Consider the following 56,938-nt stretch of genomic DNA (forward strand, 5'->3'; position numbering starts at 1 on the left):
AAAGGATTCATCGCAGGCTCCGTCACCACGTCCCGCTTAGAACATATGAGGAACATTCCGTCAAGCCCCACGCCGGACGTCACTCCGACGGAACGATCCCGGCCAGGGCGTCGTCGAGGCGGGCGGCGGGGATTTCCATCATCCGGGGTCCATCGGTCCACAGCAGCAGGCAGCGGATAACATGACCGGGATAGAGGCAGGCCAACGCCAGCCGGTAGGCCGCCATCTGGCGGACATACAGCGCGGGGATTTCGGCGGGATCGACCGGGGGGCGGCGGTTGGTCTTGTAATCGACCGCCAACACCTCGGTGGCGCTGACCACCAGCCGGTCCAGCCGTCCCGACAGGATGCGGTCGCCGATCCGCCCGATCAGCGGCACCTCGGCCAGAGCCGAGGGACCGAACAAGGCACCGAACGCGGAATCGTTAAGGATCGCCACCACTTCGCCGCCGATCGCCACCCGTTCCGTCGCACTCAACTCCCACAGCGGCCGGGCGAGAAAGCTCGCCATCGCGGCGGACCGCTGCGACGTAGGCAGGTCGGGCAGGGTCTGGAGCAAGCGGTGGATCAGCCAGCCCCGCCGCCACCGTCTGGTATCCTCGGGACCGTCGAGCGGCGAGCGCACCGTCGGTTCCTCCTCGTCGGGACGCGAGGGAGCCAGCGGACGCGGCGGCGACGGTTCGTCTCCGGCTGGGGCCAGCGCCCATTCGGGTAAGGGAGCCGACGGACGCGACTCGTCGACGGCACCGCCACCGGACTCGGTCGGCACCGTTTGCTGACACCGCAGGGTCGGCACCGTCGCATCGATTGTCTCGCCCGCCTCGGCCAGCCACGCATCCTCGACCGGCTCGGCCAGCGGCTCGACCGCACCCCGGATCAGATTGTACCAACTGCCCTCGGGCGGGGCCTTGCGGGTCTGCCAGCCGCAGACGATCAGCCGGTCCTCGGCCCGCGTCATCGCGACATAAAGCAGGCGGCGATATTCGCGCTCCCGGGCCAGCTTGCGCGCCTCGGCGGCGGCGCGGCAGACCGGGTCCTGATCCTCGGCGCGGGGCGGCCAGGCGGGCAGATCGTCGCCGCCCTCGTCTTCCAGCCACAGCAACCGCCCGCTGCGGGTCGGCACCTGGAGCGTGTCGGGCAGGATCACGATCGGGGCCTGAAGCCCCTTCGCGCCATGGACTGTCATGATCCGCACCGCGTCGCGGCCGGATTGTTCCAGGTCGCGCTTGATCTCGGGCTGGCTCGCCTCCAGCCAATGGAGGAAGCCCTGGAGCGAGGGCGGATGCGCCCGCTCGAACGCCAGGGCCAGGGCAACGAACTCGTCGATCGCGTCCTCGGCCTCTTGCCCCAGCCGGGCCAGCAAAGCGCGGCGGCCGCCCAACGGCCCGAGAATGCGGGCGTACAGCGCCTGGGGCGACAGCCGGTCAGCCAACGCCAGCAGATCGAACAGATAAAGATAGGCGGTCTCGAACGCCGGATCGTCGAGGATGCGCCGCTTCAACGTCTCCCACAGCGTCGCATCGCCGCGCCGATGCGCCAGCGCGAACACCTGTTCCTCCGAGAGACCGATCAGCGGCCCTTTCAGCACCGTCGCCAGGGTCAGATCGTCTTCGGGCAGCAGCAGGACGTTGCCCAGCGCCATCAAATCCATCACCGCCATCTGGTCGGCCAGCACCATTCGGTCGGCCCCGGCCACCGCGACCTTCTGCGATTTCAGTTCGCGAACCAGATCCTCAACAAAGCCGCCGCGACGGCGCACCAGCACCAGCACGTCGCCCGCCCGGACCGGACGCCCGCGTGACTCCAGCCTTTCGCCGTCGATCATCGCCCGGATGCGCCGGGCCAGCAGCCGGGCCAGCCGGGTCGGCGGCGAATCGCCTCTGATCCGCTCGACCGGCGGCTTCCACGGCGGCGCATCGTCGATGGCGCGGGGGGCGACGGCGGGCCAGATCTCGACCGAGCCCGCCGCGCCCTGGCGGTGGGCAAGATGGGTGATGTCCTCGTCCAGACCGGCAACGCCGTCACGGCCGGGACTGCCCGGCCCGAACACCGCATTGACCGCATCCAGCACCGCCCGACCCGAACGGAACGACAGGTTCAGCGCCACCTCGTCCCAGCTGCCTTTCGCCGCCGGAACCTTCTCGGCAAAGCGGGCGCGCATCTCCTCGAAGGCGCGGGGATCGGCGCGCTGGAACGAATAGATCGATTGCTTGGCATCGCCGACGGCAAACACGGTGCGGACGATCTCGCGCGCGCCGCGCCCGACGAAAAACTCCTCGGTCAGCGCCGCCACCACCGCCCATTGATCGGGATTGGTGTCCTGGGCCTCGTCGATCAGAATATGGTCGATGCCGCCGTCCAGCTTGTACAGCACCCACGGTGCCACCCCCGGCCGCGCCAGCAACCCCCGCGCCGCCAGGATCAGATCGTCGTAATCCATCGCGGCACGGGCCGCCTTGTGACGGCGATAGGCCTCAAGCAGCGCCGCCCCCAGCGTCAGCAACGCGCCGGTCGCCTCGGCAATTGCCGCCGCCTTGATCCGCTCGGAGAGCGCCGCCAGCCGCAGCGCCTCGGTCTCCAGCCGTTCGGCCAGTCCGGGATTGGACTCCCGCACCGGCTTGGTCGCCAGGGTCTTGCGCACGGCTCCCTCGCGGGTCAGGAACACCGCGCACCACGAGTCGAAACTATCGACGCGCCCGGCCGGATCGGCCAGCCACGCCGCCATCACCGCCGCCTTGTCCTGATCGGTCTTCCCCCCGCCCTGCAACCCCGCCAGCGCGGCACGCAGACCGGCGACATCGAACGACTCGTCGGCGCAGGCCCCGTTCAGCACGCTGGCGACGCTGTCGTTCGGGTCCAGCCCGAGGCGGCGGGCCAGCGCCGCTTTCACTCCCTCCAGCCCGCCGTGACGGCGGATGGTGCGGTCAAGCCGTCCCCGATCCGACGACAATTCTCCCAGCAGATCGGGAAAGGCGGTTTCATGGACCCGCGCCGTTACCAGCGCCAGAGCGCGGGCCAGATCGGCATCGGTGCCGCCGCGGGCCGCCGCCAGGACCTCCATTTTCGCCGCTTCCAGCGCCTCGGCGGCGTCGGCTTCGTCCATCACCCGGAAGTGGGGCGCGATCCCGGCTTCCAGCGGAAAACGGCGCAGCAGCGATTGGCAGAAGGCATGAATCGTCAGGATCGCCATTCCCCCCGGCGCATCGAGCACCAGGGCGAACAGGCGGCGCGCCCGCACACTTTCGGCCGGGTCGGGGGGCGGCCCAGCAACGCGGTCAGATCGGCGGCCAGCACCGGATCGGACGCGGTGGCCCAGCGCGCCAGCCGCCGGTTCAACCGCAACGCCATTTCAGCGGCGGCGGCCTTGGTAAAGGTCAGGCACAGCAGGCGGGACGGCGGCGATCCCGCCAGCAGCAGGGTCAGCACCCGGTCGGTCAGCACCTTGGTCTTGCCGGTCCCGGCGCTGGCGGCCACCCACACGCTGGCGGCGGGGTTGGCGGCGCGACGCTGGCGCAGGTCGGCATCCTGGGTCAGCGGCATCACAGCCTCACCCCCGCCCGGTCGAAGCGGCGGCCAGGGGGTGGTGTCCCTGAACCAGCCGGACCAGCCGGTCTTCCTGAACGTGGGTATAGATTTCGGTGGTGGCGATATCGGCGTGCCCCAGCATCGCCTGAACCACCCGCAGATCGGCCCCGCCCGCCAGCAGATGGCTGGCGAAGGCGTGGCGCAGGACATGGGGCGACAGGTGCAACGGGTCGATCCCGGCCTTCACCGCGATCCGGGTCAGCATCTTGGCAAAGCCGGAACGGGTCAGATGGCCGCTGCGCCCCCGCGACGGAAACAGCCAAGGCGAAGCGCGCCCGTCGAGTTGAGCCTCGCGCACTGACCGCCACGAGGCCAAAGCGGCCCGCGCCGGATCGGACAGCGGCACCATCCGCTCCTTCGATCCCTTGCCGCGCACCACCAGCAAAGCGGGATCGCGTGCCACCGCCGCGAACGGCAGCCCGACCAGTTCCGACACGCGCAGCCCGGTGGCATAGAGGGTCTCAAGCAAAGCGCTGGCCATCACCCCCTCGGCATCGGGCAAAGCGCGGGCGGCAGCCAGCAGGGACTCGACCGCGCTTTCGCTCAAGATTTTCGGCAGCGGCCGCCCGACATGGGGGGCATCGACCTGCGAGGTCGGATCGTCGGCCCGGCGGCCCTCGGCGACCAGAAAGGCGTGGAACTGCCCCAGGCAGGACAGCCGCCGCGCCTGAGTCCGGGGCGCCATCCCCCGCACCGCCTGATCGGCGAGCCAATCGCGCACCGCATCGGCATCGGCGGTCAGCAGCGAGCCGCCCCGCGAGGCCAGGAACTCCTGGTAATCCTCCAGGTCGCGGCGATAGGCATCCAGAGTGTTGGCCGCCGCGCCGCGTTCGGCGGCCATCATCTCCAGAAAGGACTCGGCGTGGCGGTCCATCACAAGCCGTTGGCAAGCGCGGCTTCGACCGCCAAGGCGCGGGCCTCGCGCTCCAGCCCGACCATCCTGAGATGCGTCACCGCCCGGTTCAGCATCTCGGGATCGGCCCGGTCCAGCCCACTGTCGCCCAACCCGACCAGGGTCAGCAACACCGTTTCGCCGGTCCGCACATCCTCGGCGGCGGCGCGCGCCATCGCCCGAAGCGCCGGGCGCGGCACCAGAGCGGGGGCGACGGCCGGATCGCGCAGCGAGGCCAGCCACAATGCGGGCGGCACCTTCTCCCCCACCCCGGACAGCAGCGACAGCAGCACTTCGGCGCGGCGGCTGGCAGCGTCGGGAGCCAGCCCGTCGGCGGGCGGCAACTCGATCGGAGCGGACTCGGAAGACGGCCGGGCCAGCCGGGCCAGCAGCGCCACCGGCTTCGCCGCCTTGGCCGCTTCAGGATCGCTTTTGGCAACGGCCAGCCATCCCCCGGCGGTTTCGGCCCGTCCGGCGGCGATCAGGGCACGGGCCAGCGGCGAGGCCGAGGGGGCAAGATCAGGCGTGGGGGCCAGATCGGCGATCATCGGCGCATAAAGCCGGGCGGTGGCGGCAAAGGCCCCCCGCTCGGTCGCGGTGGCGAGAACGCGGGCGATCAGACCGGCCCGCGCCGCCGGGCTGGGTTCGGCCGGAATCGAGCGCAACAACAAAGCTCGGCCGCGCGGGGTGCGGTCGCCCTGAGACTGGGCCAGTTGCGCCTCGGCTGCGTTGAAGGTCAGCTCGGCATAGAGGCGGCGCAAGGTGTCGGTATCGACCAGTCCCAGCGCTTCGGCACGCTCGGCGGCGAGGAGGCGAACCTCCAGCGCATTGAGCGGATTGGCAACGATTGCCGCCAGCGCCCCAGGGGCCAGAGTCGGCACCGCATCGGGCGGCAGGGCAATCTTGGCGGCGCGGAAGGCGGCAACGTGGAGCGGGGTCAGCGCGGTCAGCTTGTCGAGCTTGGGCGGCGGCGTCCCCGCCATCGCATCGGCGGCGATGATAAAGGTGGCGTCGGAGTCTTTGCGGTCGCGCATCAGATCGAGCGCCATGTTCGCTTCGAGTACCTTGCCGCCGGACAGGGCGCAAAACACCTTGAAGCGGGAATCGTCGAGACCACGGGCGGCGATTTCGGCACAGGCCCCCTTGTCGTCGCCGGACAGCAGCAGCGATTCGACCTTGACCCGCGACAAAGCGGGCGAGACCACCCCCGCCGGCACCGCCTTCAGCAGCGCGGCCAGACCCTCGGTTTCGCCCAAAGCGGCCAGCCGTTCGGCCCGCAAGTCCAGCAATGACGGCGACTCGGTGCCCAACTTGTCCGGCGCGGCGGCGGCGGTCAGCAACAGACGACGGGACAGCGCCCGCGCCGCCCGCGATTCGGTCACCGGCAAACGCGGCAGCAGGCGGCGGACGGTGGCGGCATTGGTCCCGCCCCACAGCGCGCTGCCCAGACCGCCGTGACGGTCGTCGAGAATCCCGACGGATTCAGGGTCGGGCGCGCTGAGTTCGCGCACCTCGAACCGCGCCTCGCCGTCGCTCTGACGGGGAGCATAGATAATATCGTCGGCAAGCGACGCCGACCCCGGCCCGCTATCGGAGGGTTGCGCGGCAGCCGCCGTCGCCGACAGCGACAGGGCCAGGATCAGCGCCCGCAGGCGATCAGCGCGGGAAATGGTCATCCGGAACCACTCGTTCGATCCGCGCCGTCGGCGGCGACGGATCCCAGGCCGAAACAATCAAAACGCCACCGGCAATCACCGCCAGCAACAGGATAATGGCAAGACCGATAATTCTAATCATGGGAAACGACGAACCTCATCGAACGACACACAGCATCGACTTCTGGACAGACCCGGCTCCACGCGGCTAAAAGCGGCGGATTGGGGCACCCTGCCCCCTTGATTTCCGCACCGGGCCATGAGCGAACACGCCAGGACCCGTGCAGGGTGAACCTTGGGCAGTCTATCGGCCCCGCCTCCGTCGATCAACGCCGGTCGCGCGGCCGGGACCGGACAACCGATGGAGGTGGCATGATGGCCGATGATCTGAGCCCGTTAGCGGCGGCGCTGGACGGTCGGATCAAGCGCACCGTAGTGCTGGTCGGACTGATGGGCGCGGGCAAGTCCTGCGTCGGCCGCCGTCTGGCCGCCCGGCTGAATCTGGCCTTCGTCGATGCCGACACCGCGTTCGAGACAGCGGCGGGCTGCACCATCAGCGATTATTTCGCCCGCCATGGCGAAGCCTCCTTCCGCGAGGGCGAGCGCAAGGTGATTGCCCGCCTGCTCGATCAGGAGCCGATGATCCTCGCCACCGGCGGCGGGGCCTTTATTGATCCCACCACCCGCGCCCGCATTCTGGAGGGCGCGGTGTCGGTGTGGATTCGCGCTGATCTGCCCCTGCTGCTGAAGCGGACGGTCGGGCGCGATCACCGCCCGCTGCTGAAACAGGGCGACCCGGCGGAAATTCTGGGGCGTCTGATCGAAACCCGCCACCCGATCTATGCCGAAGCCGATATCATTGTCGATTCGACCGACGAAGCCCCGGACGCCACCGTCGCCCGCGTGCTGACCGGCCTCGCCGACTATCTGAACGCGGCCGAGACCGCAGGAGAGGTAACGAGATGAGTTCCGAAACCGTAACGGTCGACCTCGGCGACCGGACCTATCCGATTCATATCGGCCCCGGCCTGCTCGACCGCGCGGGCGAGCTGATCTTGCCGGTGATGTCGGGCAACCGGGTCCTGATCGTCACCGACGATCAGGTCGCGCCGCTGTACCTGGAACGGCTCGAACGCAGTCTGGCCGCCGCCGGGGCGATGCCGATGCATACGGTGATGCCCGCCGGGGAAAAGACCAAGGACTTCCCCCACCTCGAAGCGCTGCTCGACGCGATGCTGTCGACCCGGGTCGAACGCGGCACTCTGATCGTTGCCCTGGGCGGCGGCGTCGTCGGCGATCTGACCGGCTTTGCCGCCTCGATCCTGCTGAGGGGCGTCGATTTCGTCCAGATCCCCACCACTCTGCTGGCTCAGGTCGATAGCTCGGTTGGCGGCAAGACCGGGATCAACACCCGCCACGGCAAAAATCTGGTCGGTGCCTTCCACCAGCCCCGACTGGTGCTGGCCGATACCGCTTTGCTCGATACCCTGCCTCGCCGTCAGGTGTTGGCGGGCTATGCCGAAGTGGTCAAATACGGGATCATCGACGATCCCGACTTCTTCACCTGGCTGGAAGCCAACGGGGCCGCGCTGATCGCGGGCGATGCCGAGGCCCGCCGCCACGCGGTGGCGACCTCGTGCCGGGCCAAGGCCCGGATCGTCGCCGCCGACGAACGCGAAGGCGGTGTCCGCGCCCTGCTCAATCTCGGTCACACCTTCGGCCATGCGCTAGAGGCCGAAACCGGCTTCTCCGACGAATTGCTTCATGGCGAAGGCGTCGCGATCGGTATGGTGATGGCGCTGCGCCTGTCGGCGATGCTGGGTCTGTCGCCCGCAGCCGATGCCGAGCGGCTGGTCCGCCACCTCGATTCGGTCGGTCTGCCGTCCGGTCTGGCCGGTCCCCGGCTGTGGGACGTCGCCCGGCTGATCGGCCACATGCGCGGCGACAAGAAAGTCAAAGACGGTGCCATGACCTTCGTCCTGGCCCGGGGCATCGGCGGCGGCTTCCTGTCGCGCGACGTGCCCGAAGACACGCTGGCGACCCTGCTGGCGGAGATGGCCGCCGGGAGATAGGCGCATGGATGGACTGACCCTGACCCTGCTCGCCGTCATCCTGCTCCAGGTTTTGTCGGCGTTCTTTTCGGGTTCCGAAACGGCGTTGACGGCGGTGTCGAAACCGCTGATGCATCAGATGGAGCGCGACGGCAGCCGCTCGGCCAAACGGGTCAACACCCTGCTGAAGACCCGCGACCGTCTGCTCGGTTCGCTGCTGCTCGGCAACAATCTGGTCAATATCCTCGCCTCGTCGCTGGCCGCCGGTCTGATGGTCGGACTGTTCGGCGATGCCGGTATCGTCTATGCGACGGTGGGGATGACGGTAATCGTCGTGCTGTTCGGCGAGGTGCTGCCCAAGACCTATGCGATCTATCACGCCAACAAAGTGGCACTCCTGGTCGCCGCGCCGGTAACGGCGGTGGTGCTGGTGTTCACCCCGGTGGTCCGCGCCATCGAGCTGATCGTCCGGCTGATCTTCCGCCTGTTCCGGGCGGGGAACGGCACCGCGATCACCCCCGAAGCCTCGATGATGGAATTGCGCGGCGCGATCGAAGTCCATGCCGGCGAGGCCGAAGTGCGCGAAGAGCGGCGGATGCTGCGCTCGATCCTCGAACTGGCCGATGTCGAAGTCGGGCAGGTGATGACCCACCGCCGCAACCTCGTCACCATCGATGCCGGGCAATCCGCCGCCGAAATCCTCGATCAGGTGATCGTCAGCCCCTATACAAGGCTACCGCTGTGGCGCGACGATCCCGACAATATCGTCGGCGTGATCCACGCCAAGGACATGTTGCGCGCCGTCCGCGCCCGCGACGAGGGTATCGAGGGCCTCGACGTCTGTGCCCTGGCCTCCGATCCATGGTTCATCCCGGATTCGACGACGTTGCAGGAACAGCTTCAGGCCTTCCGTCAGCGGCGCGAACATTTCGCCCTGGTGGTCGACGAGTACGGCTCGTTGATGGGGGTGGTGACGCTGGAAGATATCCTGGAGGAAATCGTCGGCGACATCGTTGACGAACACGATATCGCCGTTGCCGGGGTGCGGCCGCAATCGGACGGCACCTTCATCATCGACGGCGCGGTGCCGATCCGCGACCTTAACCGCGAGTTCGAATGGCGGCTGCCCGACGAAGAGGCAGCCACCATCGCCGGTCTGGTGCTGCACGAAGCGCGGCGGATTCCCGAAGTCGGTCAGGTCTTCCGCTTCTATGGCTTCCGGTTCGAGATCGCCCGGCGTCAGCGTAACCAGATCACCGCCCTGCGCGTCACGCCCCCGCCCAAGCCGGAACTTAAAGCGTGATGCACTGGACCGCATCCGCCCCCCTTTCCGCTTGCGCCTGGGGGCCGGTTCCGGTAAGCATCGCCTTTGATGGAGGACGTCATGATGCGGCGCCGCAACGCTACGGATGCTGACTTGGCCCGGGGTCTTGCCCCGGCGGCGTTCCTTCGCACCCTTTTCAAAACCGGCACTTCCAAGACCGCCTGACGCGGGCCGGTTCGTCACGACAAAACGACCAAGGCCCGCGGCGATAGCGCGCTCTGCGGGCCTTTCCGTATCCGGATGGTGCCACGGAACGGGCAGGCCGGGCGGCCCCGAACAACGGAGAGTTACAGACGATGGGCTACAAGGTTGCGGTAATCGGCGCCACCGGCAATGTCGGCCGCGAGATTTTGCAGACGCTGTCCGAGCGCGACTTCCCGATCGACGACATCGTCGCTCTGGCGAGCGAGCGTTCGGTCGGCCGCGAGGTTTCGTTCGGCGATAACAAGGTTCTGAAGGTCAAGGACCTCGCCAAGTTCGACTTCAAGGGATGGGACATCGCCCTGTCGTCGCCCGGAGCCAAGGTCTCGGCGATCCACAGCCCCCGCGCCGCCGCCGCCGGATGCGTCGTCATCGATAACACCTCGCACTTCCGGATGGAACCCGACGTGCCGCTGGTGGTGCCCGAGGTCAATCCCCAGGCGATCGCCGGGTACAAGAAGCGCGGCATCATCGCCAACCCCAATTGCTCGACGATCCAGATGGTGGTGGCATTGAAGCCGCTGCACGATCTGGGCAAGATCTCCCGCGTCGTCGTCTCGACCTATCAGTCGGTGTCGGGCGGTGGCAAGGAAGCGATGGACGAGCTGTTCGAACAGACCCGCGCCATCTTCGTCAACGATGCGATCACCCCGCAGAAGTTCCCGAAGCAGATCGCTTTCAACGTGATTCCCCAGATCGACGTCTTCATGGATGACGGCTCGACCAAGGAAGAATGGAAGATGGTGGTCGAGACCTGCAAGATTCTCGATCCCGACATCGCCGTGCACGCCACCTGCGTCCGCGTCCCGGTGTTCGTCAGCCATTCCGAAGCGGTCAATGTCGAGTTCGCCCGTCCGGTCAGTGTCGAACAGGCGACCGACGCCCTGCGTAACGCTCCCGGCGTGGTGGTGCTCGATACCCGCGAGCCCGGCGGCTATGCCACCCCGGTCGAGACCACCGGCGACGATCCCGTCTTCGTCAGCCGCATCCGCAAGGACCCGACGGTGAAGAACGGCCTGTCCTTCTGGTGCGTCGCCGACAATCTGCGCAAGGGCGCCGCCCTGAACGCGGTGCAGATCGCCGAGGTTCTGGCCCGCGACTACCTGAAGAAGTAATCCCGGCGGTAAAAGCCGGTAACGAAAAGGGCCGGAGCGTCACCGCTCCGGCCCTTTTTTGTCTCGCGCGGATCAGAAATCCAGCCCCAACCGTCCTTCGAGCGTGTCAGATTTTGACGGTATCGCCGATTGGAACCGTCCCCCCAGGCTTGATCCGGGGGTCAATGTGGCACCGCCGAAAAGTCACGGGTAGCTTTGGATTGGGCGACACCCGCGTGGGTGGCCGGGTCAAGCCCGGCCACGACGGTTAAGAATCCGGCCTTAATCGAACAGGCTGGAAACCGAGCGTTCCTCGCTGATGCGCTGGATCGATTCGGCCATCAACGGCGCGATGGTGACATGGCGGATGTTGTGGGCCAGCTTCACCGATTCGGTCGCCGGGATCGAATCGGTAATCACCAGTTCTTCGAGCGGCGAGGCGGTGACGCGGGCAACCGCGCCACCCGACAACACGCCATGGGTGACATAGGCCGACACCGAGGTCGCCCCGGCCTTCATCAGCGCCTCGGCGGCGTTGCACAAGGTTCCGGCCGAATCGACGATGTCGTCAACCATGATGCAGCGGCGACCGCGAACGTCGCCGATGATGTTCATCACCTCGGACACCCCGGCCTTTTCGCGGCGCTTGTCGATGATCGCCAGATCGGCATCGATGCGGCGGGCAATGGCGCGGGCGCGGACGACGCCGCCGACGTCGGGCGACACCACCATCACATCATCGCCGGTGTAATGGGCGCGGATATCGTTGGTGAACACCGGCGCGGCATAGAGGTTGTCGAGCGGAATGTCGAAAAAGCCCTGGATCTGCCCGGAATGGAGATCAAGGGTCACGACGCGGTCCGCCCCGGCGGTGGTGATCAGATTGGCGACCAGCTTGGCCGAGATCGGCGAGCGCGGGCTGGACTTGCGGTCCTGGCGGGCATAGCCGAAATAGGGAACGACGGCGGTGATGCGCCGGGCCGAGCCGCGCCGCAGCGCGTCCAGCGTCACCAGCAATTCCATCAGATTGTCGTTGGCGGGGAAGCAGGTCGATTGGACCAGAAAAACGTCTTCGCCACGAACGTTCTCGTGAATTTCGACGAACACTTCCATGTCCGAGAAGCGGCGTACCACCGCTTTGGTCAGAGACATGTTGAGATACTCGGCGATCGCTTCGGCGAGCGGCCGGTTGCTATTACAGGCGAGAATTTTCATGGTGATATATCCGTGGAGCGTGCGTGACCAGCGGCGGCGAGGACGCCAGAAATTCGACCTGCCGGGCATCCCTGGACCAGGGGCCTCGCCCCCCGGACCTGCCCGCGCGACACGACTTTCGCTCCGAAAAACCGGCTTCCGTATATCAGCCGTCATCAGCGCTGTAAACCGCCTTACCCCCGAAATGACGAGAGTGTGACATTCCTGCCAGGGGGAGATTTCCGACCGCTTCGCTCCGCGTTGTCCGCCCCCCAGATTTCTGCCCATGGCGGTTGACCGGCAGGGGTCGGGACTGCTTCCCTGCTCGCCTGTTTCCGCCAGTCCGGAGTCCGTCCGATGCCCGTTTCCCCGCCGCCCGCCGCCGCGCTGCCGTTGCATGGGGGCGATCTCGCCGCCGCCCTGCGCCGCTGGGGCCGTCCGGATTTGGGCTGGCTCGACCTCTCGACCGGGATCAATCCCCATCCCTATCCGCTGCCGCCGCTTGCGCCCGCTTTGTGGACCCGGTTGCCGGGCGGCGATGACGAGGCGGCGCTGATCTCTGCCGCGCGTCATCGCTTCGTTGCCGGAGCGGCCGCCGAGATCGTCGCCGCGCCCGGCAGTCAGGCCCTGATCCAGGCGCTGCCCCGGCTGCGCCCGCCGGGTCCGGTCGCGATCCTGACCCCGACCTATGCCGAGCACGCCCGCGCCTGGAGCGCGGCCGGTCATGCCGTCGTCTCGATCGACGATCCCGCCGCCGCCGATCCCGCCGGGGTGCTGGTCGTGGTCAATCCCAACAACCCGACCGGCCGCCGCTTTGCCCCCGCCGATCTGATCGGGCTGGCGGCCCGCTTTGCCCAGGCGGGCGGTCTGCTGGTGATCGACGAGGCCTTCGCCGATCCCTACCCAGAGCTGTCGCTGATCCCGTCACTGCCAGCGGCAACATTGGTGTTGCGCTCGTTCGGCAAGTTCCATGGGCTGGCCGGGCTGCGGCTGGGCTTTGCCGTCACCGCCGAAGCCGGGCTGGCCGAGGGGCTGCGCCGGGGCTTTGGCCCCTGGGCGGTGTCGGGACCGGCGCTGGCAGTCGGAGCCGCCGCGCTGGCCGACGATGCCTGGGCCGAAGCCAACCGCGCCCGGCTTGCCGCCGATCATGACCGGCTGGTCGGTCTGCTGACCTCGGCGGGGCTGGAGTTGGTCGGCGGCACTCCGCTGTTCACCCTGGTCCGCCATCCCGAGGCGGCGCTTCTGTGGGAACGGCTGGGGCAAGCGGGCATCCTGGTCCGCGCCTTTGACTTTCAGCCGGACTGGCTGCGGGTCGGCCTGCCCGGCGACGAGACCGGATTCGAGCGGCTGGCCCGCGCGCTGGGTTAGGGGTTGTCCGTTTTGACGGTATTACCATTTGGGACCGTCACCCCCGGGCTTGACCCGGGGGCCAGCCAAGACGGATAGGGTGTTTTCCTTTACCGGCTCTTACCCCCGCCGCCAACGTTCGATCAGCAGGCGGGCAATCGAATCCGGGCCGGGGAGCAAATGGCCGTCGGGACCGGGGGTGCCCGTACTGCCGAACCGGTCGAGTTCGGCGCGGGTGAACCAGCGGACGTCTTCGATCTCGCGTTTGTCTGGCACCGGATCGGCGCCTGAGGCGGTGGCGGTAAAGCCGACCATCAGCGAGGAGGGAAACGGCCAGGGCTGGCTGGCGACATAGCGGACGTCGCCGATCTGAACTCCGGCTTCTTCGAACACTTCGCGGGCCGCCGCTTCTTCCAACGCTTCACCCGGCTCGACGAATCCGGCCAGGCAGGAATAAAGACCGGGGGTCCATTGCGGCTGCCGTCCCAGCAACACCCGCCCGGCCGGATCGACCACCAGGACGATTACCGCCGGATCGGTGCGGGGATAATGTTGGGTGGCGCAGGCGGCATTGGTGCAGGTGCCGACATGCCCGCCCTCCTCGAACCGCAGCGTCGCACCGCAGACCGAGCAGAAGCGGGTGCGCGACCGCCACAGCAACATCCCCCGCGCATAAGCGAGCAGAGCGGTTTCGGGGGCGGGCAAGTGAGCGCCGAACGCCCGCAGGCCCTGCCACGTCCAGCCACCCGAGGGGTCAAGGGGAGGGCCGCTGTCGCCGTGCCCGTCCATCGCCGACAGATCGAGCGCGATCAGCGGGGCCTCGGCCTCGATCCCCAGCAACAAAGCGGGGGGATCGAACGCGGCAATCAGCGGCAGCACCTGCGCAGGCTCCAGCCGCAGGGCGACCGGACGAGCCGGATCGACCGGGTGAAGGCCGCGCCAATAGACCAGGAAGCGAGCGCCGGGGTGGCGGGCCAGTTCGGCCGGGTCGGCGGCATGGCGCAACAGGTTGGCCCGGTCGAGCGCGCCGCCGCGATAGGAAAGGGGATCTCTCATCGCGGCAGCTTCGCACGCGCCGCGTTCGCCCTCAAGCCGCCAGGGCGCAGGCCAGGACTTCCCGGATCGCTTCCGATCCCCCATATTAAGGACGGAGGCGCCGCGCCCTCCGAAAGACTGATGCAAGGACGGCCGATCATGGACAGCCCTCCCATCGATTTTTCCGGTGAACGGTTGGTCCGGCTTGCTCCGGACCGGGTTTTGCCGCTTGAACCGGCCGATCGCGATTATATTGCCACCGCTCTGGCCGCCCTCCACGACGCCTTTCCCGGTCAGGCTCCGGCCCCGCCGCCGCTGGGGGCCCTGCCCGCCCGCGCCCTGATGCGGATGCTGATCGATCTGCGCCGCCTGCGCGCCACCAATCCGGACCAGATCGAGGCGAAGGGCCGACTGGCCGGAGCGATCGGCGTGTTGCAAACCACCTGCGTCTTCACCACCGAACTGGGCAAAAGCCGCGAGACCCGCCAGGACGATCCGGTCTGACCCGAGGCTTTACCGCGGGCAGGGATGGCGGGCCGGATCGGCCTGATCGCACAACGAGACGCTGCGCAAAAACGTCGACCATTCCAGCAACATCGCCTTGGGGATCGGCGGGCTGTCGTCGCGGGCGAAAGCCGGGCCGCGCCACAGCCGCTCGACCACGAACAGCGCCTGTTTGCCCCGGATCGCCTTGACCGCGACGATACCGCCCTTGCCGGATTGATGGCCCCGGGTGCAGGTGACGGTCAGAGTGGCAACGGGATAATCGTTGGTCATCCCTTCGGTCGCCGGACTGGGGCCGGAAGCATCGCACCCGGCGCGGCTGGCATCGACCACCCGCTGGACAAAGGCGCGGGCCTCGGCTCGAGGATCGGCGATCACCTGGATCGTCAACATCTCGGTCCAGTTCTCGCTGGTCTGGCCGGGCGGAAACATGTGGGTGGACACGGTGTTGCGACCGGACGAGGCCCCGCCGCCGACCCAGCCCTCGGGCGGGATCATCACCAGCCGCTCGGTCGGTTCCGGTGCCTGCGAGGATTGGGCAAATACCGGCGCGGCGGCAAGCAGCCCCAGCACGGCCAGGGAAAAGACGGCAACCAAGCGCGACATCGGACGTCTCCGGTTCAATAAGCCTTGGACAAAGCGAGGCGGACCACCTTGCGCATCAGGGTCGGCAACGCCTGCTCGGCCAGCCGGTCGAGTGGGCACCACAGGCCACGCACGGGGGGCTGGCCGGTCGCCCGCGCCGCCACCACCGTCAGTTCGAGGTGAAAATGGGTAAAGGTATGGCGGACCAGCCCGGGGAGCGGCCGCCATGGCTCGGCCAGCCGGGCGGCAGACAGCGGGGCGGAGGCCAGGGCCTCGTCCAGCGCCCAGGCTTCGGGCCGCCACTCGGTCGAGGGAACCTCCATCATCCCGCCCAGCAAACCCTGGGGCGGGCGACGGCGCAAAAGCACCGATCCGTCGCGGGCGACACTCCAGAAGGCGATGCCGCGACGGGTCGGCCGTTCCGGCTTCGGCGTACGGGCTGGCAAGCTGCCCTCGATCCCCTGGGCCAGTCCCTGGCAGGACTCGCGCCACGGACACAGGCCGCAAGCCGGGCTGCGCGGACTGCACAGGGTCGCCCCCAGATCCATCACCGCCTGGGCGTAATCGCCTGCCCGCTCCGTCGGCGTCACTGCTGCGGCCAGCGCTTTCAAACGCGGCTTGACCCCCGGCAGCGGATCGGTCACCGCGAACAGCCGCGCCATCACCCGCTCGACATTGCCATCAACCACCACCGCGTGGTGCCCGAAGGCAATCGCGGCAATCGCGGCGGCAGTGTAATCGCCGATTCCGGGCAGGCGGCGTAAACTCTCCTCGTCCTCGGGAAAGTGGCCGCCGCGCCATTCCGTCACCGTCTTGGCGCATTGGTGGAGGTTGCGGGCGCGGGCGTAATAGCCCAGTCCGGCCCAGGCCTGCATTACCTCCTCGACCGGAGCGGCGGCCAGCGCCTGAACCGTCGGCCAGCGGGCGAGGAAGGCATTGAAATAGGGAATCACCGCCGCGACGGTGGTCTGCTGAAGCATCACCTCGGACAGCCACACCCGATAGGCGTCGGCCGGTTCGCCCGGCGCGGCCCGCCACGGCAGCAGGCGGCGGTCGCGGTCGTACCAGGCGAGCAGACGGTCGGACAGGGCACGGGGGTCGGACAAAGGCATGGGGGGAACAATAGAGCATCGCGGCCGATTGCGGTATGGTTCTGCCAATGACCCTGCCCCCCAAACCCGCCCCCGCTCCGGCATCCCCCCGCCCCACCTATGGTCTGGTGGCGGTCGCGGTGCCGTCCGGCCGGGTAACCCGTCCGGTGTTCGGCCGCCACGGTTTCGCCGAAGGGGCGCTGGTCACCGACTGGCCCGCCATCGTCGGCGCGGCCATCGCTCATTTCACCTTGCCGGTCCGAATCCGCTTTCCGGCCAAGGAACGCAACGACGGCACCTTGATCGTCAAGGTCGCCTCGGGGGCTTTCGCGCTGGAGATGCAGCATCTGGAACCGCTGATCCTTGAAAAGATCAATGGCTATTTCGGCTGGAACGCGGTGGCGCGCTTAAAGCTGATCCAGGGACCGTTGCCCGAAACGGCACGGCGCAAGCCGCCGCCACCCGAACCGCCGCCGCTGCCCGCCGACAGCTCTGCCGCGATCAGTCTGTCCCAGGTCGAAGACCCCGATCTGCGTGAGGCACTGGCCCGCCTCGGCCGCCGCCTCGCCAAACCGTAACCCCGGCCCGGACCCTCAGCAGAATTGATAGGGGACGAAGCCGCGGGTGTTCTCGTCGATGCTGATCCGGCTGCCAATCGGCGGAAAGGCGCGCTGGCGGCAATCGCGGCGCTCGCAAATGCGGCAATTGACCCCGATCGGGGTCGCCGCCTCGTCATGGCTGAGATCCAGCCCGGCGGCATAGATGAAATCGGAGGCGTGAGCGATCTCGCAGCCCAGGCCGATCGCGCACAGCCGGTCGGGGCGCTTCCACCCGCCGCCGCGCCGGGTCACGGTGCGGGCGATGCAGACATAGCTGACATTGTCGGGCATCCGCGCCAACTGGACCAGGATGCGGCCGGGCTGGGCAAAGGCCTCGTGGACGTTCCATTGCGGGCAGGCCCCGCCGAAGCGGGTAAAGTGAAAGCGGGTGGCGGAATGGCGCTTGGTGATGTTGCCAGCGCGATCGACCCGGACGAAATAGAACGGCACGCCGCGCGCGCCGGGCCGTTGCAGCGTCGAGAGGCGGTGGCACACCTGCTCGAAGCTGGCGCCAAAGCGGCCCTGAAGCTGCTCGATATCGTGTTTCAGCGCCCGCGCCTGCTCGGCAAAAATGCCATAGGGCATCAACAGCGCGCCTGCGAAGTAATTGGCCAACTCGACCCGACAGATCGCGCTGGCCTCCTCGGACGACAGATCGGCGGTCTCGACGATCCCGTCAATCAGCGAGCGATAGGCCAAAATCCCGATCTGGTGGGCGAGGTGAAAATTGCGCGACGGCATCGGCAATTGCGACGACAGGGTCAGCGTGCCCGCGACCGGATCGAAATGCCGCATCCCCTCTGCCTCGTCGGCGGGGATCACCCGCACCCGGACGCCGAGGTGGATGTCGAGATAGGCAGCCAGGTCGTTATACATCTGGCCGAGATTGAACCCCTCGGCCTTCGCCAGCGCCTCGGCGGCTTCGTCCAACCCGCCAACGTAATTGTCCCGGTAGTAAAAAAAAGTCGCGCACCTCTTCATACGGGAAGTGAGCGCGGCCGGTGCGCATCTCGCCGCCGCCTTTTGACAGATCCTCGGTCAATGCGTGCAGACGTTCGTCGGCCTGACGGAAACTGCGATAGAGGGCCAACACCCGCTTGGCCAGATCGGGCGAGGCGGCGGCGGCGTTACGCAATTCGGCCAGCGGAATGCCATCGCCACCGAACAGGGGGTCGTTCAACGCCTCGCGCAAATCGGCGACAAGCCGTGATTCTTCGTCCTCGACAAGTCTGGCGAGGTCGACATCGAGAACCTGCGCGATCCGCAAAAGAACCGGCACCGTCAACGGGCGCTGATTGTTTTCGATTTGGTTGAGATAACTGGGGGATACGCCCAACCGGGTGGCTAAAGCCGCCTGACTTAAGGCATGGCGTTCCCGCAGGCGCCGCAATTTGTGGCCGATATATAGCTTTCCGCTCATGGTGGTTTTTAATACCCGATCCGCGCCCAATTCGCAACATTCGCAAACCATCAAGGCATGTTTGCGAACACATTTGCACCACCACCCTTTTCCCAGGGCGTCAAGGTTGCCACGGTTACGGGATTGTGAATAACAGGGGGCGGTTCGTTCCCCCCCTGCCCGCCCGGAGGTCTTGGTCAATGCAAGATATTGTTCGCCAGCTTGAAGAGAAGCGGAACCGCGCCCGCCTCGGTGGCGGAACGAAGCGCATCGCTTCCCAGCATGCCAAAGGCAAGCTGACAGCGCGCGAACGCATCGAGTTGCTGCTCGATCCGGATTCGTTCGAAGAATGGGACATGTTCGTCGAGCACCGTTGCCACGATTTCGGCATGGCGGAACAGTCGATCCCCGGCGACGGCGTCGTCACCGGCTATGGCACCGTCAACGGCCGTCTGGTCTTTGTGTTCAGCCAGGATTTCACCGTGTTCGGCGGCAGCCTCAGCGAGGCCCATGCCGAGAAGATCTGCAAGATCATGGACAAGGCGGTCCAGGTCGGCGCTCCGGTGATCGGTCTGAACGATTCCGGCGGTGCGCGCATCCAGGAAGGCGTCGCCAGCCTCGCCGGTTACGCCGAAGTGTTCCAGCGCAACGTGCTGGCGTCGGGCGTCGTGCCCCAGATTTCGCTGATCATGGGCCCGTGCGCGGGCGGCGCGGTTTATTCCCCCGCGATGACCGACTTCATCTTCATGGTGAAGGACAGCTCGTACATGTTCGTCACCGGCCCGGACGTGGTCAAGACGGTGACGCACGAAACCGTCACCGCCGAGGAACTGGGCGGGGCCATCACCCATTCGAGCAAGTCGGGCGTGGCCGATCTGGCCTTCGAGAATGACGTCGTCGCGCTGTTGCAGCTGCGCCGCTTCATCGACTTCCTGCCCGCCAGCAACCGGGAAAAGCCGCCGCATCGCCCCACCGCCGACATCCCCGAGCGGATTGAGCGGTCGCTCGACACCCTGATCCCGGACAATCCCAACAAGCCCTACGACATGAAGGAACTGATCCTGAAGGTCGTGGACGAGGCTGATTTCTTCGAGATTCAGCCTGATTACGCGGGCAACATCATCGTCGGTTTCGCCCGGATGGAAGGGCGCACCATCGGTATCGTCGCCAACCAGCCGATGGTCCTGGCTGGCTGTCTCGACATCGCGTCCTCGATCAAGGCGGCGCGCTTCGTCCGCTTCTGCGACGCCTTCAACATTCCGATCGTCACCTTCGTCGATGTCCCCGGCTTCCTGCCCGGCACCTCCCAGGAATATGGCGGCATCATCAAACACGGCGCCAAGCTGCTTTATGCCTATGCCGAGTGCACCGTGCCGAAGATCACCGTCATCACCCGCAAAGCCTATGGCGGCGCCTATGACGTCATGAGCTCGAAGCACCTGCGCGGCGACGTCAACTTCGCGTGGCCCAGCGCCGAAATCGCGGTGATGGGGCCGAAGGGCGCGGTGGAGATCATCTTCCGCGGCGATATCGGCGACGCGGAAAAGATCGCGACCCGCACCGAGGAATATCGCCAGAAGTTCGCCAACCCGTTCATCGCCGGCCATCGCGGCTTCATCGATGACGTCATCATGCCGCGCACCACCCGCAAGCGGATCTGCCGGTCTCTCACGATGCTGAGAAGCAAGGATCTGAAGAACCCGTGGAAGAAGCACGGGAACATTCCGCTCTAAGGTTCATCAGGGTTTTCGCGCGTTGCCCGCGCGGGTCTCCAACGGGGGATAAACGGATGTTTTCGAAGATTCTGATCGCCAATCGCGGCGAGATCGCGTGCCGGGTCATCAAGACCGCGCGCAAGATGGGTATCAAGACGGTCGCGGTCTATTCCGAGGCCGATAAGCAAGCCGAACACGTTCTGATGGCCGACGAGGCCGTCTATATCGGCCCGGCGCCCTCGGCCCAGAGCTATCTGGTGATCGACAATATCATTGCGGCCTGCAAGAAGACCGGAGCCCAGGCGGTTCATCCCGGCTATGGCTTCCTGTCGGAAAAGCGTGAGTTCCAGGAGGCGCTCGCCGCCGCCGGAATCACCTTCATCGGCCCCGACGCCCACGCCATCTTCGCGATGGGCGACAAGATCGAGTCGAAGAAGCTGGCCCGCGAAGCTGGCGTTTCGACCGTTCCCGGCTTCCTCGACGTCATTCACGATCCCGAAGAGGCGGTCAAGATCGCCCGCGAGATCGGCTATCCGGTGATGATCAAGGCGTCGGCGGGCGGCGGCGGCAAGGGCATGCGTCTGGCCTGGAACGACGACGAAGCCCGCGAAGGCTTTGTCTCGGCCACCAACGAAGCCAAATCCTCGTTCGCCGATGATCGCGTCTTCATCGAGAAGTTCATCGAGCAGCCCCGCCACATCGAGATTCAGGTGCTGGCCGATTCCTTCGGCAACACCGTCTATCTCGGCGAGCGTGAGTGCTCGATCCAGCGCCGCCACCAGAAGGTGATCGAAGAGGCCCCGTCGCCCTTCCTCAGCCCGGAAATGCGCAAGGCGATGGGCGAGCAGGCCTGTGCCTTGGCCCGCACCGTCAATTACAAATCGGCTGGCACCGTCGAATTCATCGTCGGCGGTTCGACCGGACAGTTCTACTTCCTGGAAATGAACACCCGTCTCCAGGTCGAACATCCGGTCACCGAGATGATTACCGGCCTTGATCTGGTCGAGTGGATGATCCGCATCGCCAATGGCGAGAAGCTGACCTTCACCCAGGACGAGGTGAAGCTGGATGGCTGGGCGATGGAAGCCCGCATCTATGCCGAAGACCCCTTCCGCAACTTCCTGCCCTCGACCGGGCGACTGACCCGCTATCAGCCGCCGCAGGAAGGCAACCACGTCCGTGTCGATACCGGCGTCGCCGAAGGCGGCGAGATCAGCATGTTCTACGATCCGATGATCGCCAAGCTGATCACCCACGGCCCGACCCGCGACGCCGCGATCAACCACATGCGTCAGGCGCTGGACGAGTATTACATCCGCGGCCTGTCGCACAACATTCCGTTCCTGGCCTCGCTGTTCTCGAAGGACCGCTTCGTCAAGGGCGACATCACCACCAACTTCATCGCCGAGGAATATCCTCACGGCCTGACCGCCGACCAGATCCCGACCGAAGAGCCGTCCGATCTGATCGCCGTCGCCGCCGCGATGAAGCGCCGGATCATCGAGCGCAACGTCCGCATTTCCGGCCAGTTCCCCGGTCATGAAATGAAGCCGCCGGTGCAGTGGTCGGTCTATTTCGACAAGCAGTACCACGATGTCGATGTCCATCCCGCGCCCGGCGGCTATGCCGTCGTGATCAAGGACGAGGCGGTCGAGGTCAAGACCGACTGGCAGGTTGGCGATCCGCTGATCCGCGCCACCGTCGATGGCCGTCCGGTCTGCGTCCAGGTCGATCGCACCGGCGTGTCGTTCCGGCTGTCCCATGCCGGTCTGCGCGCCGAGGCGTTCGTGTTCACCCGCCGCACCGCCGAACTGTATCGCCTGATGCCGTTCAAGCTGCCGCCGGACATGTCGAAGTACCTGCTGTCGCCGATGCCCGGCCTGCTGGTCCGCCTGATGGTCGAGGAAGGCCAGGAAGTGAAGGCGGGCGAAGCTCTGGCCGTCGTCGAGGCGATGAAGATGGAAAACACGCTGCGCGCCGAACGCGACACCGTGATCGCCAAGCTGCACGCCAATGCTGGCGATTCCCTCGCGGTCGATCAGAAGATCATCGAGTTCGCTGCGTGACGGAACCGGCCGGCATTTACCGGCTGCTCGACAATAACCGCCAATGGGCGGAAATGGTCGAGCGTACCCGACCCGGCCTGCTTGCCGACCTAGCAAAGCAGCAGGCCCCCGGTTACCTGTGGATCGGCTGTGCCGATTCACGGGTTCCCGCCAATGAGATCGTCGGGCTGGCCCCGGGCGAGTTGTTCGTTCATCGCAACATCGCCAATCTGGTCCAGCACGGCGACCTCAATTGTCTGTCGGTGCTGCAATTCGCGATCGACCAGTTGCAGGTCCGCGATATCATCCTTTGCGGTCATTACGGCTGTAGCGGGGTCAGGGCGGCCTTGCGCGAGGAAGGGCTGGGCATCTCCGAGCACTGGCTTCACCCCCTGCGCGACCTCGCCCACCGCCACCAGAGCGAATTAAACGCGCTGGAGGACGAGAACGCTCGCGTCGATCGGCTGTGCGAGTTGAACGTGCTGGAGCAGGTCCGCAACCTCTGCCGCATCCCGATCGTCCGCCGGGCGTGGCAACGCGGCCAAAACCTGTCGATTCATTCCTGGATTTACGGCCTGCGTGACGGTCTGGTCCGCACCTTAAGCCCTGCGCTCGACGGCCCGACCCCGTACCCAGCCGGTCTTTGATACCAACCGGCCAAAGACTTGGCCGGTTGTATTGTCCCTCGGCCTAAGCGCTCGCCTCCGCTCGCTTGGCCGCCGCCGCAATGGCGGCTGATTACCGGGCACCATCGAAGAGGGGCTTTGCCCCGTCCCCCCGTTTCGTCAGCCTGCGCGGACGGTGACGAGCCATTCATCAATATTGGGGGCCATCGCCTTCAGACTGATGGCGAAAGAGGTCATCAGCTTGTCTTTTTCCTGATTGGTGTGGATCAGGTTATCGACCACCTTGCGCAGGATGTCCTTGGCGCAGGACGGGACCGAGAGAATTTCCGGCAGGCGGGCGCCGAAGGCCGATTTCAGCGCATAGATCACCACTTCGACCTTGTCGATGTTCAGGCGCTGGATTTCGACCAGATTCTCCGTGGCGATATAGCACAGCACGTCGCCGAACAGCTTCAGCACCGATTTGTCGAGCGAGGCGCAGACGTTAAAGAACGCGCTTTCACGGGCGAAGAACGCCCAGGAGCGGTCGCCCAGCATCTTGCGATAAAACTCGTACATATCGCGGTTCCACACCGCGATTCCGGCGATGGCCTGGGGCCGGTCGGCCAGGATCGCGCCGAAATCGGCCCCGGTCGCGGCCTTGACCTTCTTGATCTGGGCGGGATCGAACGCCGCGACCGCTTCGATCTTCTCGACCGTCGGCAGCGACAGGATATCCTCGCCGATCTCGACGATATGCATATAGCTGAGACGGGTCATGTAGGCTTCGATCAGCGGCAATTGCCAGGCGAAGGCGATATAGCGTAACAATTCGCGCGCCTTGCGCTCCTCGGTCGGATCGACGCTGAGACGCTCGATCTGCTCGGTCTTCTTGATCAGGCCGAACATGCTTTTGCGGGTAACGGTCTCGGTGACGGTCTCGACCGTCTTGACCGATTCGAACACCTTGCGGGCACAGGTGCGGACCAGCAATTGCTGGACCTGCCCCAACGTGACGCCGCAGATCAGTTCGACCTGTTCGTCCCGGACGGGAAAGGCCCCGTCGGCGGTGCGGACGATATCGTCAACCTGTTCGCGATTGACCAGATAGACCTCGATAAACCGGGCGAGCAGAACCGGATCGGAGATCAGTGCCTGATAGGTCACGGCCGGATCGAAATGCCCGGATTGCTGAAAGGTGGCCAGCACCTTCTTCAATCCGCCGATCACGGACTTCTTCGTCTCCGTATCGATTTCGATCGGAGGCGGAAGCGTTGCAACGGCCATGGCTCACCCGCTCCTATTCGCGAAGCGTTTAGATTTACTCCGATGGTCTGGCCGAGGCAAGTCGGTTGGCCTAAGCCCCAGCGACCTTTGGTTGTTCCGCGTCGTCGATCAACATCCAGGTCAGTTCGTGCTTGTTGTGCGACAGGTGCAGCAAGCGCGACCCCGGCACCGCGGCAAAGCGGGCGGCGATGGCGTGATCGGTCTCGCCCTGGAATTTCAGGGTACAGATGAAATTGCGCGCCATCTTCGACTCGCGCCAACGCTCGACCAGCCGCAACAGCCGCTCGGGGTAACAGATCACGTCCGAACACAGCCAATCGACCGGGCCGATCGCAACGGGATCAAGACCGAAGGCGCTTTCCTGGCGGCAGGTGACGGTCGGCATCGCCGCGATCGAGGGGGCCAGCGGGGCCTTGTCGATCGCGATCACGGTCGCCCCGCCCGAGGCCAGCACCCAGGTCCAGCCGCCGGGGCTGGCACCGAGATCGAGGCAGACCTCGCCCGGACCGGGACGCCGCCCGGCCAGGGTCAGCGCCTCCCACAACTTCAGATAGGCGCGGTTGGGCGGCACGGCGCGGTCTTCGACAAAGCCTACTTCGCCATTGGGAAAGCGGCTGGAACAGTCCGCCGCCGCCAGCACCCGCCCCTCGTCCAGCCAGACGAACGAACCAAGCGGCGCGGTCGGCGCGGGCTGGCCGAATTCCAGCGGCTTGGCCGAGACCTTGGGCAGCTTTTCGACCAGCAATTCGGTGCGGCGATGCAGGTGAAAGGCGTAGGGCCACCAATTGCGCTGGATCGCCCGCAGCGCCTTGGCCGCCGCCCCGATCGATCCGGCGGCGATCTCGACCGGATCATGCCAGATGTTGAGCGCCCAGGCGGCCGGGCGCGCCGGGCCGGGGGCCAGCATCAAACGGCCATATTCGGCGGTGACGTCGCCCAGTTCGGCGCGAAGATCGGCCTCGAACCCCGGGGCGGCGAGATAGGCAGTAACGAGAGAGTTCACCGGACAGGTTCTTCGATAAATTGCTGGATTGCCGTATAAAGCTGGACCCGGTTGGTTTCGAACAACGCGGCATGGGTGGTGCCGCCGACCATCACATAGCGCTTGAACGGCGAGCGGGTCAGGTGGTTGAACAGCGCCATCCCCATCGCGGGCGGGGCCTCGGCATCCCACTCGCCCTGAATCACCAAAGCGGGCACCGACAGCCGTTCCGGGTTCCAGCGCGGCTTGCCCGAAGCCCAATAGCGCATCGTGTCCAGCACCACGCCATTGGGGGCACGCACCGTTCCCGGCGCGCTGGGGGCGGGATCGCTGGCCAGGGTCGCCTTCATCCACTCCAGAAACACCGCTTTGGGCAGCACGCTGTCGCGGCGGTCGGCCGGAACCGATTTCAGCCAGATGTCGCGGGCGTCGCGGGGGTCGACCTGACGCCAGGCCGGAACGCGGGCGATATCGGCCTCGGTCGGCGCCGGTCCCTCGCGCAGCCATTGCGGCGCATAGAGCACCAGCCGCTCGACCCGGTCGGGGACCTGGGTGGCATACAGACCGGCCACCGTCGCGCCCCACGACCAGCCGATCAGCACCACCTTCGACACCCCCCGGCGCGACTGGATGAAATCGACGGCGCGGGTCACGTCGTCAACCGCCTGGGCACTATCGACCACCGGACGGTTGGCCTCGGCGGGCTGGGACATCTCGGGCGGGCGGCCCGAGCGGCCATAGCCCCGGAGATCGAGGCTGTAGACGTCATAGCCGCGCGCGGCCAGCCAGTCCATCCAGCTCCGCCCCTCGATCGGAAGATCGAACGCGGTGTGGGCCGGATAGGACGCGCCATGGAGGAACAGCACCGTCCGATCCGAGCGCGGCTCAACCGAACTGTCGCGATGCTTGTTGCGCAGATAAAGATCAAGCCCCGACTGACGCGAGGACACCGAGAATTCCTCGGTCACGATATCCACCGCCCACGCTGGCGGAACTAAAACCAGCAAGGTCAGCAGGACCAAACCGAAAAATTGCGCCGGACGCCTCATCGTCTTGTCACCTTCACGCAAGGGCGGTTGCAGCGCATGATGGCCGCACCGCCACGGTGAGAAAACCCCCCCTGGACTTTTAGTATAAATTTTAACAATCCCGGTGCGGACCCAGCGGCCGAGTTGCCCGAGGCGACATCCGGCACGGGGACGTGTCTCTCACGGCGCGGTCCCGGTGGGCAGTCGCACCGTGACGACGCAGCCATCGGCGGCGGTGAAAGCGGTTTCGACCCGGCCGCCATGGCGTTCGACGAAGCGTTCGACCAGGGCCAGACCGGGACCGGCCTCGGCCATCGGTTCACCCGCCCCATCACTGACGATAAAAGCGATTTCGGCGGGACGGCGTTCGGCCCGCACCCCGATCCGCCCCCCCAGCGGAGCCCGCTTGATCGCGGTGCCGATCAGGTTGAACAACACCTGCTTCAGCCGCCGTTCGTCGGCGACCAGCCAGCCGATATCGAGCGGGCAATCGAACTCAAGCGCCAGCTTCTTTTCCCGCAGCCGCTCGCGCACCAGCCCCAGCACCGCCGTCAGCAACGGATGGATATCGACGGTATCGAGCTCCAACGTCATCTGTCCGGCCTCGATCGCGGCAAGGTCGAGGATATCGGCAATCAGCGTCTCCAGCCCCTGCCCGGCCTCGACGATCCCGCGCACGTAATCCTTCTGCCGCTCGACCAATGGCCCGACATATTCGGCCGCCAGCATCTCGGCAAAGCCGATCAGGGCGGTCAGCGGCTGGCGCACCTCGGCCGAGACATTGGCAATGAACTCGCTTTTCAGCCGGTCGGCGGCGGCCAGCGCCTCGTTGCGCTCGCGCAAGGCCCGTTCGACCCGCACCGAATCGGTGACATCAAGGCAGGTCAGCAGCATCGCCCCGTCCGGCAGCGGCACCGAAGCGTAATCAACGACGGTCTCGTCCTGGCGCTCCAGCCGTCCGGCCCGTGGCACCCGGTCGCGGAACAAGGCCAGCAGCCGTTCGTGCACCGCCGGCCAGTCCGAGGCGCGGTCACGCCGCCCTTCGAAATAGCTGGCCAGCGCGGCGATCAGGTCGGACAGGTGCGGCTCGGCCCCCAGCGCGGCGGGGTCCAGCGCCCAGATTCGGGCGAAGGCGGGATTGGACAGGCTCAACCGCCCGTCGCCGCGAAACACCGCCACCCCTTCATGCAGATGGTCCAGCGTCTCCCGCTGGACCGCCAGCATCGTGTTGAACGAGCGTTCCAGCGCCAGGGTGTCGGTGACGTCCTCGATGGTGAAGATCAGCCCGCCATGGGGATGGGCCGAAATCATCTGACGCAGGGTGCGGCCATCAGGGAGATGCAGCAGGGTTTCGTCGGCGTCGATCAGCGAGACGAAGCGCTTCAGTTCGCTGTCCTTATAGGCGCGGTAATCAGCGACCTCGGGCAACAGGCGGCGTTCGCGCAAGGCGTCCAGCACAGCGCCGCAGGTCGGCTGCGACGCCAGCCAGTCGCGGTCGAGCCGCCACAACCGGGTAAAGGCGGTGTTGAAAAAGGCCAGCCTTGTGTCGGGGGTATAGATCGCAATCGCGGTGGCAAGGCGTTCCAGCACCTCGGCCTGGGCGCTGATATGGCGGTCCAGTTCGACCTGAAGCTCCTCGATCCGGGTCAGATCGACGCAAATCCCCCCGGTCAGCAGCCCCCCCGCGACAGCGAAGGGGGCTTCGGTGATCTCGGCCAGACGGCGTTGGCCGCCGAGGACAAGGTGAAAGGTCTCGGTGCGCGGTTCTCCGGCGGCGCGGGCGCGGGCGGCCAGGGCGCGGGCCTCGCGCACCATCGCGTCGGACGCCAGTTCGACCTGCCCCGCCACCGCCGCCGGGGCCGCGTCGGCATCAACCGCCTCGGCATAGGCGCGGTTGACCTGGACCAGGGACAGATCGTCGTCGCGAACCCAGATCGGCAGCGGAGCGGCATCAATCAGCCCCTCCAGCCGCTCGCGGGCCGCGTTGGCAACGCTCACTTGCCGGGTCAGATCGGCCAGGGCCGAAGCCGCCTCGGTGACGTCCTGGACCCACACCAGCGCCCCGGCGGCCGCCTCGTCACCCTCGGGCGCGTCGGCCCGCACGCCCACCGCCCGCACCCGGCGCGACCCGTCTCGCAAGGCCAGTTCGAGATCGAAGCCCTCGCCCTCGCCGCGCAGCCGCGCCACCGCCGCATCCAGCCGGGCGGCATCGACGGCGGCAAAGGCTTCCAGCACCTCGGCAAAGCCCGCTTCGCTGCCGCGCGCCAGCCCCAGCAGCACCGCCAGACGGCGCGAACAAATCTCGCCCCCGGCGATCCAGGCATAGAACCCGTCGGGCGCGGCCTGAAGGCCATGGCGCAGCCGCTCGGCATCGCGCACAGCGGACTCGGCCACCTGCCGCGCCGCGCGCAACCGCCAGCGCAACCAGCCCAGTCCGGCCAGTGCGGGCAGGGCCAACGCCGCCCCCAGCCCCAGTGACAGCGGATCGAGCCCGGCAGCCAACTCGGCCAGAATCGCCGGGTCCGCCGCCACCGCCGACCCGGCCGCCAGCATCGTCAGTCCCGCCGCGACCGCAGCGCGCATTGCGTCTAGCCCTCCCTGATACTGCCAAGGGTGCCGGGCCAGCGACAAAAAGACAAGGCCGCTCGGTCGGCCAGTGTTGCCGTCCCCCGTCCCGGCTGGTAAACCCGACACTCTTCCACGAGAGGTGATGTGATGTTGAAGGCTTTGTACGACCAGATGATGGCCAAGGCATCCCATCGCCATGCTTTGTGGTGGCTGGCGGCGGTTTCATTCATCGAAAGCTCGGTCTTTCCGATTCCGCCCGACATCATGCTGATCCCGATGGTGCTGGCCGCGCCGACCCAATGGTGGCGGATCGCCCTGGTCTGCACCGTCTCTTCGGTGCTGGGCGGCTATCTCGGCTATGCCATCGGCTATTTCGCGATGGACACGATCGGCGCGGCGATCCTGTCGGCCTTCCATCTCAACGACAAATTCCTCGCCCTAAAGCCGATCATCGACGAATGGGGGGTGTGGTTCATCATCGTCAAGGGGATGACGCCGATCCCCTACAAGCTGGTGACGATCACCGCCGGGGCGTTCGATTTCGATCTGGCCCACTTCACCTTTGCCTCGGTCATCGCACGCGGCATGCGGTTCTTCCTGGTCGCGGCGCTGCTGTGGCGTTTCGGCCCGCCGATCCGCGATTTCGTCGAAAAGCGGCTGACCCTGGTCACCACTGTGTTCATTCTGCTGCTGGTCGGCGGCTTCGTCGCGCTGAAATTCCTATAGCGGCCCGGCCAAGACCCGCCGCGCCGCCTCCAGGCATTCGTCCCGACTGGGGCGGAACTCGTTTTCCTCCCACCATTGGTCGAGGCGGGCCAGAACCTGCCCGACCTCCGGCCCGGCGGGCACCCCCAGCGCCAGCAGATCACGGCCGCGCAGCGGCAGGGTAACCGGCACCCAGGCGGCGGCTTCATCCAGCAAAGCCACCCAGCCCGCGCTATCGACCGGATCGGCATGGACCAGACCGATCCGATGCCGCGCCCAAGCCAACAGCACGATATCGCGAAATAGCGGCCCGCCCAGATGGCGCAGCGCCCGACGCCGGGCGGCGGAATCAAGATCGGGCGTCACCGCGACCCATGGTGCCGCCATCGCCACCAGCCGGTCACGGTCGGCCCCCGACAGTTTCAGCCGGGCCGCAACCGCCCGCGCCGCTTCGGGCTCCGGCCCCAGCAACGCGGCCAGCCGCCGCACCGGATCGATCTGGATGTCGGGACGGACCAGCCCGCGCCGCTCCAGCCAGGCCAGTTGACGCAGCCGGGTGATATCCTCGCCTTCGGGCAGGATCGCCGTCAGCACCCCTATCCCCTGCATCACCAACAGGATCGTCGCCGGGTCGTCGGCGGTCAGCAGCCGCAACAATTCGGCGGCAACCCGCTCGCCCGACAGATCGGCCAGATGCGGCGCCATCTGACGGCAGGCGGCCAGAGCGGCGCGGTCGCAGGCGGCGCCCCGGCCATAAAAGGCGTGAAAGCGGAAAAAGCGCAGCAGCCGCAGGGTGTCTTCCTCGATCCGCCGCAGCGGCGCGCCGACAAAGCAGACCCGCCCCGCGCCCAGATCGGCCAGACCGTTGAACGGATCGAAGATGCGGCCCGCGGGATCGGCCGACAGCGCATTGATGGTAAAGTCGCGCCGCGCCGCATCGGCAACCCAATCGTCGGTGAAGACGACCCGGGCATGACGGCCATCGGTCTCGACATCGCGGCGCAGGGTGGTGATTTCGAAATGGGCATCGCCGATCACGGCGGTCACCGTGCCGTGGGCCAACCCGGTCGGAATCGCCCGGATCGCGGCATCGTCGAGCAAGGCCAGCACCCGTTGCGGCGGATCGGGGGTGGCGATGTCGATATCGTGGATCGGACGGTTCTGCACCGAATCGCGGACACAGCCGCCGACAAAGCGCACCTCGGCACCGTCGGCGGTCAGAGCCGCGATCACCGCGCGGGTTTCCCGGGCCTGCATCCAGGGCTGTGGCGACAATTGGCCGATCGGCTCGGCCAAGGAACGCACCTGCGGTCCTTCAGTCGGCAACGGGTCAGCCTTCGCCATCCGTCAACACCTCGGACAGATTGACCAGCATCCCGGCGGTTGCCCCCCAGATCAGGAACTCCCCCCAGGACAGCGCCCAGAACGAGCGCTCCCGCCCGCCCGCGACGCGGGCATGAAGCTGATGATTGGCAGGGTCGAGGATGAAGGCCAGCGGCACCTCGAACACGTCGGCGACCTCGAACGGATCGGGAATCACGGTGAACGGGGGGCGGACCAGCCCGACCACCGGGGTAATCAGAAAGCCGGTGCCGGTGACATAGCGGTCAAGCCGACCCAACACCCGGATGCGGTCAGACTCCAGCCCGACTTCCTCGGTGGTTTCGCGCAGGGCGCAGACGACCGGATCGCCCCCGTCCTCGGGGTCGAGCCGACCACCGGGAAAGCTGATCTGTCCGGGATGGTGGGCAAGATGCTGGGTGCGCCGCGTCAGCAGCACGGTCATTCCGCCGGGATGGTCAACCAGCGGCACCAGCACCGCCGCCGCAACCGGGGCGGCGGGAGACTCAGGCGCGGGAAGGGACGCGGAAAGCTCGGGATCGCCACGCAGGGCGGTTCCTCCCCAGGCGGCCAGCCGCCGGGCAATCGTTTCGACCGTCAACCGGCCTGATCGTCCAGTCGACCCAAAGGAAAGAACGTCCCTCTGCTCCATAAGCCATGAACCCTTTCGCCCCCCAGGTCTTCCTCCCACCCCCGGGCCACCAGATCATAATACACAGATCGGGTCAGGCGCGCTTCCAGTCCATCGCCGATCAGGACATAGGGCGACGGCTCGCCGGTCTCGGGATTTTCCACCACCCGCAACGGATGGTCGGCATCCAGGGTCACGATCGCATCAACATTGGTCCGAAAGGAAATCGTCGCCTCGCGACCACAGCCGCAGGTGAACATTTCGACGGCGAGAAAAGGAACGTCCTCGACCTCGATCCGTCCGACCTCGTCCGGCGTCGCCAGCAAATAGCCGCCATCTTCGGCCCGGCACATCATTCCGGCGAACAGGCACACCATCTCGCGTCGGGCGATCGGTGAGCCGTGATAGAACCATCGTCCTTGCCGGTCGATACAAATGCCAAGGTCGCCGCAATCGGCTGCGCCGCGACTGGTCGTGTTAACGCTTTGGGAAACAGGTGCCAACAGCCGCTCCTTGCGCCCCTGATGCAGAATGCGGGCGCTCTGATCCTCGCGAAAACCCACGCCGGGCCCACGGGGAGCACGGCCAAAGGATGGGGCGGACAGGCGGCGATCGCCTGTGTCCGATACCTCGATCTTATATTGGGACGCCCATCCCCGGCGCAAACCCCTACCGCCGTCCCCGCGACCGGAATCGGCGTGATCGTCCCCCCGACAGAAAAAAGGGGGCCGGAAACCACGGCTTCCGACCCCCTCTTTCGATTCTATGGCCTCGTGGCCGGGTTACTCGACCTCGCTGGCCAGTTCCCACACCGCCGGAGCGCGCCACAGGCGAGACTTCAGCATCTCACGCTCGAACAGCATCTCCTTCGGCACGCGGTCCAGGAACTTGTCGAACAGATCTTCCTGGCTGCGGGCGTCGGCGACACCGGCTTCGCGGTCGATCCGCATCAGTTCCTTGAAGGTCGCCTGCGAGTATTTGAGGCCAGACCATTCGATGTCCTGATAGGTCGGCACCAGACCGATCGGGCATTCGACGGCACGGGCGCGACCATGGACGCGATCGACGATCCACTTCAGGACGCGCATGTTCTCGCCATAGCCCGGCCACATGAACTTGCCGTCGGCACCCTTGCGGAACCAATTGACGCGGAAGATCGGCGGCGGGTTCTTCACCGCACGGCCCATGTTGAGCCAATGGTTGAAGTAATCGGCCATGTTGTAGCCGCAGAACGGCAGCATCGCGAAGGGATCGCGGCGGATGGCGGCCTGGCCGACGGCGGCGGCGGTCGCTTCGGACCCCATCGTCGCGCCGAGATAGACGCCATGGGCCCAATTGAAGGCCTGGGTCACCAGCGGGGCGTTCTTCGACAGACGGCCACCGACGATGAAGGCCGAGATCGGCACACCGGCCGGATTCTCCCATTCGGGATCGACGCTCGGGCACTGGCTGACCGGAGCGGTGAAGCGGGCGTTGGGATGGGCCGCCGGGGTTTCGCTGGCCGGGGTCCAATCGTTGCCGCGCCAATCGATCAGATGGGCCGGGGCTTCGTCGGTCAGACCTTCCCACCACACGTCGCCATCGTCGGTCAGACCGACATTGGTGAAGATCGAGTTGCTGGCGCAGGCGGCGATGGCGCTCGGGTTGGTCTTGGCACCGGTGCCGGGAGCAACGCCGAAGAAACCAGCTTCGGGGTTGATGGCGTGGAAGCGGCCATCGGCACCCGGCTTGATCCAGGCGATATCGTCACCGACGGTCCAGATCTTCCAACCGTCGAAGCCCTTCGGCGGAACCAACATCGCGAAGTTGGTCTTGCCACACGCCGACGGGAAGGCGGCGGCGACATAGGTCTTCTCACCCTCGGGATTCTCGACGCCGACGATCAGCATGTGCTCGGCCAGCCAGCCTTCGTCGCGCGCCATCACCGAGGCGATACGCAGCGCAAAGCACTTCTTGCCCAGCAGGGCGTTGCCGCCGTAGCCCGAACCGAACGACCAGATCTGGCGCTCTTCGGGGAAGTGGGTGATGTGGATGTTTTCCGGGTTGCACGGCCACGGCACATCGGCCTGACCGGGGCTCAGCGGCTGACCGACCGAGTGGAGGCACCGGACGAACTCGCCATCGGTGCCGAGCAGGTCGAGCACCTTCTTACCCATGCGGGTCATGATCCGCATGTTGGTGGCGACATAGGGGCTGTCGGTGATCTCGACGCCGATATGAGCGATGCTGGAACCGAGCGGCCCCATCGAGAACGGCACCACATACATGGTGCGGCCCTGCATACAACCGTCATACAGCGGCCGCATCCGGGCCTTCATTTCCTTCGGATCGACCCAATTGTTGGTCGGACCGGCATCGTTACGGTTCAAGGAGCAGATAAAAGTTCGGTCCTCGACACGGGCGACGTCTCGGGGATCGGAACGGGACAGGTAACTGTTGGGGCGCAGATCCGGATTGAGTCGGATCATCGTTCCGCTTGCGACCATTTTCGCACACAGGGCGTCATACTCGGCCTGAGAGCCGTCGCAGATGTGAATACTGTCGGGACGGCACAAAAGCGCCATCTCTTCAATCCACCCCAGCAACTTGGTATTCGTCGTCAATCCGCTGGGAATCCCTGGTCCGCTCATCTGATCCCGTCTCCATGACTTGATGTGGCAGCCAAACGCCGTGCCACCGCCGCGTAAAGAGGTGCGACCATAGACCCGCGACGGCTCTGGAGCAATGACTTTGGGCCGGAAAATCAACCCGAATGAGGGAAAGAACACCCACCCGTTCTTACCGCACCGCACAAGAATAGGCCCCCTCGCGCGGAACACAGCCGGTGGCAACGGGCCGAAGCAGCCTTCGCAATGTTCGCTTTCGATGGTGAAAGCGCGCAACCAAAGGTCGATTGAGCCGTGACGTTAAGTAAAAATACCCATGCGACGAGATAGGGGAAAATAAATAATCCACCCGGTCCCACGCGGCTCTATTGGCGCACCCGCCAGTCGGGACAGCTTGAATCCTCGGATTCGGTCTCGTCCGGCTCGACACCGGACCAAAGCGGGGCGAACGCGGCCCCCCGGCCTGACGCGGCGCGATGGGAAAACGACCAATCCGATGGGACGGCGGACGCCGACGCCTGCGGCGCGGCATCCTCGGCCCCGGTCAACGCCGCGCCAAGCCCGATGACGACGCACAGACGCAGCGGCAAACGCATCGGCGAACCCTCCGCATCATCGGGCGGCCGACGGTCACCCGATGCCGCGACGCAACCCGGCGATCAGATCGAGATAAGCCGGTTCGGTGTCGGGCGACAGATAACCGTGGCGGATCAGGAAATCGATGATGACCAGATTGACGTTGAACTTGAACTGGTTGGTATCGCGGACCAGACGGGCGACCTCGGCCACCGGGATCAGGGTGAAATCCTCGATCTCGCCATCGGTATTGCGGGGCACGAAATCGGCCGGGACCTCCAGGTCGAAGCAATACATCACGTCGGGCTTCAGACCCCACTCGTCTTCCAGGCAATAGGCGATCGCCCCGACCGGGCGGGCGGTGGCGGCCAAAGCGGCGGGGATATCGGCTTCCTCGGCCGCCTCCTTCAGCAGATTCTCGGACAGGGTCAGCCCGGACGGCTGGCCTCCGGCCACCATGTTGTCAAGCGCCCCCGGCGCGACGGTCTTGTTGGCGGCGCGACGACCGACCCACAGCGAGTCCGCCTCGGCGCCGCGGACGAAGCCGTTGACATGAACCCCAAAGGCCCGAACGCCGAACAGGCTGACCACGCCGCGATCGACGCTCATCACCGGCACCGCACCGAACTGGGGCACCACCCGATACATCTCGCCCCGCAGGGCAGGCGTGCCCCATTCGCGATTCAGGTCGGCAGCGACCGCGCCAACCGCCTCGGTCCGGTCGTCCGGGCTCGACAGCAGGGGATGCAGCGACACCGCGTCACGGGTGACGCGAAACACTTCGGGATATTGCGCCAGCCGATGGGCAACGTCATGACGAACGCGGCCAACCACAATGCCATCGACCACAAAGGGGCGAAACCGCGACAGGTCGTGTCTATTACACGCAAGGATATGATCGAAATAAGCCATGTCTCGTTCCTCCCCCCCAATAAGAAGAGAAGAGTCCGCCCGCCGTGAGCATGTGTCAAGGTACGGTCGTTACTTTCGCTCCGCATAGCTCCAGTGCAGATTGCAACGCAATCGGCGGCATTGCCTCGGCTTCAATGAAAGACCGCGACGGAGCCAGCGGTGGAATCGTCACCGCCCGCGAATGCAGGTGCAGCGGAGCCGACGGGGCCGGATCGGGGCCGTGAACCGCATCGCCCAGCAGGGGACAGCCGAGATGGGCGGCGTGGGCGCGAATCTGGTGGGTGCGCCCGGTGCGCGGCCGCCACTCGACCCAGCACAGGCCGCCGCCCTGCCCCAGCACCACCCAGTCCGTCACCGCGCGTTGCCCGGCGGGATCAACCCGAACCCGCCAGCCCCGCCCCGGCTCGGACACTTTCAGCAACGGAGCCTCGATCCGGCCACGCATTTGCGGCGGCGCGCCCAGGCAGACCGACCAATAGACTTTTTCGATGCGGTGGGTCTCGAACATCCGCCCCAGCCGCTTCAGCGCCTTGTCATGGCGGCCAAGGATCAGGCAGCCCGAGGTGTCGCGGTCGAGCCGGTGAGCCAGACGCGGGTTCTGACTCCAGCCAAAGCGCAGCGGGTCGAGATAAAGCTCAAGATGATCGGTTGTCCCCGGACCGGCATGGACCGCCAGCCCGGCCGGCTTGTCGAGCACGATCACGTCCTGATCGCGATAGAGCACTCGGGCAAGGATTTCGTCGGGGGTCAACAGCGCCTCCGCGCAAAGGGTCCGCCGGAAACGACAAGGCCCGCCGGGGGATGCCGGCGGGCCTGGGGTCGTAAGGTGGTGCGGCCAAGAAGACTCGAACTTCCACGGGAGTTACCCCACAAGCACCTCAAGCTTGCGCGTCTACCAATTCCGCCATGGCCGCAAACCCTGGCTCCCTTCGGACTGTGCCGTCGGGGAGACAGGGGAATAGCAAATCGGCCCGGACGAATCAAGCCCGCGTTCGCACCAAACGCACATTATTAACGAACAGCCCTCATTTCGAGGACAAACCCCTCGACCAGGCTCTTCAAATGACCGGCTTCGCTGATCAGCGACCCGGCTGAATTCAACACCTGGGTCGAAGCCTGCCCGGTCTCGGCGGCAGCCTGGGTGACGCGACAGATCGTTTCCGAGACCTGCCCGGTCCCCACCGCCGCCTGCTGAATGTTGCGGGCGATTTCGGCGGTGGCAGCCGATTGCTGCTCGACAGCGGCGGCAATCGCACCGGCGATGGCGTTGATTTCCTGAATCCGGGTCACGATGCTGGCGATATCGGCAACCACCCGGTCGGTGGCGCTTTGCACCGCACCGATCTGGGTCGAAATCTCCTCGGTTGCCCGCGCCGTCTGGTTGGCGAGGTGCTTGACCTCGTTGGCGACCACGGCAAAGCCCTTGCCCGCCTCGCCCGCCCGCGCCGCCTCGATGGTGGCATTGAGGGCAAGAAGGTTGGTCTGCGAGGCGATATCGCTGATCAGCTCGACCACGGTGCCGATCCGCGCCGAACTGTCGGACAGCCCCCGGACGGTCGAATCGGTCTGTTCCGCCTCGGCCGAGGCGGTCCCGGCGATCCGCGAGGATTGCTCGACCTGACGAGCGATCTCGGCAATCGAGGAGGAGAGCTCCTCGGCGGCGGACGCGACGGTCTGGACGCTGCCCGAGGCCTGGGTCGTCGCGGCGGCGACGATTTCGGCTTGCTGGCTGGTCTGATCGGCATTGGTGGCCATCTCGCGGGCGGTCGTCTGCAAAGCACCAACAGCGTTTTCCACCACGCCCAGCGCCGAACCGACCTCGCGGTCAAACGTGCCGGTCAGAGCCTCGATGGCACGGACGCGATCTTCGCGCCGTTGACGTGAGGCGTCGGCTTCGGCGGCGGCACTGTCGGCCCGAATCATCCCGTCGCGAAACACGTCGACGGCACGGGCCATCTGACCAACCTCGTCCTTCTGATCGCGCGACGGAATTTCAAAGCTGTAATCGCGCTGGGCCAGCCGCCCCATCGATTGGGTCAGGGCGTGGATCGGCCCGACGATTCGCATCGACAGCAGCAGCGACATCACGGCTCCGACCAGCACCGCCACCACTGCCAATATCACGAAGGTACGGCGCTCGGCCTCCATTGAGCGCGCCCCCTTAGCCTTGATGTCGGCACGGGCGCGATCGATCGAATCGTTAAGTGCCTTCAGGCTTTGTTCGGCCAAAGCCGAGGCGCGATCGGTCGGCCCCATCATCGTCAGCGCAGTGCCGACATCGGATTCGACCATATCGGCGACGACACGGGCCGATTTCAAAAAGGCGAGTTCACGCTTCACCGCCTCGTCGATCAGCGCGCCATCGACCCCCAGTTCGAGAGAAATCTGGCGCAATTGCTCCAACAGCTTGGTCTGCCCGTCCAGGGACGCGACCGCCTCTTGCGCCATCCGCAACACCTTGGCCTCGTCGGTTTCGTTCGAGGCGATCGCAACCAGCCGGTACAGCGACGATTTGACCCCGAGCAGGCCCAGAGTGAATTCGTCGATCCGCGACGCTTTTTCCTCGACCTGACGATCGGCCTCGACCTGATCGAGCACCTCGCTCAACGCCACCACGCCGTTGATCGACAGCGCGATCAGCACCAGTCCGATAAACGCGGGAGCCAGCGATACCTTGACCCGAATGCCCATGTCATTGACCCAACGCATCGCAGCCTCCCGACACCCTACGGCTTTGGTCTATTTATAGATTCCGACACAGACGATTTTATCTGCCGTAGTCTCGCAATAGGTCGATTTGGGCTCGACCTTTTTGGTCGTCGGGTTAGTGAATTTGTAATCCTGCCAGAACGAAGCCTTGGTCTTGGCCGCCTCGACCCGATCACGGATATAGAATTTTCCGTCGGTATCCTGGTTCTCGATCAGATCCTTGCCGACCAGCTTGGGATTGGCTCCATGCGCCAGACATTTTCCCTCGCGGTCATAGACGATGACGTAAAGATCATGATCGACGAAGCGCGGGTCTTTGCCGGTGAACGCGGCGAAGGCAGTCTCGGGCCCTTCCTTGGCCAGAAACGCCGTCGCCTTGCGGGTCATCGCGATGGCTTCGTCGGCGGTGCCCTTTTCTCCCGCCGCCAGCGCCGGACTGGCCAGACCGGCCAGCATGACCGCGAGAAGGGCTATCGTTGAATGTTTCATGCCTACCCCCTGACTATGCCACATGACGGAGATCAAAAAATAACCTCACCTTATGTGGTAGATCAGAGGGGGTAATTTCAAGGTAGAGCCGTAGAATCCCCGCGTCGGCACGGCATATCAGCAAAACAAAAGCGGGAGGGGGGTCCCCTCCCGCTTGTTCTGTCCAGCTTTTTCAGCCCCCCAATGGCAAAGCCCGATCCGGTCAGAGACCGGCGGGCATCGCCGAAAAACGGGACATCGCACCTGGGCGCGTCAGGCTCAACCGCCCTTGGCAAACACCGCCAGCAGGATGATGACGATGCCGATGACGCCAAGAATGGTCAGGCTGTTGTTCTGAAGGCTGTCGCTGCTCGACGACACCTTGCCGGACGCGGCGCGTTCGGTGTTGCCGATCACCACCTCGGTCTTGCCGATCGAGCTGGTCTGGGAATGCTGGATCGTGGCATGGGTGCCAGCTTCGACCGCGCGGGCGGTCTGCTCGGTGAAGGAGGTCAGCGCGGCGTCGAGAGCGGTCACATCCAGCTTCTTCTCGGCGGCCTTGACCTGGACGGCGACGATCCCTTCGGCCTGCTGCTGCTTGATCTCGGAGATCTGCGTCTCGTCGAGACCGGTGAGGTCAAGCACATCGCTCTGAGCGAGATTGATCGTCTTTTCAGCCGGCAGGGCGGGCTCCTGGCTCACGCTCTGCAATTCGCGTCCGGTACCCTCAGACTCAGACATCTCGTATCCCCCGAAACCAAATGTTGCCCCGATGGACGACCTATTCGTCCATGATCGCCGGGGAGAATAGCGGAAAAGGCAGCGGCGGAGAAGGGCTCCCGGGGTTCATCCCGCCAGAGTATAGATTGATACCTCGCGCTGGCTGCGGTCTTCCAGTTCAAGGCTGGTGACAACGCTGTAGTCAGCGATACGGCGCAATCCGGTGCGGGGCAGATAGGCCCGTCCGGGATCGGCCAGAACAACCCTGGCGCCACTGGCGGCAAGGCTTTTCAACCACGGCCAGATATGGGCGGTCATCGGCGCTTCGTAGCAGACGTCGCCCGCGACGACCAGATCCCACCGGCACGGCGCGCCGACGACATCGCCTTCGATCAACTCGATCTCGACGCCGTTCAGGTCGGCATTCAGCGCGATCGCGGCAGACGCGAGCGGATCAATTTCGGCGGCCTCGACCCGCGCCGCCCCGCGCATCGCGGCGGCGATCGCGGTCACCCCCGATCCGGCGGCGAAATCAAGCACCCGCAGCCCGGCCACCTCGGCGGGATTGTCGAGAATCCAGCGGGTCAGCGCCTGACCACCCGCCCAGCAGAACGCCCAATAAGGTGGCGGTACGCCGTGGGCCTCCAGCCACGCTTCGGTGGCTTCCCAAATCGGGGTGATTTCGGTGGCGCTCCACAGGCTGATCTCCGGGCAGGCCGGGGGGCTGGCCGGAACGGTATGAGCGCGGATGAACGCGGCGGGGTCGGCCGGAGGCGAAGCCGTCACGCGGCCTCTGCCCGCCAGCGGTCGCGGATCTCAGGCATGGACTGGGGTCGGATCGTGGGGGTGTTTCTCATCGGCAGAGTATCGCATGTCGCGGGGCGCGCGCCTATATCGCCGCCGAGCCCTCAACGGACGATCCCGCAATTAAGAGAATTATTGGCGGGGGCGTCCTCAGGCGGCGGGGCGGGAGGGAACCGGAGCGGAAAACGGCCCCTCCCGCCCCGGCTCACCACACCCGGCCGACGACAATCGCCAACAACAGCAGCCAGCCGAAATGGCGGTTCGACTTGAATTTGGCGAGGCAGTCGGATGAATCGTTGATATCGACCCGCAGAGCCTGCCACGCCAGATGCATTGCGGCGACCGCCAGCAACGGCCAGAACGGCCAGGAGAGCCCGGCGCTCCACCCGGCGGCGGCGATCAGGATCAGCGCCAGACCGTAAAAGATCCATAACGCGGTGACGGTGTTTTCGGCCAACGCCAGGGCGGTCGATTTGACCCCGATCAGGATATCGTCTTCCTTGTCCTGGTGGGCGTAGATGGTGTCGTAACCCAGCGTCCAGAACACGCCCGCGATATAAAGCAGCACCGGGGCGAGGGTCAGATCGCCCCGCACCGCCGCCCAGCCGACCAACGCCCCCCAATTGAAGGTCAGACCCAGCCACGCCTGGGGCCAGTAGGTGATCCGCTTCATGAAGGGATAGGGAAACACCAGCAGCAGCGAGGCAGCGCCCACCCCGATCGCGAACCAGTTCAGTTGCAGCAGAACCAGCAGCCCGACCAGCAATTGGGCGACCAGGAACAACAGGGCCTGACGCGGGCTGACCGCACCCGACGGAATCGGCCGGGCGGCGGTGCGGGCAACCTTGCCGTCGAAATCGCGATCGGCCCAGTCATTGACGGTACAGCCCGCCCCCCGCATCACCACCGCGCCGACCGCGAACAACGCGAACAGCCAGAGATTGGGCCAGCCCTCGGCGGCCATCGCCGCGCTCCACCAGCAGGGGAACAGCAGCAGCCAGGTGCCGATCGGACGATCAAGCCGCATCAGACGGCTATAGGGCCGCCACGAGGCAGGCAGACGACGATCAAGCCAGGTTTCGGCGGGAATATCGCCGTGCAGAATGGGGGAAGAGCTCATGACGGGGAACCCGCTCCGCTTTTGAAATATAATAGCCCCTTACGCCATTCCAGCGTCGGAGTCTTCCAGGCGGTGCGGATATCGTCACTGGCTGGGCGTTGCGGCTTGCCGAAATACCACCCCTGACCATAGCGCACCTTCAGCAGGCGCAGCAGATTGGCGGTTTCCTGATCTTCGACATATTCGGCGGTGGTGGTGACGCCAAGGTCGGTGCACAACTGGACAATCGCCTTGATGAACGAAACGTCCTCGTTGTTGCGCATCGCGTCCTTGATATAGCTGCCGTCGATTTTGACGTTATCGACCTTCAGCGCCCGCAGATAGTGGAACGCGGCGTTGCCCGCGCCGAAATCGTCGATACTGACCTCGTGGCCCAATTGGCGGATGCCCTGGATCACCTCGTTAACCGCCTTCAGATCGAGAATCTCGGCAGATTCGGTCATCTCGAACGCCAGACGTTTGCGCAGATCGCCGGTGGAGACCAGAATCTCGCGCAGCCGCCGCACCACCGCCGGGTCAGATAGCGACCGTCCCGACAGATTGACCGCGAACCGCAACGAGTCGGTGTTGGCGACCGGCGAACGCATCATCTCGATCGCCCGTTCCAGCAGGGCGATATCCAGCATCCCGACCATCCCGACATCTTCGGCGAACGCGACCGTCTCATAAGGGGACAGGGAATCATTGCCCTTGAACCGGACCAGCGCTTCAAAATGATGAACGCTGTTGGTCCACAGATCGACAATCGGCTGGAACACCAGATCAAAGCTGCCGCTCTCGACCGTCTCGCGGACATCGTTCATCTGCCGCACCGTTTCGGACAGACGGGGCTGGATGTCCTTCATCAGGCTGGCGAGATCGCCGCCGCTCTGGGCCTCGCGGGCAAAGCGGTTCAAGGTGTAGGTCAGGGCGCGCGCCGCCTCTTCCGGCGGAATATCGGCAACGTCGAGCACCAGGGTGGCGACCTGGGCCGCGATCGGCGGGGCGTCGGGCAAGGTCGATTGTGCCGCCCGCGCAATCGAATCGTTGATCGCGTCGGCCGAAACCGACGCGGCATGCAACACCCCGAACCGGGTATCGTCGAGTTGACCGACCGCGTCGCCGCCCAGCGACAGCGTTTTCAGTCGGCTTCCCAATTCGGCGGCAAACGCGGCGGATAACCCCCCGCCCCCCGCCTCGGAATGCAACGCGGGCAGATCGGGCAGTTCGACCAGCGACAATTTATAGGGTTCGTCGGGATCGGCGGCTTCGATCAGCTGAGTCGCCATCGCCTGGAAACTCTCGCGATCAAGCAATTGGGTCGCCGCCACCCGGTTCGCCGCCGCGGGCAGCCCGCCCGGATGCCCCAGCGCCAGCAGGATGTGCCCGGGATCGCTGGGGCTGCGATAGCCCGACAGGGTCAGATCGACCGTCCGGCCGTCGGGGCGCAGCACCCGCACCAGCGCGTTGCGCACCCGCTCGCCCAGTCTCATCTGGGCGATGGCGCGGTCGAAGGTGGCTAAATCCGAGGGATGGATGATCGGGCGGAGCGGCTGGCCGACCAACCCACGGGCACCGCGCCCGATCAGGGCCATCGCCGCACCGACGGCAAACAGTACCTCGCCCTGGTCGTCGATCTCGACCAGAACGTCAGCCGCGGCAAACGCAAACGCCACATAGACATCGCTGGTGCGGCCAAGGTCTTCCCGGTTTGCCGACATCACGCGCTTCCCAAACTCCCAAAGCGCGTTACCCTATCCCGGATCGCGCACCCTGTCACGAGACGCAATAGCCCCGGCGCAGGCGGTCGCACACCGACGGGAATCGGCAGTTGTCGCTTTTCGCAGAACACCTTATAGTCCCTCCCCGTGACTCAAACATATCTCGACACCGTCCGCCTGATCGAACGTCTTCACCGGCATTTTCTCGATGTGCTGCGGACCGAACTTCGTCGCCTCGGCATTGAGGATATCAATGCCGTTCAGGCGTTGCTGCTCTACAACATCGGCGACAACGAAGTCGTGATCCGCGACCTGAAGGATCGCGGTTATTATCACGGTTCCAACGTCTCCTATAACATCAAGGCGCTGACCGAAAGCGGCTACCTGACTCAGGAACGGTCGCCCCATGACCGTCGCTCGGTCCGCCTGCGCCTGACCGACAAGGGACTGGCCCTGTGCGCGGCGATCCGCACGCTTCAGGACGAATTGGCGACGACGCTCGATTCAGACACCCAGGGACCGGACCAGCTTTCCCTGACGCTGAACACCTTGCAGCGGCTGGAACGCACCTGGACCGACTTCGTCCAATACGGTCGGGTCCGCTCTCGCTAAGACGTGACGGTCTAGATCACCCATCCTCTCCCCGGCCTCGACCGGCGGGGGAATCGAATGGGCGCGGCTAGGAATGCTGGGGCGCGCGGCCGCGCCGAGGCGGATCGATCTCGATCCGGGGCGCATCGGGATCGCGCAGGACATAGCCCCGCCCCCACACCGTTTCGATGCACGAACTGCCCCCGGTGGCGATCGCCAGCTTCTTGCGCAGCTTGCAGATGAAGACGTCGATGATCTTCAGTTCCGGTTCGTCGATCCCGCCATACAGGTGGTTGAGGAACTGTTCCTTGGTCAGAGTCTGGCCCTTGCGCAACGACAGCAATTCCAGAATGCCATATTCCTTGGCGGTCAGATGCAGCGGCTCGCCCCCGACCGCGACGGTGCGGGCATCGAGATTGACCGACAGCCGCCCGGTGACGATCACCGATTGGGCATGACCATTAGAGCGGCGGACAATCGCCTGGATGCGCGCGACGAGTTCGCCCCGATCAAACGGCTTGGTCAGGTAATCGTCGGCCCCCGAGCCCAGTCCCTTGATCTTCTTGTCGGGATCGGTCATCCCCGACAGGATCAGCACCGGGGTCTCGATCTTCGAGGCGCGCAGGCGGCGCAGCACCTCGTACCCATCCATGTCGGGCAGCATCAGATCGAGCAGAATGATGTCGTATTCGTAGAGCTTGCCGATCTCCAGCCCGTCCTCGCCCAGGGCGGTGACATCGACGACCATACCCTCGGACCGCAGCATCGTTTCGATGGTGCGCGACATCAGCGGATCGTCCTCGACAACAAGAACTCTCATGGAACGGTCCCCGACCTTGGTGGTGTCGACTTCCACCATATTTTAACCTGAACGGCTTATCCTGACTAGTTCGTGCCAAGTCGACGTGGCACCGCTTCACATATGGGGATGCAGACGGTGAAATTCCTGGTCCGCAATCTGATCAACGACATCGAGCGGGTGCCGGCGATCCAGGTCTATGGCCGCGTCTCCGGGGTGCAAGGTCTGCTGCTCGAAGCGGGCGGCATCCAGCGCACCTTGTCGGTCGGCGATCGCTGCGCCGTGATCGCCCGCGACGGGCGACGAGTGGTGTGCGAAGTGATCGGGTTCCGCCAGGGCCGCGCCCTGTTGATGCCGTTCTCGGCGATCGAAGGAATCGGTCTCGGCTGCCGCACCGAGGTCCAGGATTCCGACCCGGTGATCTTTCCCGATAATGGCTGGCTGGGCCGGGTCATCAACGGCTTTGGCGAGCCGGTCGACGGCTTGGGGCCGCTGCCCAGCGGCGACACCGCCCGACTGATCCGCACCCCGCCGCCTCCGGCTCATTCCCGCGCCCGCGTCGCGGGCAAGATCGATCTGGGGGTGCGGGCGGTCAACACCTTCCTGACCTGCTGCCGGGGCCAGCGAATGGGCATCTTCGCCGGATCGGGCGTCGGCAAATCCTCGCTGTTGTCGATGATGGCGCGCAACACCTCGGCCGACGTCTCGGTAATCGGGCTGATCGGCGAACGCGGCCGCGAGGCCCGCGAATTCATCGAGGACGATCTGGGGGTCGAGGGACTGAAACGCGCCGTGGTGGTGGTTTCGACCTCGGACGAAAGCCCGCTGATGCGCCGCCAGGCCGCTTATGTCACCCTGACTGTCGCCGAGCATTTCCGTGACCAGGGGCTGAACGTGCTGTGCATGATGGATTCGGTCACCCGCTTCGCGATGGCCCAGCGCGAGATTTCGCTGTCGGCGGGCGAGCCTCCGGCCTCGAAAGGCTATACCCCCACCGTGTTCGCCGAATTGCCCCGGCTGCTGGAACGGGCCGGTCCCGGCGCGGGCCAAGGCTCGATCACCGGGCTGTTTACCGTGCTGGTCGATGCCGACGATCATAACGAGCCGATTGCCGATGCGGTGCGCGGTATTCTGGACGGCCATATCGTGCTCGACCGCTCGATTGCCGACCGTGGCCGCTATCCCGCCGTCAACATCCTGCGCAGCGTGTCGCGGACAATGCCCGCCTGCAACAATGACGAGGAAAACGCCCTGGTCCGCCGCGCCCGCTCGCTGCTCGCCACCTATGAGGACATGGCCGAACTGATCCGGCTGGGCGCCTATCGGCGCGGCACCGATCCGGCGGTGGACGAGGCGATCCATTATTACCCGCTGATCGAGACCTTCCTGTCGCAGCTCAAAAGCGACGCCACCACCCTCCCCGAATGCTATGCCCGGCTGGCCGAAGTGCTGGAGATGCCGTTCACCGGCGACGGCATGGGACGGCGTTAGACCATGGCCGCCAAAGGACTGGCCACCCTGATCCGGCTGTCAAAATGGGCGGTCGATGACAAGCGCCGCGTCCTCACCGCGCTTCAGGCCCGCGAGGACGAGATTCTGGCCGACATCGCCGCCGCCGAGGCGCAGTTGATCACGGAACAGCGCGCCGCCGCCGAGGATGCCACCGGGATCGGCTTTGTCTACGGCGCCTATGCCCGCTTCTGGCTCGACCGCCGCGCCCAGTTCGATTCGATGCTGGCCCAGATTCGGGCCGAGATCGTCCGCGCCGAGGACGAATTGTCCGAAGCCTTCAACCAGCTCAAAACCTTTGAAATCACCGAACGCGAGCGGACGCGCCGCGCCACCGAGGAGCGCGAGCGCAAGGAGCAGGCTTTTCTCGACGAGATCGGCCTCAACATCCACCGCCGCCGGGGTCAGACCGAGCCCCCGGCATAAAGCGGTCGAGTCCGATGCGGTTCTCGGCATCGGACTCCGGACGTTCAGGTGTTGAGATCGGGACCGTTCAGGCCCAGATGGGACGCCGCCACCACCGCGCGGGTCCGGTTATTGACGTTCAGCGCCTTTAGAATCGCGGTGACGTGCAACTTGACCGTCCCTTCGGCCAGTTCGAGCACGCGGGCGATTTCCTTGTTCGACTTGCCCTGGCCGAGCAAGGCCAGCACCTCGCGCTGACGCGGGGTCAGAGCCGCCAAAGCGGATTCCCCGGCAACCGGCAATCCGGCGGCATCGCTGCCCGTCGGCCCCTGGTCGAGCAGAGCGGGCGGCAGATAGACGCCCCCCGACAGGACCAGCTTCAACGCCGAGAGCATCACCCGGCTGGACGAGGTTTTCGGGATGAACCCGGCAGCACCCATGTTGACCGCCTGAAGAACGTGACGACGGTCGTCGGACGCGGACAGGACGATCACCGGCACATCGGCCGGCAGCACTTCGCGCAGCTTGGCCAGACCGTCACCCCAGCTCATCCCCGGCATGGCAAGGTCGAGCAGAACGATGCCGATATCGGACTCGCGTTCGGCGGCATCAATTGCCTGAGGAAAGTCGCTGGCCTCGATTACGGTCGGCGGCCCTTCGAACTGGCTGAGAACATGCCGCAACCCGTCGCGAAATAATTCGTGGTCATCGGCGATAAGAATCTTCATTTCACCTTCACCGTCAGTCTTTCGGTCGTCGTCACACCCGTCCTCCCCGTTACATCGTCGCAAACCTGTGTGGCCTCCGCCACAAAAAACGCGCATGGACATAGGGCAATCGCACTAGACGCTTATCTCGAGGCCCTTGATTTGCCAGAAAACGCCCTTTGCGAGACAGAGGCCCCAGCCACGCCCCGTGCGCGGGACGTCTGGCCTTTGTCCGCGCCATCGGCTATGGTCCGCCGCCGTTACGCGCCGCCCGCCGTACGAGGAACCCCTATGCCCGATCTTTTCCGCCTGGCCGGCCCTCTGCTTCGCCTGCTCGACCCTGAAACCGCCCACGGTCTGACCCTGCGCCTGCTCCAGGCCGGTCTGGTTCCGGCCCAGCCCTCCTATGATCCGCCGGCCCTCGCCGTTCGCTTGTGGGGACGGTCGTTCCCCAACCCGGTGGGCCTGGCGGCAGGCTTCGACAAAAACGCCGAAGTGCCCGATGCCATGCTGGCCCAGGGCTTCGGCTTTGTCGAGGTCGGATCGGTGACGCCGCTGCCGCAGCCCGGCAATCCGCGCCCGCGCCTGTTCCGGCTGACCGCCGATGCGGCGATTATCAACCGGATGGGCTTTAACAACCAGGGGGTTGAAGCGGTGGCCACCCGTCTGGCCGCGCGCCGCAGCCGCGGCGGTCTGGTCGGGGCCAATCTGGGCAAGAACAAAACCACCGAGGACGCCGCCGCCGATTACGAAAAAGGCGCGGCGCGGCTGGCCCCGCTGTCCGATTATCTGGTCATCAACGTGTCGTCGCCCAATACCCCCGGCCTGCGGGCGCTTCAGGGGCGCGACCAGCTTGAATCCCTGGTCCGCCGCACCCGCGCCGCGCTGATCCGCGCGATGCCGAAGGCGGCCCCGCCGCTGCTGCTGAAAATCGCCCCCGATCTCGCCTGGGAAGATCTGTCCGACATCGCCGCCGTCGCTCTGGCCGGGGATTTGGACGGACTGATCGTTTCGAACACCTCCGTCGCCCGGCCCGACTCGCTGCGCTCGCCCCAGGCGTCGGAAACCGGCGGCCTGTCCGGCGCGCCGCTGTTCGCCTCCTCGACGGCGATGGTGCGGCGGATGTACGAGCTGACCCACGGCAAGCTGCCGATCATCGGCGTCGGCGGCATCGCCTCGGGCTCGGAGGCCTATGCCAAGATTCGCGCCGGGGCCTCGCTGGTTCAGCTTTATTCCGCCCTGGTTTATGGCGGTCCCGGTCTGGTCACCCACATCAAGCATGAAATGGTCGATCTGCTCACCCGCGACGGCTTCTCCTCGATCTCCGAGGCGGTCGGTGCCGATCTGCGCGACAGCAAGCCGTCATGACCACCACGTTTGCCGCCGGATTATCGGAGCTGGTCGAAGGCTATGACGGTGTCATCCTCGATCTGTGGGGGGTGATCCATGACGGCGTCGTCGCCTATCCCGACGTCGCCGACTGCCTGACCGCCTTGCGCCGCGCGGGCAAGCGCTCGCTGCTGCTGTCGAACGCGCCCCGCCGCTCTGCCGCCCTGATCGCCCAATTGTCGGCGATGGGGATCGAGCGCGCCCTCTATGACGAGGCGCTGTCATCGGGCGACGCGGTGCATCAGGCGCTGGAGCGGCGGGTTGAGCCCGGCTTTGACCGGCTGGGACGGCGGCTTTATCACCTGGGGCCGGAGCGCGACCGCAATGTCTTTGACGATCTCGAGTACGAGGCGGTCGAACTGGGCGAGGCCGATTTCGTCCTCAATACCGGGCCGGTCGATCTGGCGGAAAGTGCGGCCGATTACCGCCCGATCCTGACCGTCGCCCGCGCCCGCGCCCTGCCGATGATCTGCGCTAATCCCGACCGCGAAGTGATCCGCCAGGGCAAGCGGATCGCCTGCGCCGGAGCGTTGGCCGATGTCTATCGCTCGCTGGGCGGCGTGGTGATCGAGCGCGGTAAGCCCGATCCGGCGATCTACGATACCGCGCTGGAGCGGCTGGGCATCGCCGACCGCTCGCGCGTTCTCGCCATCGGCGACGCGCTGCACACCGATATTCGCGGTGCCCGCAATGCCGGGATCGCTTCGGTGCTGGTGACCGGCGGAATCCATGCCGAGGAACTGGGCATCGCCTGGGGCGAGCGGCCCGATCCGGCCCGGCTCGACGCCCTGATCCGCCGCCATGGCGACCGGCCCAAGGCCGCGCTGCCGCGTCTGGTCTGGTAACATAAACCGGCGGAGGGTCAGGACGACCGCTCCGCCGGATTTCGGTTAAGCCGCCGGGATCAGCGCCACATTGTCGATCAGACGAGTTGCCCCCAGCCGGGCGGCGGCCAGCAGCCGCGACGGGCGGGAGGGAAACTCGACCGAAGCCAGGGTCTCGGCATCGCGCAATTCGATGTAATCGACCGAATCGAATCCCGCCTCCACCAGCGAGCGGGCGGCGGCGGCGCACGCCTCCGACGCCGGACTCCGCGAGGTCCGCAGCGTTTCGGCGGTCGCGCTCAAGGTGCGGTACAGCGCCGGAGCGATCGCGCGCTGCTCGGCGGTGAGATAGGCGTTGCGCGACGACAGCGCCAGCCCGTCCTCTTCGCGGACGATCTCGACTCCCATCACCGACACCGGGAAATCAAGATCGCGCACCATCCGGCGGATCACCGCCAATTGCTGATAATCCTTTTCCCCGAACAGGGCGACGTCGGGCTGGACCTGAAGCAGCAGCTTGGACACCACCGTCGAGACCCCATCGAAATGGCCGGGGCGAGCGGCACCGCACAGCCCTTCGGACAGGCCCGAGACGCGCACCTGGGTCGAGAACCCCTCGGGATACATCTCGGTGACCTGGGGGGCGAACAGCAGATGGCAACCGGCCTTGGACAACAAAGCTGCGTCCTCGGCCTCCTGGCGGGGATAGCGCGAGAAATCCTCGCCCGGACCGAACTGGATCGGATTGACGAAAATCGAGGCCACCACCCGGTCGGCCGTCTCCAGCGCCTGAGCGATCAGGCTGAGATGGCCCCGATGCAGCGCCCCCATCGTCGGCACCAGCGCGACGCCCAGACCCTGGGCGCGCCAATAGCGGACCCGGCTGCGCAGATCGGCAACGGCGCGGACGATGTCGACTTCATGACTCATCGATCAACCCTCCTTACGGGGCAGGCCGAAGCAATGCTCCGGCGCGGGAAAGGCGCGGGACCGGACATCGGCGGCGTATTGTTCCACCGCCGCCCGGATTGCCGGGCGCACATCGGTATAGCGCTTGACGAATTTCGGAGTGAAATCGTCGAACAATCCCAATACGTCGTCGATCACCAGCACCTGACCGTCACAGGCGGGCGAGGCACCGATGCCGATGGTGGGAATCGCAATCTCGGCCGACAAAGCACGGGCCACCGGCTCGATCGTACCTTCGACCACCACCGAGAAAGCCCCGGCATCGGCAACGGCGCGGGCATCGGCGCGGATCAGGTCGGCCTCGGCCTCGCTGCGCCCTTGGGCGCGGAAACCGCCGATAGTGTGGACCATCTGGGGCTTCAGCCCGATATGGGCCATCACCGGAATCCCGCGCTCGACCAGAAAGGCGATGGTGTCGGCCATCTCGCGGCCGCCCTCCAGCTTGACGGCGGCACAGCCGGTCTCGGCCAGCACCCGGGCCGAGGCGCGGAACGCCTGTTCCCGGCTTTCCTGATAGCTGGCGAACGGCAGATCGACGACGACGCAGGCATGAGACGACGAAGTCACCACGGCGCGGCCATGATTGATCATCATGTCGAGCGTCACCCCCAGGGTCGTCTCCATCCCATAGACGACCATGCCGAGCGAATCGCCCACCAGCAGGATATCGCAGACCGGATCGAGCAGACGGGCGATCGGGGCGGTGTAAGCGGTCAGCACCACCAGCGGCTCGGCTCCCTTGCGGGCGCGGATGTCGCGGGTGGTCACCCGCCGGATCGTGATTTCGCGGCTCACCTGTTGCTCCCTTTATTCTTGTCGGTGCCCAGGCGGCGGCGGCGCATCATCGTCGTCGTCGAACAAAATGCGCTGGGCTGCACCGTCCATATCGTCGAATTGGCCAGAGCGCAACGACCACAGAAACCCGGCCAATCCAAGCCCGCCCAGGATCAGGGCCACCGGAATCAGCATCAGCAGGGTTTCCATCGGTCAGCGCCTCCCGCCGGTCAGACGCAGGGCGTTAACGATTACTAGCAGCGACGAGGCGGACATGGCAATCGCCGCGATCAGAGGGGTTACCACCCCACCGATCGCCAGCGGTACCGCCAACAGATTGTAACCGAGCGCCAAGGCGAAGTTCTGCCGGGTCAACGACCGGGCCATCCGCGCCACCCCGATCGCCTCGACCAGTGGGGCCAGCCGTGCCCCCTGAAACACCAGATCGGCGGCGGCCCGGCTGATATCCGCGCCGTTGGCGGGGGAAATCGAGACATGGGCGGCGGCCAGCGCCGGAGCGTCGTTGAGCCCGTCACCGACCATCAGCACCCGCCGCCCGGCCGCCGCCAGCGCGGTCAGCCGCTCCACCTTCGCCGCCGGACCACTGCCGCCGCGCCAATCGGTTATTCCCACCACGCGGGCCAGCCCGGCGGCTATCGCGGGGCGGTCGCCCGACAGCAATTCAACCGACAGGCCGAGACGGCCAAGGGCCGCGATGGTATCCGCCGCATCGGATCGGGGGGAATCGGCAAAGGAAAAGCAGACCGGCGACCGCCCCGGCCGGGCCAGCCACAAATCCGGGCCAGCGCCTTCGTCGCTGTCGGCGACGCCGACAAAGGCCCGCGAGCCCAGCCGCACCCCGTCCGGGCTGCTCAAGCCCAGGCCGGGATGCTCGACGACCGCCTCGGCCGGACGCACCTGGGGTGCCGCCGCCGCCAGGGCACGCGCCAGCGGGTGGGTCGAGCGGACCGCCAGCGCCGCCGCGTCCGCCAGATCGTCTGCATTCCAGCCGCCATCCTGGCAGAGCAGCGGCCGCCCGGCGGTCAGAGTCCCGGTCTTGTCGAACACGACATGATCGATTTCGGCCAGCCGTTCCAGCGCCGTTGCCGATTTGACCAGAACGCCCCGGCGCATCAACCGCCCGCTGGCGACGACCTGGACCACCGGCACCGCCAGGGCCAGGGCGCAGGGGCAGGTGACGATCAGCACCGACACCGCGATCAGCAACGCCGGTTGCCACGCCATCCCGGCCAGCAGACTCCACCCGACAAAGGTCGAGAGCGCGGTCAGATGCACCACCGGGGCGTACCAGCGCGCCACCCGCTCGGCCAGGGCGACATAGCGGGCGCGGCCCTGCTCGGCGAGCTCCATCATCCGGACGATTCCGGCCAGCAAGGTCTCCTCGCCGACCGCACTCACCCGCAGCCGCAAGGGCGCGGTCAAATTGATCGTCCCGGCATAGAGTGGACTGCCCGGCCCGGCGGCGACCGGCACGCTTTCCCCGGTCAGCAGCCCGGATTCGACGTCGGAGCAGCCCTCGGTGACCAGTCCGTCGATCCCCACCCGTTCGCCCGCCGCGACCAGAACGGTTTGCCCCACCGCGACCCGGCGCGGCGGCACCATCCGGCGGCTGCCGTCGGGATCGATCACCAGCACGGCGCGGGCATCGAGCGCCAGCAGATGTTCGACCGCATTGCGCGCCCGACCCCGTGCCCGCGCCTCGAGATAACGCCCGATCAGCAGGAAAAACAGCAGGCTGACCGCCGAATCGAAATAAGCATGAGGGCCGTTATGGATCGTCTCCCACAGGCTCATTGCCGAGGTCAGCACGACACCGATCGTAATCGGCACGTCCATGTTGGTCCGCCCCGCCCGGAGCGCCGCCAGCGCCGAGGCGGCAAACGGGCGCAGGCCGTACACCACTGCGGGCAGCGCGACCAGCGCCGAAACCCAATGCAACAGCCCGCGTGTCGCCGGTCCCATCCCCTGGGCATGACCGGCCCACACCGACACCGACAGCAACATCACGTTACCGGCGGCAAAGCCGGTCACCGCCATCGCCCGCAGCAAGGCCCGTTCGCGGCGGTGATCCTCGGACTCCAGCCGCTCGGGATCGAACGGCACCAGCCGGTAGCCCACCGCCCGCACCGGGGCCAAAATCGTGTCGGGATCGGCGCCTTCGGGACGAAAGCGCAACGCCAGCCGCCGGGTGGTGAGGTTGACCCTGGCCCAGGTCACCCCAGGCTGGCGGGTCAGCAGGGATTCGATCAGCCAGACGCAGGCTCCGCACTGCACGCCTTCGACCATCAGGGACAGGCTGGCCTCGCCCCCCGGCAGCGGGACGACATGGTCGGACAGAATGGCGCAGGTGTCTTCCGCCTCGGGGCGCGGCGGCGGAGCGGCCGGATCGAGAGAGCGGCGGCGGTAATAAAGGTCCAGCCCCTGGGCCGAGATCAGGTGGTGGGCGGCGGCGCACCCGGCGCAGCAAAACCCCTCCTCTGCCCCGCTCCCTCCCTCCAGCGGCGTCCCGCAATGGCGGCAGAGAGCGGCGGGTCCGGTCACGGCACGACGAAGCGCTGGTAGCTCTGGTAGCTGGTCGCCGCGCCCTCGGCCACCGCTTCCAGGTCCCACAGACCGGGCAGCGGCAAGGCAACGATGGCGACGTGATCGCCCGGAGCCGAGGATGCGAGCACAATGTCGCGGTCATAGCCCCGGGTCGCGGGACGGGTCAAATGAACCCGGACCCGCAATCCGTCGATGGGACGACCGTCGCGGTCGCGATAGGTCTGGGTAATCACGGTCGCGGCACTGTCGGGAGTCGGCCGGGTCATCGTCTCGACCACCCAGCCCAACGCCTCCTGATGCCTAGCCGCCGCCAACACCCGATTATAGGCGACCCCTTTGTCATAGGCCTGTTCGACCGACAGCCCGGAAAAGGTGGTCCCGGCAAACCAGACCATCACCGCATTGACCGCCACCACCACACCGAAGACGGCGACGAAAATATAGGGATACCACCAGCCGGGACGACGAACGGTCGTCATCGGTCCGGCCCGACGAACAGGGATTCGGCCCGGGCTTCGCTGCCATCGGCGACATCGCGCAGGACAAAGGTCAACGGCACCCGCCGCCCCGTGGCGATCCCGGCGGCGGCGGTAACGAAAACGGTGAAGCTGCCGACCGAATCCGGCGCGACTCTCAACGGCGGGCCGCCGCCGATCACCGACATCCGCACGCCCTCCAACCCTTCGATCGTCAGGTTGAACAGGCGTTCCGACCGGATCTTGTTCTGAATTTTGACGACATAGCCGTTGCGGATCGACCCGTCGGACAGACGGACATAGAGCAGCGCCCGCTCGTGCAGCACGGTCATTTCGGTGGTGGTCCGCCCGAGCAGCGACCACCCGATCACCCCCAGCGCCACCGCCAGAACCAATCCATAGACCAGGGTACGCGGGCGAACCAGCCGGTGGCGGGGAGTCTCGCCCTGCGCCCGGGCGGCCTGACTGGCGATCGAGTCCCAGGTAATCAGGCCGCGCGGCAGCCCGACCCGGTCCATCATCGCGTCGCAGCCATCGATGCACAGGCCACAGCCGATACAGCCAAGCTGCGAGCCTTTGCGGATGTCGATTCCGGTCGGACAGACCGCGACACAGACACCGCAATCAATGCAATGGCCCCTCCCTTCGAACGGCACTCCCTTGCGCCAGCGGCCACGCGGCTCGCCCCGCCAGGTTTCATAGCCGACGATCAGCGAATGCTCGTCAAACATCGCCGCCTGAAAGCGCGAATAGGGGCACATATAGAGGCAAACCTGCTCGCGGGCGAACCCGGCCAGCAGATAGCAAAAGCCGCCGACGACGGCGATCGCGCCATAGACGGCAACGCTTTCCTGCCCGGTCAGGATCGCGGGCAGCATCGAAGGCGCATCGCCGAAATACAGCGTGAAGGCGATGCCGCACGACCCGGCGATCAGGATCCACATCAGGTGGACCGCCCCCTTGCGCGCCAGCTTGTCCAGAGTCCAGGGGGCGCGGTCAAGCGCGAGACGGCGGGTGCGGTCGCCGATCACCATCCGCTCGATCTGGACGAACAGATCGGTGTAGACGGTCTGCCAACACAGGAATCCGCACCACACTCGGCCATACAGGGCGCTGACCAGAAACAGCGCGATCGCGGCAACGACAAGGATGCCGGTCAGGTAATAGATTTCCTGCGGCCAGATTTCGAGCCCGAAGAAATAGGCCCGCCGTCCCCCCATATCGATCAGGATCGCCTGATCCGGGGCGCCGGGGCCACGATACCAGCGCATGAACGGTGCCAGATACCACCAGGGCAGCAGCACCACCATCGCCAGAAACTTCCAGGACCGGAACCGGCCCCGGACGGAACGGGGTTGGACCGTCTCGGATCGGGCATAAAGAGAATTGCCCTCGGGATCAGTCACCGCCCGCCTCCCAGCGTGTGGACATAGACCGCCAGCATCCGGATCGTTCCCGGCCCCAACCGTTCCGACCAGGCCGGCATCGCTCCATGACGGGGCCGCGTCACCTGACTGATCACCGTGGCGCGGATTTCCGCGTTACGCACCTCGGGGGTCTGGTTGCCAAGCTTGCTGGCATACAACCATATCTGATTGTTAAGAGCGGGCGCACCGATCTCCTTGTTGCCTTCGCCGCTCTCGCCATGGCAGACGGCGCAATTCTCGGCAAAGATCGCAGCACCGGGCAAGGTCGCCACCGGGGAACGGTCGGCGACGGTCAGCACGTAATCAGCCACCTGCTCGATCTGCTCGGGGGTCAAAATGCCGTCGGCCCCGAATTTCGGCATCTCGCTCTGATGAGAATTCGGGTTCGAATTGCGCACGCCGAATTTGATCGTCTGCTCGATCTCGTCGATCGTGCCGCCCCACAGCCATTCATCGTCAGCCAGGGTGGGATAGCCAAAGGCTCCGACCCCGCCGATGCCATGGCAGGGCGCGCAATTCTCTTCAAAGGCGATCCGGCCCCCGGCGCGGGCATAGGTCAACAATTCAGGATCGGCCTCGACCGAAGCGGCGGGCAACGATTCGATCCGGTTCAGCCAGACGGCGCGCGACGCTTTCTGCGCCGCCAGTTCGGTCTCGAGATCGGCGCGCGACGAATAGCCGAGGATTCCCGGGGTATAGCCGTTCAATAACGGCCAGGTCGGCATCAAAATCCAATAGCCGATCGACCAGATCACACAGACCCAGAAGACCAGAATCCACCAGCGCGGCAGCGGCGTATTCAGCTCACGGATGCCGTCCCATTCATGACCGGTGGTATAGCGGCCGGTGACAGGGTCTTTTTCTACCGGTGCCATGGCGCGCCCTCCTGCCTCTCGTCGTCATCGTCGCGCAGCGGAATGCTGCCATGTTCTTCCATCCGTCCGCGATTGCCCGGCCAATAGACGACGGCAACGATCGCAAGGAAAATCCCCATCAGCCACACCCCCCAGAAGGGGCGCAAGACCTCGTCGATAAAGGCGGACGGCATCGGCATGTCCCTCCGGTCAGCGACGGATCAAAGCGGGATCGACCCGGGTGAAATCGACCATCGTTCCCAGCACCTGAAGATAGGCCACCAGCGCATCCATCTCGGTGACCGGGCCGTTTTCCGGACTTTCGACGGCGCGACCCAGCCGGACCTTGGGATAAAGGGCCACCACCGGGGGCGGCGCACTATTGGGATCGGCCAGCGCCTGCTCTTCCAGATCGTGGGCGGCCCCCTCGATCTGGGCATCGCTATAGGGGACGCCGACCATCCGCAACACCTTGAGCCGGGTGCTGATGTCGCTGTAATCGAGCGGCCGCATCAGATGAGGATAACCCGGCATCACCGACCCCGGCACCACCGAGCGCGGATCGATCAGA

At 66.0% G+C, this 56,938-nt stretch carries 55 protein-coding genes and 1 tRNA gene (1 of these 56 cut by a window edge); 16 read left to right on the plus strand and 40 right to left on the minus strand.

Annotated elements, in window-relative coordinates:
- Window positions 1–79 precede the first annotated feature (79 nt).
- Genes addA through K678_RS18950 form a run of 5 tightly spaced genes read right to left on the minus strand, consistent with a single transcriptional unit; the run spans window position 80 to window position 6,274 of the window.
- Entirely contained in the window at window positions 80–3,238 is a 3,159-nt protein-coding gene (addA, locus tag K678_RS03560) for a double-strand break repair helicase AddA (RefSeq protein WP_021131091.1), read from the minus strand.
- Window positions 3,178–3,540, minus strand: a complete 363-nt coding sequence (locus K678_RS19825; protein WP_021131092.1) for a UvrD-helicase domain-containing protein — start codon at window positions 3,538–3,540, stop codon at window positions 3,178–3,180. The genes addA and K678_RS19825 overlap by 61 nt, the downstream gene beginning before the upstream one ends.
- A 7-nt stretch (window positions 3,541–3,547) precedes the next feature.
- Window positions 3,548–4,459 (minus strand): site-specific tyrosine recombinase XerD, encoded by a 912-nt coding sequence (locus K678_RS03565; RefSeq protein WP_021131093.1) that lies wholly within the window; start codon window positions 4,457–4,459, stop codon window positions 3,548–3,550.
- Window positions 4,459–6,153 carry a serine/threonine-protein kinase gene (locus K678_RS03570; protein WP_021131094.1) on the minus strand — a complete coding sequence of 565 codons (1,695 nt, stop codon included), beginning with the start codon at window positions 6,151–6,153 and terminating at the stop codon, window positions 4,459–4,461. The genes K678_RS03565 and K678_RS03570 overlap by 1 nt, the downstream gene beginning before the upstream one ends.
- Window positions 6,134–6,274 (minus strand): hypothetical protein, encoded by a 141-nt coding sequence (locus K678_RS18950; protein WP_021131095.1) that lies wholly within the window; start codon window positions 6,272–6,274, stop codon window positions 6,134–6,136. Before K678_RS18950 ends, K678_RS03570 begins: the two co-directional genes overlap by 20 nt.
- Window positions 6,275–6,504: 230 nt before the next feature.
- On the opposite strand from K678_RS18950, the gene K678_RS03575 reads away from it, so the two are divergent.
- The 4 genes from K678_RS03575 (at window position 6,505) to K678_RS03590 (ending at window position 10,823) form a co-directional block, all read left to right on the plus strand.
- Window positions 6,505–7,098 carry a shikimate kinase gene (locus K678_RS03575; protein WP_021131096.1) on the plus strand — a complete coding sequence of 198 codons (594 nt, stop codon included), beginning with the start codon at window positions 6,505–6,507 and terminating at the stop codon, window positions 7,096–7,098.
- Entirely contained in the window at window positions 7,095–8,204 is a 1,110-nt protein-coding gene (gene aroB / locus K678_RS03580; protein WP_021131097.1) for a 3-dehydroquinate synthase, read from the plus strand. Before K678_RS03575 ends, aroB begins: the two co-directional genes overlap by 4 nt.
- Window positions 8,205–8,208: 4 nt before the next feature.
- A complete protein-coding gene (locus K678_RS03585) occupies window positions 8,209–9,486 on the plus strand; it encodes an HlyC/CorC family transporter (RefSeq protein ID WP_021131098.1) in 1,278 nt (425 codons plus the stop codon).
- Between the two features lie 317 nt (window positions 9,487–9,803).
- Complete coding sequence (locus K678_RS03590) at window positions 9,804–10,823, plus strand: aspartate-semialdehyde dehydrogenase (RefSeq protein ID WP_021131099.1); 1,020 nt, start codon at window positions 9,804–9,806, stop codon at window positions 10,821–10,823.
- Window positions 10,824–11,084: 261 nt separating this feature from the next.
- On the opposite strand, the gene K678_RS03595 is transcribed toward K678_RS03590, so the two are convergent.
- Complete coding sequence (locus tag K678_RS03595; RefSeq protein WP_021131100.1) at window positions 11,085–12,017, minus strand: ribose-phosphate pyrophosphokinase; 933 nt, start codon at window positions 12,015–12,017, stop codon at window positions 11,085–11,087.
- Window positions 12,018–12,353: 336 nt separating this feature from the next.
- Between K678_RS03595 and cobD the strand changes: the two genes are divergently transcribed.
- A complete protein-coding gene (gene cobD, locus K678_RS03600; RefSeq protein WP_021131101.1) occupies window positions 12,354–13,364 on the plus strand; it encodes a threonine-phosphate decarboxylase CobD in 1,011 nt (336 codons plus the stop codon).
- A gap of 99 nt (window positions 13,365–13,463) precedes the next feature.
- Here the strand turns inward: cobD and nudC are convergent, their stop codons facing one another.
- The gene (gene nudC / locus K678_RS03605) at window positions 13,464–14,399 is read right to left on the minus strand and encodes an NAD(+) diphosphatase (RefSeq protein ID WP_021131102.1); all 936 of its coding nucleotides are present in this window, start codon (window positions 14,397–14,399) and stop codon (window positions 13,464–13,466) included.
- Window positions 14,400–14,537: 138 nt separating this feature from the next.
- On the opposite strand from nudC, the gene K678_RS03610 reads away from it, so the two are divergent.
- Window positions 14,538–14,882 (plus strand): hypothetical protein, encoded by a 345-nt coding sequence (locus K678_RS03610; protein ID WP_021131103.1) that lies wholly within the window; start codon window positions 14,538–14,540, stop codon window positions 14,880–14,882.
- Window positions 14,883–14,891: 9 nt separating this feature from the next.
- Here the strand turns inward: K678_RS03610 and K678_RS03615 are convergent, their stop codons facing one another.
- Entirely contained in the window at window positions 14,892–15,488 is a 597-nt protein-coding gene (locus K678_RS03615) for a hypothetical protein (RefSeq protein ID WP_021131104.1), read from the minus strand.
- A gap of 14 nt (window positions 15,489–15,502) precedes the next feature.
- Window positions 15,503–16,579, minus strand: a complete 1,077-nt coding sequence (mutY, locus tag K678_RS03620) for an A/G-specific adenine glycosylase (protein ID WP_021131105.1) — start codon at window positions 16,577–16,579, stop codon at window positions 15,503–15,505.
- 47 nt (window positions 16,580–16,626) lie between these two features.
- Between mutY and K678_RS03625 the strand changes: the two genes are divergently transcribed.
- Window positions 16,627–17,136, plus strand: coding sequence for a DUF721 domain-containing protein (locus tag K678_RS03625; RefSeq protein WP_051185827.1), 510 nt, complete (start codon window positions 16,627–16,629; stop codon window positions 17,134–17,136).
- A 15-nt stretch (window positions 17,137–17,151) separates the two neighbouring features.
- Here K678_RS03625 and K678_RS03630 read toward each other — a convergent pair whose 3' ends face one another.
- Together K678_RS03630 and K678_RS19830 are read right to left on the minus strand one after the other, a co-directional pair.
- Complete coding sequence (locus K678_RS03630) at window positions 17,152–18,087, minus strand: helix-turn-helix domain-containing protein (protein ID WP_331270944.1); 936 nt, start codon at window positions 18,085–18,087, stop codon at window positions 17,152–17,154.
- Window positions 18,026–18,577 (minus strand): helix-turn-helix domain-containing protein, encoded by a 552-nt coding sequence (locus K678_RS19830; RefSeq protein WP_331270945.1) that lies wholly within the window; start codon window positions 18,575–18,577, stop codon window positions 18,026–18,028. Before K678_RS19830 ends, K678_RS03630 begins: the two co-directional genes overlap by 62 nt.
- A gap of 179 nt (window positions 18,578–18,756) precedes the next feature.
- On the opposite strand from K678_RS19830, the gene K678_RS03635 reads away from it, so the two are divergent.
- The 3 genes from K678_RS03635 to K678_RS03645 are packed head-to-tail and all read left to right on the plus strand — an operon-like array spanning window position 18,757 to window position 22,963.
- Complete coding sequence (locus tag K678_RS03635) at window positions 18,757–20,289, plus strand: acyl-CoA carboxylase subunit beta (protein ID WP_021131107.1); 1,533 nt, start codon at window positions 18,757–18,759, stop codon at window positions 20,287–20,289.
- Between the two features lie 56 nt (window positions 20,290–20,345).
- Window positions 20,346–22,337, plus strand: coding sequence for an acetyl-CoA carboxylase biotin carboxylase subunit (gene accC / locus K678_RS03640; RefSeq protein ID WP_021131108.1), 1,992 nt, complete (start codon window positions 20,346–20,348; stop codon window positions 22,335–22,337).
- Window positions 22,334–22,963, plus strand: a complete 630-nt coding sequence (locus tag K678_RS03645; protein WP_021131109.1) for a carbonic anhydrase — start codon at window positions 22,334–22,336, stop codon at window positions 22,961–22,963. Before accC ends, K678_RS03645 begins: the two co-directional genes overlap by 4 nt.
- A 138-nt stretch (window positions 22,964–23,101) precedes the next feature.
- On the opposite strand, the gene K678_RS03650 is transcribed toward K678_RS03645, so the two are convergent.
- From K678_RS03650 to K678_RS03665, 4 genes are all read right to left on the minus strand, one after another.
- The gene (locus K678_RS03650) at window positions 23,102–24,208 is read right to left on the minus strand and encodes a hypothetical protein (protein WP_021131110.1); all 1,107 of its coding nucleotides are present in this window, start codon (window positions 24,206–24,208) and stop codon (window positions 23,102–23,104) included.
- 70 nt (window positions 24,209–24,278) lie between these two features.
- Window positions 24,279–25,211: an SAM-dependent methyltransferase gene (locus tag K678_RS03655; RefSeq protein WP_021131111.1), complete on the minus strand. Its 933-nt coding sequence runs from the start codon at window positions 25,209–25,211 to the stop codon at window positions 24,279–24,281.
- Window positions 25,208–26,239, minus strand: coding sequence for an alpha/beta hydrolase (locus K678_RS03660; RefSeq protein ID WP_021131112.1), 1,032 nt, complete (start codon window positions 26,237–26,239; stop codon window positions 25,208–25,210). The genes K678_RS03655 and K678_RS03660 overlap by 4 nt, the downstream gene beginning before the upstream one ends.
- 159 nt (window positions 26,240–26,398) lie before the next feature.
- The gene (locus tag K678_RS03665; RefSeq protein ID WP_021131113.1) at window positions 26,399–28,801 is read right to left on the minus strand and encodes a PAS domain-containing sensor histidine kinase; all 2,403 of its coding nucleotides are present in this window, start codon (window positions 28,799–28,801) and stop codon (window positions 26,399–26,401) included.
- A gap of 132 nt (window positions 28,802–28,933) precedes the next feature.
- Here K678_RS03665 and K678_RS03670 point away from each other — a divergent pair, with 132 nt between their 5' ends.
- The gene (locus K678_RS03670) at window positions 28,934–29,512 is read left to right on the plus strand and encodes a YqaA family protein (RefSeq protein ID WP_021131114.1); all 579 of its coding nucleotides are present in this window, start codon (window positions 28,934–28,936) and stop codon (window positions 29,510–29,512) included.
- On the opposite strand, the gene K678_RS03675 is transcribed toward K678_RS03670, so the two are convergent.
- The 14 genes from K678_RS03675 to K678_RS03740 form a co-directional block, all read right to left on the minus strand.
- Window positions 29,507–30,796: a CCA tRNA nucleotidyltransferase gene (locus K678_RS03675; protein ID WP_231376197.1), complete on the minus strand. Its 1,290-nt coding sequence runs from the start codon at window positions 30,794–30,796 to the stop codon at window positions 29,507–29,509. The genes K678_RS03670 and K678_RS03675 overlap by 6 nt on opposite strands.
- A 25-nt stretch (window positions 30,797–30,821) precedes the next feature.
- Window positions 30,822–31,484, minus strand: coding sequence for an NUDIX hydrolase (locus tag K678_RS03680; protein ID WP_039851976.1), 663 nt, complete (start codon window positions 31,482–31,484; stop codon window positions 30,822–30,824).
- Window positions 31,430–31,966, minus strand: a complete 537-nt coding sequence (locus tag K678_RS03685) for a DUF1285 domain-containing protein (protein ID WP_051185829.1) — start codon at window positions 31,964–31,966, stop codon at window positions 31,430–31,432. The genes K678_RS03680 and K678_RS03685 overlap by 55 nt, the downstream gene beginning before the upstream one ends.
- A 279-nt stretch (window positions 31,967–32,245) precedes the next feature.
- Window positions 32,246–34,093: a phosphoenolpyruvate carboxykinase (GTP) gene (locus tag K678_RS03690; protein ID WP_039851980.1), complete on the minus strand. Its 1,848-nt coding sequence runs from the start codon at window positions 34,091–34,093 to the stop codon at window positions 32,246–32,248.
- Window positions 34,094–34,434: 341 nt separating this feature from the next.
- The gene (locus K678_RS03695) at window positions 34,435–34,665 is read right to left on the minus strand and encodes a hypothetical protein (RefSeq protein WP_021131119.1); all 231 of its coding nucleotides are present in this window, start codon (window positions 34,663–34,665) and stop codon (window positions 34,435–34,437) included.
- A 34-nt stretch (window positions 34,666–34,699) separates the two neighbouring features.
- On the minus strand, window positions 34,700–35,557 hold the full coding sequence (locus K678_RS03700; RefSeq protein WP_021131120.1) for a DUF4743 domain-containing protein: 858 nt from the start codon (window positions 35,555–35,557) through the stop codon (window positions 34,700–34,702).
- A gap of 55 nt (window positions 35,558–35,612) precedes the next feature.
- Complete coding sequence (locus K678_RS03705; RefSeq protein WP_021131121.1) at window positions 35,613–36,308, minus strand: RluA family pseudouridine synthase; 696 nt, start codon at window positions 36,306–36,308, stop codon at window positions 35,613–35,615.
- A gap of 76 nt (window positions 36,309–36,384) precedes the next feature.
- Window positions 36,385–36,471: transfer RNA gene (locus K678_RS03710), tRNA-Leu, on the minus strand.
- 97 nt (window positions 36,472–36,568) lie between these two features.
- Window positions 36,569–38,266 carry a methyl-accepting chemotaxis protein gene (locus K678_RS19685; RefSeq protein ID WP_021131122.1) on the minus strand — a complete coding sequence of 566 codons (1,698 nt, stop codon included), beginning with the start codon at window positions 38,264–38,266 and terminating at the stop codon, window positions 36,569–36,571.
- A gap of 30 nt (window positions 38,267–38,296) precedes the next feature.
- Window positions 38,297–38,755 (minus strand): cache domain-containing protein, encoded by a 459-nt coding sequence (locus K678_RS03720; protein WP_039851981.1) that lies wholly within the window; start codon window positions 38,753–38,755, stop codon window positions 38,297–38,299.
- 258 nt (window positions 38,756–39,013) lie between these two features.
- Entirely contained in the window at window positions 39,014–39,475 is a 462-nt protein-coding gene (locus tag K678_RS03725) for a hypothetical protein (protein WP_021131124.1), read from the minus strand.
- Window positions 39,476–39,580: 105 nt separating this feature from the next.
- The gene (locus K678_RS03730) at window positions 39,581–40,240 is read right to left on the minus strand and encodes a class I SAM-dependent methyltransferase (RefSeq protein ID WP_021131125.1); all 660 of its coding nucleotides are present in this window, start codon (window positions 40,238–40,240) and stop codon (window positions 39,581–39,583) included.
- Window positions 40,241–40,463: 223 nt separating this feature from the next.
- Complete coding sequence (gene ubiA, locus K678_RS03735; RefSeq protein WP_021131126.1) at window positions 40,464–41,378, minus strand: 4-hydroxybenzoate octaprenyltransferase; 915 nt, start codon at window positions 41,376–41,378, stop codon at window positions 40,464–40,466.
- Window positions 41,375–43,078 carry an EAL domain-containing protein gene (locus K678_RS03740; protein WP_021131127.1) on the minus strand — a complete coding sequence of 568 codons (1,704 nt, stop codon included), beginning with the start codon at window positions 43,076–43,078 and terminating at the stop codon, window positions 41,375–41,377. The genes ubiA and K678_RS03740 overlap by 4 nt, the downstream gene beginning before the upstream one ends.
- A gap of 147 nt (window positions 43,079–43,225) precedes the next feature.
- Here K678_RS03740 and K678_RS03745 point away from each other — a divergent pair, with 147 nt between their 5' ends.
- Window positions 43,226–43,690, plus strand: coding sequence for a MarR family winged helix-turn-helix transcriptional regulator (locus K678_RS03745; RefSeq protein WP_021131128.1), 465 nt, complete (start codon window positions 43,226–43,228; stop codon window positions 43,688–43,690).
- A gap of 67 nt (window positions 43,691–43,757) precedes the next feature.
- Here K678_RS03745 and ctrA read toward each other — a convergent pair whose 3' ends face one another.
- Window positions 43,758–44,489 (minus strand): response regulator transcription factor CtrA, encoded by a 732-nt coding sequence (gene ctrA, locus K678_RS03750; RefSeq protein ID WP_039851995.1) that lies wholly within the window; start codon window positions 44,487–44,489, stop codon window positions 43,758–43,760.
- A gap of 108 nt (window positions 44,490–44,597) precedes the next feature.
- Between ctrA and fliI the strand changes: the two genes are divergently transcribed.
- Both fliI and K678_RS03760 read left to right on the plus strand, forming a co-directional pair.
- Complete coding sequence (fliI, locus tag K678_RS03755; protein WP_155804441.1) at window positions 44,598–45,959, plus strand: flagellar protein export ATPase FliI; 1,362 nt, start codon at window positions 44,598–44,600, stop codon at window positions 45,957–45,959.
- Between the two features lie 3 nt (window positions 45,960–45,962).
- Complete coding sequence (locus tag K678_RS03760) at window positions 45,963–46,403, plus strand: hypothetical protein (protein ID WP_021131131.1); 441 nt, start codon at window positions 45,963–45,965, stop codon at window positions 46,401–46,403.
- Window positions 46,404–46,447: 44 nt separating this feature from the next.
- Here K678_RS03760 and K678_RS03765 read toward each other — a convergent pair whose 3' ends face one another.
- Window positions 46,448–47,110, minus strand: coding sequence for a response regulator (locus tag K678_RS03765; protein WP_021131132.1), 663 nt, complete (start codon window positions 47,108–47,110; stop codon window positions 46,448–46,450).
- A 270-nt stretch (window positions 47,111–47,380) separates the two neighbouring features.
- Between K678_RS03765 and K678_RS03770 the strand changes: the two genes are divergently transcribed.
- Both K678_RS03770 and K678_RS03775 read left to right on the plus strand, forming a co-directional pair.
- The gene (locus K678_RS03770; protein ID WP_021131133.1) at window positions 47,381–48,457 is read left to right on the plus strand and encodes a quinone-dependent dihydroorotate dehydrogenase; all 1,077 of its coding nucleotides are present in this window, start codon (window positions 47,381–47,383) and stop codon (window positions 48,455–48,457) included.
- Window positions 48,454–49,323, plus strand: coding sequence for a TIGR01459 family HAD-type hydrolase (locus K678_RS03775; RefSeq protein ID WP_021131134.1), 870 nt, complete (start codon window positions 48,454–48,456; stop codon window positions 49,321–49,323). The genes K678_RS03770 and K678_RS03775 overlap by 4 nt, the downstream gene beginning before the upstream one ends.
- Before the next feature lie 45 nt (window positions 49,324–49,368).
- Here K678_RS03775 and panC read toward each other — a convergent pair whose 3' ends face one another.
- The 9 genes in view from panC to ccoO are tightly spaced (at most 16 nt apart) and all read right to left on the minus strand, a layout consistent with a single transcriptional unit that may run on beyond the window.
- Entirely contained in the window at window positions 49,369–50,232 is an 864-nt protein-coding gene (gene panC / locus K678_RS03780; protein ID WP_021131135.1) for a pantoate--beta-alanine ligase, read from the minus strand.
- Window positions 50,233–50,235: 3 nt separating this feature from the next.
- Window positions 50,236–51,066 carry a 3-methyl-2-oxobutanoate hydroxymethyltransferase gene (gene panB / locus K678_RS03785; RefSeq protein ID WP_021131136.1) on the minus strand — a complete coding sequence of 277 codons (831 nt, stop codon included), beginning with the start codon at window positions 51,064–51,066 and terminating at the stop codon, window positions 50,236–50,238.
- Between the two features lie 12 nt (window positions 51,067–51,078).
- The gene (gene ccoS, locus K678_RS03790; protein ID WP_021131137.1) at window positions 51,079–51,255 is read right to left on the minus strand and encodes a cbb3-type cytochrome oxidase assembly protein CcoS; all 177 of its coding nucleotides are present in this window, start codon (window positions 51,253–51,255) and stop codon (window positions 51,079–51,081) included.
- Window positions 51,256–51,258: 3 nt separating this feature from the next.
- A complete protein-coding gene (locus K678_RS03795) occupies window positions 51,259–53,607 on the minus strand; it encodes a heavy metal translocating P-type ATPase (protein ID WP_021131138.1) in 2,349 nt (782 codons plus the stop codon).
- Complete coding sequence (locus K678_RS03800) at window positions 53,604–54,089, minus strand: FixH family protein (RefSeq protein WP_021131139.1); 486 nt, start codon at window positions 54,087–54,089, stop codon at window positions 53,604–53,606. The genes K678_RS03795 and K678_RS03800 overlap by 4 nt, the downstream gene beginning before the upstream one ends.
- Complete coding sequence (gene ccoG, locus K678_RS03805; RefSeq protein WP_021131140.1) at window positions 54,086–55,492, minus strand: cytochrome c oxidase accessory protein CcoG; 1,407 nt, start codon at window positions 55,490–55,492, stop codon at window positions 54,086–54,088. The genes K678_RS03800 and ccoG overlap by 4 nt, the downstream gene beginning before the upstream one ends.
- The gene (gene ccoP, locus K678_RS03810) at window positions 55,489–56,388 is read right to left on the minus strand and encodes a cytochrome-c oxidase, cbb3-type subunit III (RefSeq protein WP_021131141.1); all 900 of its coding nucleotides are present in this window, start codon (window positions 56,386–56,388) and stop codon (window positions 55,489–55,491) included. Before ccoP ends, ccoG begins: the two co-directional genes overlap by 4 nt.
- Window positions 56,376–56,561 (minus strand): cbb3-type cytochrome oxidase subunit 3, encoded by a 186-nt coding sequence (locus K678_RS03815; RefSeq protein ID WP_039851998.1) that lies wholly within the window; start codon window positions 56,559–56,561, stop codon window positions 56,376–56,378. The genes ccoP and K678_RS03815 overlap by 13 nt, the downstream gene beginning before the upstream one ends.
- 16 nt (window positions 56,562–56,577) lie before the next feature.
- A protein-coding gene (gene ccoO / locus K678_RS03820; protein WP_021131143.1) for a cytochrome-c oxidase, cbb3-type subunit II crosses the window boundary here: on the minus strand, window positions 56,578–56,938 show its 3' portion. 380 nt of this gene lie beyond the right edge of the window; the window shows 361 of its 741 coding nt (coding positions 381–741); the start codon falls outside the window, past its right edge — the gene reads right to left on this strand; it ends in the stop codon at window positions 56,578–56,580.

This window comes from Magnetospirillum fulvum MGU-K5 (assembly GCF_000442515.1).
GTDB lineage: Bacteria > Pseudomonadota > Alphaproteobacteria > Rhodospirillales > Magnetospirillaceae > Phaeospirillum > Phaeospirillum fulvum_B.

Bases quoted from the DNA above. Each gene is read 5' to 3' on its own strand.
- K678_RS19825 (WP_021131092.1), bottom strand. From the start codon at position 3,540: ATGCCGCTGACCCAGGATGCCGACCTGCGCCAGCGTCGCGCCGCCAAC.
- K678_RS03565 (WP_021131093.1), bottom strand. From the start codon at position 4,459: ATGGACCGCCACGCCGAGTCCTTTCTGGAGATGATGGCCGCCGAACGC.
- K678_RS03570 (WP_021131094.1), bottom strand. From the start codon at position 6,153: ATGACCATTTCCCGCGCTGATCGCCTGCGGGCGCTGATCCTGGCCCTG.
- K678_RS18950 (WP_021131095.1), bottom strand. From the start codon at position 6,274: ATGATTAGAATTATCGGTCTTGCCATTATCCTGTTGCTGGCGGTGATT.
- K678_RS03575 (WP_021131096.1), top strand. From the start codon at position 6,505: ATGATGGCCGATGATCTGAGCCCGTTAGCGGCGGCGCTGGACGGTCGG.
- aroB (WP_021131097.1), top strand. From the start codon at position 7,095: ATGAGTTCCGAAACCGTAACGGTCGACCTCGGCGACCGGACCTATCCG.
- K678_RS03585 (WP_021131098.1), top strand. From the start codon at position 8,209: ATGGATGGACTGACCCTGACCCTGCTCGCCGTCATCCTGCTCCAGGTT.
- K678_RS03590 (WP_021131099.1), top strand. From the start codon at position 9,804: ATGGGCTACAAGGTTGCGGTAATCGGCGCCACCGGCAATGTCGGCCGC.
- K678_RS03595 (WP_021131100.1), bottom strand. From the start codon at position 12,017: ATGAAAATTCTCGCCTGTAATAGCAACCGGCCGCTCGCCGAAGCGATC.
- cobD (WP_021131101.1), top strand. From the start codon at position 12,354: ATGCCCGTTTCCCCGCCGCCCGCCGCCGCGCTGCCGTTGCATGGGGGC.
- nudC (WP_021131102.1), bottom strand. From the start codon at position 14,399: ATGAGAGATCCCCTTTCCTATCGCGGCGGCGCGCTCGACCGGGCCAAC.
- K678_RS03610 (WP_021131103.1), top strand. From the start codon at position 14,538: ATGGACAGCCCTCCCATCGATTTTTCCGGTGAACGGTTGGTCCGGCTT.
- K678_RS03615 (WP_021131104.1), bottom strand. From the start codon at position 15,488: ATGTCGCGCTTGGTTGCCGTCTTTTCCCTGGCCGTGCTGGGGCTGCTT.
- mutY (WP_021131105.1), bottom strand. From the start codon at position 16,579: ATGCCTTTGTCCGACCCCCGTGCCCTGTCCGACCGTCTGCTCGCCTGG.
- K678_RS03625 (WP_051185827.1), top strand. From the start codon at position 16,627: ATGACCCTGCCCCCCAAACCCGCCCCCGCTCCGGCATCCCCCCGCCCC.
- K678_RS19830 (WP_331270945.1), bottom strand. From the start codon at position 18,577: ATGAGCGGAAAGCTATATATCGGCCACAAATTGCGGCGCCTGCGGGAA.
- K678_RS03635 (WP_021131107.1), top strand. From the start codon at position 18,757: ATGCAAGATATTGTTCGCCAGCTTGAAGAGAAGCGGAACCGCGCCCGC.
- accC (WP_021131108.1), top strand. From the start codon at position 20,346: ATGTTTTCGAAGATTCTGATCGCCAATCGCGGCGAGATCGCGTGCCGG.
- K678_RS03650 (WP_021131110.1), bottom strand. From the start codon at position 24,208: ATGGCCGTTGCAACGCTTCCGCCTCCGATCGAAATCGATACGGAGACG.
- K678_RS03660 (WP_021131112.1), bottom strand. From the start codon at position 26,239: ATGAGGCGTCCGGCGCAATTTTTCGGTTTGGTCCTGCTGACCTTGCTG.
- K678_RS03665 (WP_021131113.1), bottom strand. From the start codon at position 28,801: ATGCGCGCTGCGGTCGCGGCGGGACTGACGATGCTGGCGGCCGGGTCG.
- K678_RS03670 (WP_021131114.1), top strand. From the start codon at position 28,934: ATGTTGAAGGCTTTGTACGACCAGATGATGGCCAAGGCATCCCATCGC.
- K678_RS03680 (WP_039851976.1), bottom strand. From the start codon at position 31,484: ATGGAGCAGAGGGACGTTCTTTCCTTTGGGTCGACTGGACGATCAGGC.
- K678_RS03690 (WP_039851980.1), bottom strand. From the start codon at position 34,093: ATGAGCGGACCAGGGATTCCCAGCGGATTGACGACGAATACCAAGTTG.
- K678_RS03695 (WP_021131119.1), bottom strand. From the start codon at position 34,665: ATGCGTTTGCCGCTGCGTCTGTGCGTCGTCATCGGGCTTGGCGCGGCG.
- K678_RS03700 (WP_021131120.1), bottom strand. From the start codon at position 35,557: ATGGCTTATTTCGATCATATCCTTGCGTGTAATAGACACGACCTGTCG.
- K678_RS19685 (WP_021131122.1), bottom strand. From the start codon at position 38,266: ATGCGTTGGGTCAATGACATGGGCATTCGGGTCAAGGTATCGCTGGCT.
- K678_RS03720 (WP_039851981.1), bottom strand. From the start codon at position 38,755: ATGAAACATTCAACGATAGCCCTTCTCGCGGTCATGCTGGCCGGTCTG.
- K678_RS03725 (WP_021131124.1), bottom strand. From the start codon at position 39,475: ATGTCTGAGTCTGAGGGTACCGGACGCGAATTGCAGAGCGTGAGCCAG.
- ubiA (WP_021131126.1), bottom strand. From the start codon at position 41,378: ATGAGCTCTTCCCCCATTCTGCACGGCGATATTCCCGCCGAAACCTGG.
- K678_RS03740 (WP_021131127.1), bottom strand. From the start codon at position 43,078: ATGTCGGCAAACCGGGAAGACCTTGGCCGCACCAGCGATGTCTATGTG.
- ctrA (WP_039851995.1), bottom strand. From the start codon at position 44,489: ATGAGAGTTCTTGTTGTCGAGGACGATCCGCTGATGTCGCGCACCATC.
- fliI (WP_155804441.1), top strand. From the start codon at position 44,598: ATGCAGACGGTGAAATTCCTGGTCCGCAATCTGATCAACGACATCGAG.
- K678_RS03760 (WP_021131131.1), top strand. From the start codon at position 45,963: ATGGCCGCCAAAGGACTGGCCACCCTGATCCGGCTGTCAAAATGGGCG.
- K678_RS03765 (WP_021131132.1), bottom strand. From the start codon at position 47,110: ATGAAGATTCTTATCGCCGATGACCACGAATTATTTCGCGACGGGTTG.
- K678_RS03770 (WP_021131133.1), top strand. From the start codon at position 47,381: ATGCCCGATCTTTTCCGCCTGGCCGGCCCTCTGCTTCGCCTGCTCGAC.
- K678_RS03775 (WP_021131134.1), top strand. From the start codon at position 48,454: ATGACCACCACGTTTGCCGCCGGATTATCGGAGCTGGTCGAAGGCTAT.
- panC (WP_021131135.1), bottom strand. From the start codon at position 50,232: ATGAGTCATGAAGTCGACATCGTCCGCGCCGTTGCCGATCTGCGCAGC.
- ccoS (WP_021131137.1), bottom strand. From the start codon at position 51,255: ATGGAAACCCTGCTGATGCTGATTCCGGTGGCCCTGATCCTGGGCGGG.
- K678_RS03800 (WP_021131139.1), bottom strand. From the start codon at position 54,089: ATGACGACCGTTCGTCGTCCCGGCTGGTGGTATCCCTATATTTTCGTC.
- ccoP (WP_021131141.1), bottom strand. From the start codon at position 56,388: ATGGCACCGGTAGAAAAAGACCCTGTCACCGGCCGCTATACCACCGGT.
- K678_RS03815 (WP_039851998.1), bottom strand. From the start codon at position 56,561: ATGCCGTCCGCCTTTATCGACGAGGTCTTGCGCCCCTTCTGGGGGGTG.